Origin of the sequence: Paeniroseomonas aquatica (genome assembly GCF_030409335.1) — a bacterium.
GTDB classification, from domain to species: Bacteria; Pseudomonadota; Alphaproteobacteria; order Acetobacterales; family Acetobacteraceae; genus Belnapia; species Belnapia aquatica.
Genome location: NZ_JAUFPN010000148.1, coordinates 1 through 56,016, shown reverse-complemented (window position 1 = coordinate 56,016; position 56,016 = coordinate 1). Strand labels below are relative to the sequence as shown.

The 56,016-nt window shown below is 73.3% G+C and carries 47 protein-coding genes and 1 pseudogene (1 of these 48 only partly in view); 21 read left to right on the top strand and 27 right to left on the bottom strand.

Features of this window, described 5'->3' with window-relative positions:
• The 3 genes from QWZ14_RS14410 to QWZ14_RS14400 form a co-directional block, all read left to right on the top strand.
• Positions 1 to 674: the 3' portion of a DUF4142 domain-containing protein gene (locus QWZ14_RS14410; RefSeq protein ID WP_290317400.1), read on the top strand. It extends 10 nt beyond the left edge of the window; 674 of the gene's 684 nt are visible here — the last part of the coding sequence; its start codon lies off the left edge, out of view; it ends in the stop codon at positions 672 to 674.
• Between the two features lie 100 nt (positions 675 to 774).
• Positions 775 to 1,953, top strand: a complete 1,179-nt coding sequence (locus QWZ14_RS14405) for an MFS transporter (protein WP_290317399.1) — start codon at positions 775 to 777, stop codon at positions 1,951 to 1,953.
• Between the two features lie 68 nt (positions 1,954 to 2,021).
• Positions 2,022 to 2,666, top strand: coding sequence for a DUF1796 family putative cysteine peptidase (locus QWZ14_RS14400; RefSeq protein ID WP_290317398.1), 645 nt, complete (start codon positions 2,022 to 2,024; stop codon positions 2,664 to 2,666).
• On the opposite strand, the gene QWZ14_RS14395 is transcribed toward QWZ14_RS14400, so the two are convergent.
• Entirely contained in the window at positions 2,660 to 2,884 is a 225-nt protein-coding gene (locus QWZ14_RS14395) for a hypothetical protein (protein ID WP_290317397.1), read from the bottom strand. The genes QWZ14_RS14400 and QWZ14_RS14395 overlap by 7 nt on opposite strands.
• Positions 2,885 to 2,959: 75 nt before the next feature.
• Positions 2,960 to 3,784 (bottom strand): AraC family ligand binding domain-containing protein, encoded by an 825-nt coding sequence (locus QWZ14_RS14390; RefSeq protein ID WP_290317396.1) that lies wholly within the window; start codon positions 3,782 to 3,784, stop codon positions 2,960 to 2,962.
• Between the two features lie 54 nt (positions 3,785 to 3,838).
• Here QWZ14_RS14390 and QWZ14_RS14385 point away from each other — a divergent pair, with 54 nt between their 5' ends.
• From QWZ14_RS14385 to coaE, 4 genes are all read left to right on the top strand, one after another.
• Positions 3,839 to 5,122, top strand: coding sequence for an MFS transporter (locus tag QWZ14_RS14385; RefSeq protein ID WP_290317395.1), 1,284 nt, complete (start codon positions 3,839 to 3,841; stop codon positions 5,120 to 5,122).
• Positions 5,123 to 5,239: 117 nt separating this feature from the next.
• Complete coding sequence (locus tag QWZ14_RS14380; protein ID WP_290317394.1) at positions 5,240 to 5,980, top strand: methyltransferase domain-containing protein; 741 nt, start codon at positions 5,240 to 5,242, stop codon at positions 5,978 to 5,980.
• 44 nt (positions 5,981 to 6,024) lie between these two features.
• Positions 6,025 to 6,879: a shikimate dehydrogenase gene (locus tag QWZ14_RS14375; protein ID WP_290317392.1), complete on the top strand. Its 855-nt coding sequence runs from the start codon at positions 6,025 to 6,027 to the stop codon at positions 6,877 to 6,879.
• Positions 6,876 to 7,499, top strand: a complete 624-nt coding sequence (gene coaE, locus QWZ14_RS14370; RefSeq protein ID WP_290317391.1) for a dephospho-CoA kinase — start codon at positions 6,876 to 6,878, stop codon at positions 7,497 to 7,499. The genes QWZ14_RS14375 and coaE overlap by 4 nt, the downstream gene beginning before the upstream one ends.
• Here coaE and QWZ14_RS14365 read toward each other — a convergent pair.
• The 3 genes from QWZ14_RS14365 to QWZ14_RS14355 form a co-directional block, all read right to left on the bottom strand.
• Entirely contained in the window at positions 7,494 to 8,381 is an 888-nt protein-coding gene (locus QWZ14_RS14365) for a CobW family GTP-binding protein (RefSeq protein ID WP_290317390.1), read from the bottom strand. The genes coaE and QWZ14_RS14365 overlap by 6 nt on opposite strands.
• Positions 8,382 to 8,485: 104 nt before the next feature.
• A complete protein-coding gene (locus tag QWZ14_RS14360; RefSeq protein ID WP_290317389.1) occupies positions 8,486 to 10,120 on the bottom strand; it encodes an amidohydrolase in 1,635 nt (544 codons plus the stop codon).
• Positions 10,121 to 10,173: 53 nt separating this feature from the next.
• The gene (locus QWZ14_RS14355) at positions 10,174 to 11,271 is read right to left on the bottom strand and encodes a TRAP transporter substrate-binding protein (RefSeq protein WP_290317388.1); all 1,098 of its coding nucleotides are present in this window, start codon (positions 11,269 to 11,271) and stop codon (positions 10,174 to 10,176) included.
• A gap of 144 nt (positions 11,272 to 11,415) precedes the next feature.
• Here QWZ14_RS14355 and QWZ14_RS14350 point away from each other — a divergent pair, with 144 nt between their 5' ends.
• Positions 11,416 to 12,819 carry an aminotransferase gene (locus QWZ14_RS14350; RefSeq protein ID WP_290317387.1) on the top strand — a complete coding sequence of 468 codons (1,404 nt, stop codon included), beginning with the start codon at positions 11,416 to 11,418 and terminating at the stop codon, positions 12,817 to 12,819.
• A 32-nt stretch (positions 12,820 to 12,851) separates the two neighbouring features.
• On the opposite strand, the gene argJ is transcribed toward QWZ14_RS14350, so the two are convergent.
• The gene (gene argJ / locus QWZ14_RS14345; protein ID WP_290317386.1) at positions 12,852 to 14,084 is read right to left on the bottom strand and encodes a bifunctional glutamate N-acetyltransferase/amino-acid acetyltransferase ArgJ; all 1,233 of its coding nucleotides are present in this window, start codon (positions 14,082 to 14,084) and stop codon (positions 12,852 to 12,854) included.
• Between the two features lie 12 nt (positions 14,085 to 14,096).
• The gene (locus QWZ14_RS14340; protein WP_290317385.1) at positions 14,097 to 15,041 is read right to left on the bottom strand and encodes a peptidylprolyl isomerase; all 945 of its coding nucleotides are present in this window, start codon (positions 15,039 to 15,041) and stop codon (positions 14,097 to 14,099) included.
• A 297-nt stretch (positions 15,042 to 15,338) separates the two neighbouring features.
• Here QWZ14_RS14340 and secA point away from each other — a divergent pair, with 297 nt between their 5' ends.
• From secA to QWZ14_RS14320, 4 genes are read left to right on the top strand one after another with little or no spacing between them, the layout of a single operon-like run.
• Entirely contained in the window at positions 15,339 to 18,065 is a 2,727-nt protein-coding gene (gene secA / locus QWZ14_RS14335; protein ID WP_290317384.1) for a preprotein translocase subunit SecA, read from the top strand.
• Between the two features lie 17 nt (positions 18,066 to 18,082).
• Entirely contained in the window at positions 18,083 to 18,721 is a 639-nt protein-coding gene (locus QWZ14_RS14330; protein ID WP_456307245.1) for an RluA family pseudouridine synthase, read from the top strand.
• Positions 18,718 to 19,089, top strand: coding sequence for a hypothetical protein (locus QWZ14_RS14325; protein WP_290317383.1), 372 nt, complete (start codon positions 18,718 to 18,720; stop codon positions 19,087 to 19,089). The genes QWZ14_RS14330 and QWZ14_RS14325 overlap by 4 nt, the downstream gene beginning before the upstream one ends.
• A 56-nt stretch (positions 19,090 to 19,145) precedes the next feature.
• A complete protein-coding gene (locus QWZ14_RS14320) occupies positions 19,146 to 19,451 on the top strand; it encodes a hypothetical protein (protein WP_290317382.1) in 306 nt (101 codons plus the stop codon).
• A 7-nt stretch (positions 19,452 to 19,458) separates the two neighbouring features.
• Here the strand turns inward: QWZ14_RS14320 and QWZ14_RS14315 are convergent, their stop codons facing one another.
• The 3 genes from QWZ14_RS14315 to QWZ14_RS14305 all read right to left on the bottom strand — a co-directional run bounded on the left by QWZ14_RS14315 (position 19,459) and on the right by QWZ14_RS14305 (position 27,094).
• Entirely contained in the window at positions 19,459 to 19,953 is a 495-nt protein-coding gene (locus QWZ14_RS14315; RefSeq protein WP_290317381.1) for a YaiI/YqxD family protein, read from the bottom strand.
• Entirely contained in the window at positions 19,950 to 21,878 is a 1,929-nt protein-coding gene (pbpC, locus tag QWZ14_RS14310; protein ID WP_290317380.1) for a penicillin-binding protein 1C, read from the bottom strand. The genes QWZ14_RS14315 and pbpC overlap by 4 nt, the downstream gene beginning before the upstream one ends.
• 101 nt (positions 21,879 to 21,979) lie before the next feature.
• Positions 21,980 to 27,094 (bottom strand): alpha-2-macroglobulin family protein, encoded by a 5,115-nt coding sequence (locus QWZ14_RS14305; RefSeq protein ID WP_290317379.1) that lies wholly within the window; start codon positions 27,092 to 27,094, stop codon positions 21,980 to 21,982.
• Positions 27,095 to 27,453: 359 nt separating this feature from the next.
• Here QWZ14_RS14305 and QWZ14_RS14300 point away from each other — a divergent pair, with 359 nt between their 5' ends.
• Genes QWZ14_RS14300 through QWZ14_RS14290 form a run of 3 tightly spaced genes read left to right on the top strand, consistent with a single transcriptional unit; the run spans position 27,454 to position 32,006 of the window.
• Positions 27,454 to 28,563, top strand: coding sequence for an efflux RND transporter periplasmic adaptor subunit (locus QWZ14_RS14300; protein WP_290317378.1), 1,110 nt, complete (start codon positions 27,454 to 27,456; stop codon positions 28,561 to 28,563).
• A gap of 21 nt (positions 28,564 to 28,584) precedes the next feature.
• Positions 28,585 to 31,677 (top strand): efflux RND transporter permease subunit, encoded by a 3,093-nt coding sequence (locus QWZ14_RS14295; RefSeq protein ID WP_290317377.1) that lies wholly within the window; start codon positions 28,585 to 28,587, stop codon positions 31,675 to 31,677.
• Positions 31,674 to 32,006 (top strand): DHCW motif cupin fold protein, encoded by a 333-nt coding sequence (locus tag QWZ14_RS14290; protein WP_290317376.1) that lies wholly within the window; start codon positions 31,674 to 31,676, stop codon positions 32,004 to 32,006. Before QWZ14_RS14295 ends, QWZ14_RS14290 begins: the two co-directional genes overlap by 4 nt.
• A gap of 1 nt (position 32,007) precedes the next feature.
• Here QWZ14_RS14290 and QWZ14_RS14285 read toward each other — a convergent pair whose 3' ends face one another.
• Genes QWZ14_RS14285 through QWZ14_RS14275 form a run of 3 tightly spaced genes read right to left on the bottom strand, consistent with a single transcriptional unit; the run spans position 32,008 to position 35,457 of the window.
• Positions 32,008 to 33,462 carry an MDR family MFS transporter gene (locus QWZ14_RS14285; protein ID WP_290317375.1) on the bottom strand — a complete coding sequence of 485 codons (1,455 nt, stop codon included), beginning with the start codon at positions 33,460 to 33,462 and terminating at the stop codon, positions 32,008 to 32,010.
• 25 nt (positions 33,463 to 33,487) lie between these two features.
• Positions 33,488 to 34,492 (bottom strand): NADPH:quinone oxidoreductase family protein, encoded by a 1,005-nt coding sequence (locus QWZ14_RS14280; RefSeq protein WP_290317374.1) that lies wholly within the window; start codon positions 34,490 to 34,492, stop codon positions 33,488 to 33,490.
• On the bottom strand, positions 34,492 to 35,457 hold the full coding sequence (locus tag QWZ14_RS14275; RefSeq protein WP_290317373.1) for a Bug family tripartite tricarboxylate transporter substrate binding protein: 966 nt from the start codon (positions 35,455 to 35,457) through the stop codon (positions 34,492 to 34,494). The genes QWZ14_RS14280 and QWZ14_RS14275 overlap by 1 nt, the downstream gene beginning before the upstream one ends.
• A 70-nt stretch (positions 35,458 to 35,527) precedes the next feature.
• Between QWZ14_RS14275 and QWZ14_RS14270 the strand changes: the two genes are divergently transcribed.
• The 3 genes from QWZ14_RS14270 to QWZ14_RS14260 are packed head-to-tail and all read left to right on the top strand — an operon-like array spanning position 35,528 to position 39,262.
• A complete protein-coding gene (locus QWZ14_RS14270) occupies positions 35,528 to 36,646 on the top strand; it encodes a CaiB/BaiF CoA transferase family protein (protein WP_290317372.1) in 1,119 nt (372 codons plus the stop codon).
• Complete coding sequence (locus QWZ14_RS14265; RefSeq protein WP_290317371.1) at positions 36,643 to 37,896, top strand: Zn-dependent hydrolase; 1,254 nt, start codon at positions 36,643 to 36,645, stop codon at positions 37,894 to 37,896. The genes QWZ14_RS14270 and QWZ14_RS14265 overlap by 4 nt, the downstream gene beginning before the upstream one ends.
• Positions 37,897 to 37,909: 13 nt before the next feature.
• Entirely contained in the window at positions 37,910 to 39,262 is a 1,353-nt protein-coding gene (locus QWZ14_RS14260) for a tetratricopeptide repeat protein (protein WP_290317370.1), read from the top strand.
• On the opposite strand, the gene QWZ14_RS14255 is transcribed toward QWZ14_RS14260, so the two are convergent.
• The 3 genes from QWZ14_RS14255 to QWZ14_RS14245 all read right to left on the bottom strand — a co-directional run bounded on the left by QWZ14_RS14255 (position 39,254) and on the right by QWZ14_RS14245 (position 42,596).
• Complete coding sequence (locus QWZ14_RS14255; protein WP_290317368.1) at positions 39,254 to 40,030, bottom strand: fumarylacetoacetate hydrolase family protein; 777 nt, start codon at positions 40,028 to 40,030, stop codon at positions 39,254 to 39,256. The two genes, QWZ14_RS14260 and QWZ14_RS14255, sit on opposite strands and share 9 nt — an antisense overlap.
• An 11-nt stretch (positions 40,031 to 40,041) precedes the next feature.
• A complete protein-coding gene (locus tag QWZ14_RS14250) occupies positions 40,042 to 40,983 on the bottom strand; it encodes an SMP-30/gluconolactonase/LRE family protein (RefSeq protein WP_290317365.1) in 942 nt (313 codons plus the stop codon).
• Positions 40,984 to 41,051: 68 nt separating this feature from the next.
• Positions 41,052 to 42,596: a hypothetical protein gene (locus tag QWZ14_RS14245; RefSeq protein ID WP_290317364.1), complete on the bottom strand. Its 1,545-nt coding sequence runs from the start codon at positions 42,594 to 42,596 to the stop codon at positions 41,052 to 41,054.
• Positions 42,597 to 42,730: 134 nt separating this feature from the next.
• Between QWZ14_RS14245 and QWZ14_RS14240 the strand changes: the two genes are divergently transcribed.
• Both QWZ14_RS14240 and QWZ14_RS14235 read left to right on the top strand, forming a co-directional pair.
• Positions 42,731 to 44,377 (top strand): hydantoinase B/oxoprolinase family protein, encoded by a 1,647-nt coding sequence (locus QWZ14_RS14240; protein ID WP_290317363.1) that lies wholly within the window; start codon positions 42,731 to 42,733, stop codon positions 44,375 to 44,377.
• Positions 44,377 to 46,425: a hydantoinase/oxoprolinase family protein gene (locus QWZ14_RS14235; RefSeq protein ID WP_290317362.1), complete on the top strand. Its 2,049-nt coding sequence runs from the start codon at positions 44,377 to 44,379 to the stop codon at positions 46,423 to 46,425. The genes QWZ14_RS14240 and QWZ14_RS14235 overlap by 1 nt, the downstream gene beginning before the upstream one ends.
• A 1-nt stretch (position 46,426) precedes the next feature.
• Here QWZ14_RS14235 and QWZ14_RS14230 read toward each other — a convergent pair whose 3' ends face one another.
• The 11 genes from QWZ14_RS14230 to QWZ14_RS14180 form a co-directional block, all read right to left on the bottom strand.
• A complete protein-coding gene (locus QWZ14_RS14230) occupies positions 46,427 to 46,876 on the bottom strand; it encodes a helix-turn-helix domain-containing protein (protein ID WP_290317361.1) in 450 nt (149 codons plus the stop codon).
• A 165-nt stretch (positions 46,877 to 47,041) separates the two neighbouring features.
• Positions 47,042 to 48,607, bottom strand: coding sequence for an apolipoprotein N-acyltransferase (gene lnt / locus QWZ14_RS14225; protein WP_290317360.1), 1,566 nt, complete (start codon positions 48,605 to 48,607; stop codon positions 47,042 to 47,044).
• A 60-nt stretch (positions 48,608 to 48,667) separates the two neighbouring features.
• Entirely contained in the window at positions 48,668 to 49,255 is a 588-nt protein-coding gene (locus tag QWZ14_RS14220; protein WP_290317358.1) for a hypothetical protein, read from the bottom strand.
• 194 nt (positions 49,256 to 49,449) lie between these two features.
• On the bottom strand, positions 49,450 to 49,788 hold the full coding sequence (locus QWZ14_RS14215; protein WP_290317356.1) for a hypothetical protein: 339 nt from the start codon (positions 49,786 to 49,788) through the stop codon (positions 49,450 to 49,452).
• 82 nt (positions 49,789 to 49,870) lie between these two features.
• Positions 49,871 to 50,254 carry a RidA family protein gene (locus tag QWZ14_RS14210; protein WP_290317355.1) on the bottom strand — a complete coding sequence of 128 codons (384 nt, stop codon included), beginning with the start codon at positions 50,252 to 50,254 and terminating at the stop codon, positions 49,871 to 49,873.
• Between the two features lie 11 nt (positions 50,255 to 50,265).
• Positions 50,266 to 50,919, bottom strand: a complete 654-nt coding sequence (locus QWZ14_RS14205; protein WP_290317354.1) for a hypothetical protein — start codon at positions 50,917 to 50,919, stop codon at positions 50,266 to 50,268.
• On the bottom strand, positions 50,916 to 51,896 hold the full coding sequence (gene hslO / locus QWZ14_RS14200) for an Hsp33 family molecular chaperone HslO (protein ID WP_290317353.1): 981 nt from the start codon (positions 51,894 to 51,896) through the stop codon (positions 50,916 to 50,918). Before hslO ends, QWZ14_RS14205 begins: the two co-directional genes overlap by 4 nt.
• 81 nt (positions 51,897 to 51,977) lie before the next feature.
• Positions 51,978 to 52,934, bottom strand: coding sequence for an ornithine carbamoyltransferase (gene argF, locus QWZ14_RS14195; RefSeq protein WP_290317352.1), 957 nt, complete (start codon positions 52,932 to 52,934; stop codon positions 51,978 to 51,980).
• Positions 52,931 to 54,133: an aspartate aminotransferase family protein gene (locus tag QWZ14_RS14190; protein WP_290317351.1), complete on the bottom strand. Its 1,203-nt coding sequence runs from the start codon at positions 54,131 to 54,133 to the stop codon at positions 52,931 to 52,933. The genes argF and QWZ14_RS14190 overlap by 4 nt, the downstream gene beginning before the upstream one ends.
• 151 nt (positions 54,134 to 54,284) lie before the next feature.
• Positions 54,285 to 55,013 (bottom strand): PRC-barrel domain-containing protein, encoded by a 729-nt coding sequence (locus tag QWZ14_RS14185; protein ID WP_290317350.1) that lies wholly within the window; start codon positions 55,011 to 55,013, stop codon positions 54,285 to 54,287.
• Positions 55,014 to 55,134: 121 nt separating this feature from the next.
• On the bottom strand, positions 55,135 to 55,590 hold the full coding sequence (locus QWZ14_RS14180) for a GlcG/HbpS family heme-binding protein (RefSeq protein ID WP_290317349.1): 456 nt from the start codon (positions 55,588 to 55,590) through the stop codon (positions 55,135 to 55,137).
• Between the two features lie 107 nt (positions 55,591 to 55,697).
• Between QWZ14_RS14180 and QWZ14_RS14175 the strand changes: the two are divergent.
• Positions 55,698 to 56,016 (top strand): annotated as a pseudogene (locus tag QWZ14_RS14175) (regulatory protein RecX); the annotation flags it as partial.

Sequence of the window (56,016 nt, the reverse complement as noted above, 5' to 3'; positions counted from 1 at the left end):
AATTCGCCCTGCTGGCGACGGCGGCCCTGCTCTCGGCCACGCCGGCCCTGGCCCAGACCGCGCAGCAGCGTGCCCAGGCGGCCCAGGGCCAGACCGGGCAGAACCAGGCCACGCCGGGCGCCCCGGCCTCGACCGGCGCCCGGGCCGAGGTGACCTCCACCCCCGAATTCCTCCGCCAGGTGGCGATGAGCGACCGCTACGAGACCGCCAGCAGCCGGCTGGCGCTCGAGAAGTCGCAGAATGCCAAGGTGAAGGACTTCGCCCAGGCCATGGTGGCCGACCACGGCCGGACGACGCAGGAGCTGCAGGTGCTGATGCAGCAGGTCCCGGGCATGGGCGCCGGCGCCGCCACGCCGCTGCCGCAGGGGCGGGAGGCGACCGGCACCGCCGCCAGCGGCCGCATCACCAATGCCCAGGGCGGCCCGCAGCACGAGGGGCTGGACCAGCAGCATGCCGCCCTGCTGCAGCAGCTCCAGGGCGTCAGCGGCGCCGAATTCGACCGCATCTACATCACCCAGCAGGTCGCGGCGCATCAGCAGGCGGTGGACCTGTTCCGCAACTACAGCCAGTCGGGCGATAATGCGCAGCTGAAGGCCTGGGCGGCGCAGACCCTGCCGGCGCTGCAGCAGCACCTGCAGCTGGCCCAGCAGCTCCAGCGGGCGACCCAGGGCTAGCACCCCGCGCCCGGCCGGTGGACGACCCGGCCGGGCATCCCCTTGGCGGCGGGCCGGGGCTGGGCGAGACTCCCGGGATGCCGCAGCCGCCGCCCGCCCGATGACCCCGCCCGACCCGCGCCGGGTGGCCCTGTTGCTCGGCGTGGCGCAGACGCTGGCCTGGGCCGGGACCTACTACCTGCCGGCGCTGGTGGCCCCGGCGGTGGTGGCCGACCTCGGGGCCGATCCGGCGCTGGTCTATGGCGCCTTCTCCCTGGCCCTGCTGATCTCCGGCCTGGCCGCGCCGCGGACCGGGCGACTGATCGAGACGCTCGGCGGCCGGCCGGTGCTGCTGGCCTCCTCCGGCATCCTGGCGGCGGGCCTGGCCCTGCTGGCGGTGCTGCCGGGGCTCTGGGGCTGGTTCGCCGGCTGGGTGGTGATCGGCTTCGGCATGGCGCTGGGCCTCTACGAGGCGGCCTTCGCCACCCTCGGGGTGCTCTACGGCCGGGGGGCGCGGCGGGCGATCACCCTGGTGACGCTGGTGGCCGGCTTCGCCAGCACGCTGGGCTGGCCGCTCACCGCGGCGCTGCTGCCGCTGGTCGGCTGGCGCGGCACCTGCCTGGCCTATGCCGCCATCAACCTGCTGGTGGTGCTGCCGCTCTATCTCCTGGTGCCACGTGCCGCGGCCGCGGGCAGTGAGGATGCCGCCCCGCCGGAGGCGGCGGAGCCGCCGCTGCCGGTGGCCTGGGTGCGGCGCAGCTTCCTGCTGCTGGCGGTCTTCTTCACCCTGCGGGCGGTCATCAGCGCGACGCTCGCGGTGCACCTGATCGCGGTGCTCGGCGGGCTCGGCCTGTCGGTGGCCGGGGCGGTGGCGGCCTCGGCGCTGCTCGGGCCCTCGCAGGTGGGGGGGCGGCTGCTCGAGTTCACCCTGGGCCGCGCGGCGCATCCGCTGACCGCGGCGCGGCTGGGCGGGGCGCTGCTGCCGCTGGGGGCGCTGGCGCTGGTGCTGGCGGGGCCGGTGGCGGCGGTGCCCTTCGTGCTGCTCTACGGCGCCAGCAACGGCATCCTGACCATCAGCCGCGGCGCGGTGCCGCTGGCCCTGTTCGGGCCGCGCGGCTACCCGGTGCTGATGGGCCGGCTGGCGCTGCCGATCCTGCTGGCCCAGGCCGCCGCCCCGGCGGTGACGGCGCCGCTGGTCGCCGGGCTGCCGGCGGTGGCGGTGCTGGGCCTGGCCGGGCTGCTGGCGGCGGCGGCGCTGGCCTGCCTGCTGCCGCTGCGGGCGGCGCCGCCGCCTGCCTGATCCGAGGCCTGGCCCGAGGCTTGGCGCCGCAGGCGCCTGTGGTATGAATTGCGGCGGAGGACCGCTGCATGCAGTACGACGAATACATCTCGCTGGGCAGCGATTGCGAAGGCGGCTTCCAGATCCGCCGGATACTTGGGCATGACAGCTCGAATTACTTCAACTGGAACGTCACCGACCTCCAGGCGCTCAAGCGGCTGCTGGAGAACCGCTTCGCCGGGGTGCTGCAGCCCGGGAACGTTTCGGTCCATGGCGACGGCGGCCTGCTGAACGACCACCTGTACGAGTACAAGTTCCACTCCCCCTTCGACCGCCCGGACTTCCGCAACGACCCGGCGTTCGAGGCCAAATTCCAGGATCACCGGGAGAAGGCGCAGTACCTCATCGACAAATTCCTGCGGGAGCGGCCGGCCGGGCATGCCACCGCCTATTTCTACAAGGTCGCGGTGACCGAGGAGCCGGGGGCGCCGCAGCGCATCCTGCCGGAGGTGCGGGACATCCTGGCGGGCATCCACGGCGCCGCGCCCTTCGTCATCGTCGCGGTCATGGCCGAGGACCGGCGCGAGGAGCCCTGGGGGCTGCCGCAGATCCACAACCGCTACCTGCGGCGGATCGCGCCGTGGAACGATGCCCCGGACGGGCATGTGGGATCCTGGGACCGGCTCTTCTACGAATTCCCGCACAAGGAGCCGATGCGCTTCTCCGGCTACTGAAGCTGGCGGGCCTTCAGCGGCTCGGCCTCGCGGCGGCGGGACCGGCCGAGCGCCACCCAGGCGCCGGCGCAGATGACGACCAGGGTCGAGAGCAGGCACCAGGCCGCCAGCAACTCGGCGGCACGCAGCACGAATTCCGTTGGCAGCGCCCCGAGCCAGAGCAGGCTCAACAGCATGGTAAACCCGATGAGGGCATGCCCGAGCAGCTGTGATTGCATCGACACCCTCTCCTTGCGTCACATCCCGTGACATTCGTATACTGCACGGGAAGTTGATTCAAGTGTCCGCGTGTTTCATTCCGCGTACGGCTTGAGCGGGGTCTGGCCATCCCCCGGGGTGGTGCCGAAGGCGGCGCGGAAGGCGGCGCCGAAGGCCGGGGCGCTGGCATAGCCGACCGCCGCCGCCGCTCGCGCCGGCGGCATCCCCCGGGCGAGCAGCGCCGCCGCCTCGGCCAGCCGCAGCATTTGCCGCCAGCGGCCGAAGCTCATGCCGGTCTCGGCGCGGAACAGCCGCGTCAGGGTGCGCGGGCTGGCGCCGCAATGCCGCGCCCAGTCCTCGAGCCCGAGGTCGCGGGCGGGCTCGGCCCGCAGCGCCTCGGCCAGCCGCTGCAGCCGCGGGTCGCGCACGGCGGGGACGCCGAGCGGCAGGGCGGGGGCGCGGGCGATCTCGTCCAGGATCAGCGCCGCGAGATGGCCGCCGCGCCCGGCCTCGTCCCATTCCAGCGGCTCGGCGCAGGCGGCGAGGACCAGCTCCCGCAGCAGGGCCGAGACCGCGAGCACGGTGACCGCGGCCGGCCCGGCGGCGGCGGCGTCGGCGCGGAGGAACAGCGCCCGCATCGCGACCGGACCCTGCATGGCCGTGACATGCGGGACCGCGGCGGGCATCCACAGCGCCCGGCCCGGCGGCACGATGAAGCCGGCGGCATCGGTCGAGATCCGCATCACCCCATGCGTCGCGTACAGCAGCTGGGCGCGGGAATGGGCGTGGCGCGGCACGCTCTCGCCATCGACGTAGTCGCGCTGGAAGCCGGCCAGCGGGCGGTCCACCGCATCGGCCGGGATGTTGCGGAACGGCGCGCCCAGGATTTGGCCGGGCGGCGACAGGGTTTGGCCAGCCATCGTCATCCGGCCAGGATAGGCTCGGGACCGAGGCCCAGGAAACGGAATACCGCCATGCCCGACCCCGCCGCGCGGCAGATCGCCTTCGTCAACGCCGCCCATATCTACACCCACTACAGCCTGCTGGTGCTGGCCACCGCGGTCCTCGGCATGGTGGCCCAGGCGCCGGAGGCCTTCGGCCGCGAGTACGGGCCGATCCTGGCGCTCGGGACCGGGATGTTCGTGCTGTATGGCCTGGGCTCGCTGCCGATGGGCTGGCTGGCGGAGCGCTTCGGCCGGCGCGCCATGATGGCGGCCTTCTTCCTCGGCACCGGCGGCGCCTCGGTGCTGGCCGGGCTGGCGGAGACGCCGCTGACCCTCGGCCTGGCGCTGGCGGTGATGGGGTGCTTCGCCGCCATCTACCACCCGGTCGGCACCGCCATGCTGGTGGAGGCGGCCGCCGCCTCGCCCAGCGGCAAGATCGGCCGCGCCGTCGGCATCAACGGCGCCTTCGGCAATATGGGCGTGGCGCTGGCCCCGGTGGTGACGGCGCTGGTGGCGGCGCGCATGGGCTGGCACTGGGCCTTCGTGCTGCCGGGGGCGGTCTTCATCGCCACCGGCCTGCTCTGGCTGCGGGAGCCCGCCTTCGACGCGGCCAAGCAGGCGGCCAATGCCAAGCCCTTCCCCGCCATCCCGCCCGCCATCGTCCGCCGCGCCGTGGTGGTGCTGCTGGCGCTGGCCGCCGTCTCCGGCCTGGTGTTCAACGCCTTCGCCCTGCTGCTGCCGAAGCTGATGGAGGAGCGGCTGGCGGGCTCCCCGGACCTGCTGCCGGTGGTCGGGCTGCTGGCCTTCCTCGCCACCATCTGCGGCGGGCTGACGCAGTTCACCGTCGGCCACCTGATCGACCGGCAGACCCTGAAGAACGTCTTCCTGCCGCTGGCCCTGGTGCAGGTGCCCTGCCTGCTGGCGCTGTCCGTCGTGCAGGGCTGGCTGGTGCTGCCGCTGGCGGCGCTGATGGCCGCCTCCATTTTCGGCCAGGTGACGGTGAACGAGACCATGACCGCGCGCTACGTGGCGCCGGCGCTGCGGGTGAAGCTCTATTCCATCCGCTTCACCATCGGCTTCCTCGGCGCCGCCAGCGCCTCCCCGCTGGTCGGCTTCCTGCACCAGGCGACCGGCAGCCTGGCGGCGCCGATGCTGGTGCTGGCCGGCTTCGGCGCGGTGACCTTCGCCTGCGCCCTGCTCTTCCCCAACCGGCGGGAGGAGCTGCAGCCGGAGCTCTGGGCGCGGGCGGGGGGGGATGCCGCGGCGGAGGGGGCAGGGCGGCTGGTCGGGGCGCCGGCCCGGCCGGGCGGCTGAGCGGCCTCCGGGGCCTCGCTTGCCGGTTGCCCTGATCGGGTATAATTCCCTTTCCGTACAGGGCCGGCGGGCGCGATGCCCCGGGACCTGCCGGCCCCCGTCCTCACGGAGTACCCGATGTCCGAGTCCCCGCCGGAAGCCTGGATCCGCTCGGTCGCGCCCGGCGGCAGCTTCGTCGACATCGGCGGCATCGGCGAATGGTCCTGCAACGAACGCGTCAGCATCGCCCTCGAGGCCGGCGCCAGCCATGTGGCGATGGCCGATATCCAGCCCTACAGCTCCGACTACTGGAGCTTCTTCCACAACATGATGCGGGAGAAGGGCATCGGCCGCGACCGCTATGCCTGCCACGAGAAGGTCGACATCACCCGCGCCGACCTGCCGGAGCAGCTGCCGCGCTTCGACACGCTGTACTCGACCGGCATCCTCTACCACGTCGCCGATCCGGTGACCTCGCTCTACAACCTCACGCGCATCACCGGCCGCTGGCTCATCGTCAACACCGTCATCATGCCGGCGCGGGTCGAGAACGAGCTCGGGGTGGTGGAATGCCCCGACGGCATGGCCTTCCTGCTGCCGGCCATGTCCGAGGCGCAGCGCGACATCATGCGGCTGCACTACCGGACCAAGTTCGGCTGGAGCATCGACGACACCGCGCCGCGGCCGCAGCAGTCCGGCGCCATCATGCCGCACCGGACCGCGCAGGGGCTGAGCTGCTGGCCCTACTGGTGGCTGATGTCGATCCCGGCCTTCCGCACCCTGGTCAACGTCATGGGCTTCGCGGTGCGGGAGGAATGGACCTGGGAAGAGCATGCCCACTTCATGCTGTGCGAGCGGGTCGACCCCCTGCCGGACTGAAGCCGCCCATTGACCAAAGCGGGTGCGGCGGCTTCCCTGGCGGGATGACCGCAGCCCCGCTGATCACCCTGTCCGGCCAGGCCCGGCTCGCCGGCATCCTCGGCTGGCCGGTCGGGCATTCCCGCTCCCCCCGGCTGCACGGGCTCTGGCTGCGCCGGCACGGCATCGACGGCGCCTACCTGCCGCTGCCGGTGGCGCCCGAGCGCTTCGCCGCCGCGGTGCGCTCGCTGGCCGACCTCGGCTTCCGCGGCGCCAATGTCACCATCCCCCACAAGGAGGCGGCCTTCGCGGTCTGCGACCGGGTGGACACGACCGCGCATCGGGCCGGGGCGGTGAACACGCTGGTCTTCCGCGACGGGGCGATCGAGGGGTCGAACACCGACGGCTGGGGCTTCCTGGCGAATTGCGCCGAGGCGGCGCCGGGCTGGCGCGCGGCGGCGGGACCCGCGGTGATCCTCGGCGCCGGCGGCTCGGCCCGGGCCATCGCCGCGGCGCTGCTGGACGCGGGCTGCCCGAAGCTCACCCTGGTGAACCGGACGCCGGCCCGGGCCGAGGCGCTGGCGCGGCAGCTCGGCGGGCCGGTCGAGGTCGCCGACCGGCCGCCGCTGGCCGGGGCGGCGCTGCTGGTGAACACCACCTCGCTTGGCATGCAGGGGCAGCCGCCGCTGGTGCTGGACCTCGCCGCCCTGCCGGCCGCGGCGGTGGTCGCCGATATCGTCTATGTTCCCCGTGAAACATCCCTGCTGGCGACGGCGCGGGCGCGCGGGCTCACCGCGGTGGAGGGGCTCGGGATGCTGCTGCACCAGGCGCGGCCGGGCTTCGAGGCCTGGTTCGGGGTGCGGCCGGCGGTCGATGCCGAGCTGCGGGACTTCGTCGGCGGGGACATTCCCGCCCGATGAAGATCCTCGGGCTGACCGGCGGCATCGGGATGGGGAAGTCGACCGCCGCGAAAAGCTTCCGCCGGCTGCGGGTGCCGATTTTCGACGCGGATGCCACGGTGCATGCGCTGCAGGGGCGCGGCGGCCGCGCGGTCGGGCCGATCGGCGCCGCCTTCCCCGGCACGCTGCGCGACGGCCGGGTGGACCGCGAGGCGCTGCGCCAGGCGGTGCTCGGCAAGCCGGAGGCGCTCACCCGGCTGGAGCGGATCGTCCATCCGCTGGTGCGCGACGCCGAGCGGCGCTTCCTCGCCGCCGCGCGGCGGCGGGCGGCGCGGCTGGTGGTGCTCGACATCCCGCTGCTGTTCGAGACCCGCGGCCAGGGCCGCTGCGACCTGGTGGTGGTGGTGACCGCCCCGGCCGCGGTGCAGCGCTGGCGGGTGCTGCAGCGCAAGGGCATGACGCCGGACCGGCTGAAGGCGATCCTGGCGCGGCAGACGCCGGACCGGGAGAAGCGGCGGCGGGCGGATGTGGTGGTCCACAGCGGGCTGTCGCGGCACCATGCGCAGCGGGCGATCCGCCGGATCGTGCGCGAGGTGAGGTCGGGCGGGGAGGAAGCGTCCCTCCCCCCCTCCTGCCTATGAGCTGAGGCCCAGGGCGGCCAGGGCCGCCGCGCCATCCCAGACGGCCTCGTCGCCGATCAGCACCAGGGCCGGCTCCAGCGCGGCGTCGCAGGGGGTGATCGCCAGGCGGCGGCCGACCCGCTGCACCAGCACCGCGGCGCCATCCACCACCAGCAGCCCCTTGGCCCGCAGCACGCCCTCCGGCAGCGCCTCGAGGGCGGGGCGCAGCGCGGCGGCGGCCAGCGGGCGCGAGGGGCGCAGGGTGACGGCGGCGAAGGTCGCGCCATGGCCCGACGCCTGCGGCGCGCCGGCGGCGTGATGGCCGAGGGCGACGGCCAGCGGCAGCGCCGCCCCCTCCACCACCGCGGCGCGCGGGGCCAGGGGGCGCAGCGCGGCGGCCACCGGCGCGGCAGGGGCGAGGTCGGTCTTGCTCAGCACCAGCAGGTCGGCGGCCCGCAGCTGGCGGCGCAGGGTATCGCCGAGGCGCGGATCGGCGAGGCGGGCCAGGACGCCCTCGGCATCGGCCAGCACCAGCACGCCGGCGAGGCTGAGATCCGGGTCCAGCAGGGCGATCTGGGCGATGGCGCCGGGGTCGGCGACGCCGCTGGCCTCGACCAGGATATGGTCGGGGACCGGGCGGCGCCGCAGCACGGCCTCGATGCCGGCGGCGAAGTCGTCGCCGATGGCGCAGCAGATGCAGCCGTTGGTCAGCGCGATGGTATCGCCGCTGGCGCTCTCGATCAGCGCGGCGTCGATCGCGATGCTGCCGAAGTCGTTCACCAGCACCGCCAGCCGCAGCCCCGCTGCCTGGCGCAGCAGGGCATTCACCAGCGTGGTCTTGCCGGCGCCGAGGAAGCCGCCGACGACGGTGAAGGGGATCGGGTCCCCCGTGTTCACCCTCATTGTTCGGCCGGCCGATTCAGACCTGCGCGCATGGCTGCGTTCCGGTCATCGGTCGGCGGTATCTGGCCGGCCGATTCAGACCTGCGCGCATGGCTGCGCTCCGGTCATCGGTCGGCGGTATGCGGGATGCCGCCGACGACGGTGCCCTTCACCGGCACGTCCTTCAGCGCCTCCGGCGCCACCGCCTCCGGGTCCTGGCCGAGGATGCAGAAATCTGCGCGCTTGCCGACCTCGATGCTGCCGATCTCGCCGTCCAGCTTCAGCGTATAGGCGGCGCCGAGGGTGATGGCGCGCAGCGCGGCGGCGACCGGGATGCGCTCCTCCGGCCCCAGCACCCGGCCGCCGGCGGTGATGCGGTTGACGGCGCACCAGGCGGTGAACAGCGGCGCCATCGGCGTCACCGGCGCGTCGGAATGCATCGCCAGGGCGACGCCTTCGCGCAGCGCGGTGGCGCAGGCATCGAGCCGGCGGGCCTTGTCCGGGCCCATGGTCCGCGCGGCGTGCTCTTCGCCCCAGTAGTAGATGTGGTTGGCGAAGAGGTTGGCGCAGATGCCGAGGCGTGCCATGCGGCGGAACTGCGCGGCATCGGCCATCTGGCAGTGCTGCAGGGTGTGGCGGTGGTCCCAGCGCGGGCTGCGGGCGAGCGCGGCCTCCACCGCCTCGATGGCGACCTCGCTGGCCTCGTCGCCATTGGTGTGGATGTGGCACTGCAGGCCCGCCGCATGATAGGCGTGCAGGGTTTCGAACAACTCGTCCGGGCCGATGTTCCAGATGCCGTTGGGCTGGCCGCCGATGTAGCCCGGCCATTTCAGCCGGCCGGAGAAGCCCTGGATCGAGCCGTCGGTCATCAGCTTCACCAGGCCGAAGCGCAGGCGGTCGTTGTTCTGGGCGCGGAGCCGGGCGATCCTGGCGATGCCCTCCGCCGCGGTCAGCCCCTGGGCGTTCAGCGCCGGCAGCAGGCGGAGCGGGAAGTGCGCCTCGCGCGTCGCGGCGACATAGGCGGCGACCACCGGGTCCGGCAGGTCGGCGAAGAGGTCGGTCGCGGTGGTGACGCCGACGCGGCAGGCGAGGCGGGCGAAGCGGTGCAGGCTGTCGCCCTGCGCCATGATGCCGTGCTGTGGATTGCCGACCGCCTTGAAGGCCATGTACTTGGCCGCCATCTCGCGCAGCTCGCCGGTCGCCCGGCCGGCCGCGTCGCGCAGCACGCCGTCGATGTTGGCGTCGATCAGCCCGCTGCGCTCCAGCACCGGCGTGTTGACGTTCATGACATGGCCGTTCGAGTGCAGCAGCACCACCGGTCGGGTGGCGGAAACGCGGTCGAGCTCGGCGGTGGTGACGCGGGCATCGCCGAAGTAGATCGGATCGAAGCCCCAGGCGAAGAGCGTCTCGCCCGGCGGCAGGGCGCGCTCGGCCTCGGCGAGGCGGGCGACGGTCGCCTCGATGCTGTCGCAGCCGGGCCAGCGGCGGCCCTCGGGGTCGTGGCGGTCGAAGTAGCCGGCATAGGCGAAGGTCCAGACGCCGCCTTCCCAGGCGTGGCTGTGGCCCTCGACCAGCCCGGGCATCAGCACATGGTCGGCGTAGCGGTCATCCGTCGTGGCGGGGCCCCAGGCGCCGGTTTCCGCCGTGCCGCCGACCGCGAGGATGCGGCCGTCCCGCACCGCGACATGCGTGGCGCTCGGGCAGGACGGATCCATGGTGATGATGCGCCGGGCGCGATAGACCGTGATGGGTGATGCCATGGATGCCGCCTCCGTCCGGGCGGCATCCTCGGCCAGCACGGTCCCCGGCGCAATCAGCGGCGGAGGCGGCGGATCTGGTAGCTGTCGAAGGCGTATTCCGACAGCTGCAGCCATTGGTAGGCATCCTGGCGGAAGGCCGCCATCTCGCGGAAGATCTCGCCGTAGACGGGGTCGGCGCGGGAGTATTCCTCGTGCATCTTCTGCGTCTCGTCGTAGCAGACGTCGAGCACGGATTGCGGGAAGGGCCGGAGCTGCGCCCCGCCGGCGACCAGCCGCCGCAGCGCCGGCGGGTTCAGCGCATCGTAGCGGGCGAGGCCGAGCGAGGTGGTCGCCGCCGCCGCGGTCTGCAGGATGCTGCGGTAGGCCGGCGGCAGCTCCGCGAATTTCTGCTTGTTGACGAAGAGCGAGAGGATGCCGGTCCCCTCCCACCAGCCGGGGTAGTAGTAGTAGGGCGCGACCTTGTAGAGGCCGAGCTTCTCGTCGTCGTGCGGCCCGATCCATTCGGCGGCGTCGATGGTGCCGCGCTCGAGCGAGGGGTAGATGTCGCCGGCGGCGATCTGCTGCGGGATGGCGCCGAGCCGCTGGAAGACCTGCCCCGCCAGCCCGCCGATGCGGAACTTCAGCCCTTTGAGGTCCTCGGGCGACTTGATCTCCTTGCGGAACCAGCCGCCCATCTGCGCGCCCGTGCTGATGAGGGGGAAGCAGAGCACGTCGTGCTTGTCGTAGAGCAGGCGGTTCAGCTTCTCGATGCCGCCCATCTCGTAGAGCCAGGCCATCTGCTGCCGGCTGTTCAGCCCGAAGAGCAGCACGGTCGCGAACATGAAGGCGGGGTCGATGCCGACCGAGTAGGAGGAGGCGGTGAAGCAGCTCTCGACCGAGCCCTTCGAGGTGGCATCGCGGGCATCGAGCGCCGGGACGATCTCGCCGGGGGAGAAGACGCGGATGCTGAAGTCGCCGTCCGTCGCCTCGCTGACCATCTTGGCGAAGCCGGTCGCGGCGCCCCAGAGCGTGTCCAGCGCGCGCGGGAAGCTGGAGGTGAGCCGCCAGCTCACCTTGCGGCTGGCCTGGGCCAGCGCAGGGGTCGCCAGGGGGGTGGCAAGCCCGAGCGCCGCCGCCGGCGCGGCGCCCTTCAGCAGAAGCCGTCGATCCATGATCCGTTCCTCGATCCGTCGGGCGACTGATGCGCCCGTGCAAGGGAGAGGCTAGGGCAGCGACGCCGGGATCGTATACCCCCCTTGCCGGTGGGGCCGGTTCCTCCGCAGGATGCCGCGCCGCACCATCCGGGGAGACCTGCCATGCGTCCGAACAGCCTGCACGCCGCCGACCTCGCCCACATGGTCCATCAGCAGACGGACCTCGGCGCCCATGGCGAGGATGGCGCGGTGCTCATCAAGCGCGGCGACGGCTGCCGGGTGTTCGACACCGAGGGGCGCGAATACATCGAGGCGATGGCCGGGCTGTGGTGCGCCTCGCTCGGCTTCTCGGAGAAGCGCCTCGCCGAGGCCGCCTACAGGCAGCTGCTGGAGCTGCCCTACTACCACACCTTCTTCCAGAAGGGGCACGAGCCGAGCGTGCGGCTGGCCGAGAAGCTGGCGGCGATCGCCCCCCCTGGGAAGGAAGGAGGCGGGCTGAACCACGTGCTGTTCCAGTGCTCGGGGTCGGAGGCGAACGACGCCGCGATCAAGCTCATCTGGTACTACAACAACGTCATCGGCCGCCCGGCGAAGAAGAAGCTGATCGGGCGGATGCGCGGCTACCACGGCAATACCGTCGCCACCGCCTCGCTGTCCGGCCAGCCGCACATGCAGGCGGATTTCGACCTGCCGCTGGGCGACCGCTTCCTGCAGGTCTCGAATCCCAACTACTACCGCTTCGGCCAGGACGGCGAGACCGAGGAGGCCTTCTCCGCCCGCATGGCGGCCGAGCTGGAGGCGCTGATCGAGCGCGAGGGCGGGGAGACCATCGCCGCCTTCTTCGCCGAGCCGGTGCAGGGCGGCGGCGGCGCCATCACCCCGCCGCGCGGCTATTTCGAGGCGATCCAGCCCATCCTGAAGCGGCACGACATCCTCTTCGTGGCGGATGAGGTGATCTGCGGCTTCGGCCGCACCGGCAACCTCTGGGGCTGCGAGACCTACGGCATCCAGCCGGACATGCTGACCGCCGCCAAGCAGCTCACCGCGGCCTACCAGCCGCTCTCGGCGCTGCTGATCTCGGACCCGATCCACGCGGCGCTGCTGGAGGGGAGCAGGCGCAACGGCAGCTTCGGCCATGGCTTCACCTATGGCGGCCATCCGGTGGCCTGCGCCGTGGCGCTCGAGACGCTGGCGATCTACGAGGAGCGCGACCTGCTCGGCCATGTGCGGGCTGTGGCGCCGGCCTTCCTCGACGGGCTGGGCGCGCTGCGCGGCCATCCGCTGGTCGGCGACGTGCGCGGCGTCGGGCTGATCGCGGGCGTGGAGCTGGTGGCGGACAAGGCCTCCAAGGCGCCCTTCCCGGCGGCGGCCAAGGTCGGGCTGCTGGTCCAGGACAAGTGCCAGGAGGCCGGGCTGATCGTCCGCGCCATCGGTGACCGCATCGCCTTCACCCCGCCGCTGATCATCACCGCGGCCGAGATCGGGGAGATGTGCCGCCGCTTCCAGGCCGGGCTGGACGCGGCCTGGGCGGCGCTGCAGGCGAGGCAGGCGCTGGCGGCGGAGTAGCGCGGGCCGGGGCGGGGCATCGCCCCGCCCGGTCAGCTGCGGTAGGAGCCGTTGATGTCGATGTAGCCGTGGGTCAGGTCGCAGGTCCAGACCCGGGCCTTGCCGCGGCCGAGGCCGATATCGACCGTGATCTCGACCTCGCGCCCCTTCATGTGGGCGACCACCGGGGTCTCGTCGTAGCCCGGGACCACGCTGCCGTCCCGGGCCATCCAGGTGCCGCCGACCGCGACGCCGAGCTTGTCGCGGTCCGCCGGCTCCCCGGCCTTGCCGACCGCCATGACGATGCGGCCCCAATTGGCGTCCTCGCCGGCGATGGCGGTCTTCACCAGCGGCGAATTGGCGATGCACATGGCGATCCGGTAGGCCGACTTGGCGCTGGTCGCCCCGGTGACGTTGATCTCGATGAGCTTCTGCGCGCCCTCGCCGTCGCGCGCCACCTGCAGCGCCAGGTCCAGCAGCAGCTCGTCCAGGGCGCGGGCGAAGTCGCGCAGCATGGCGCCGCCCTCGGCCGGGACGCGTGGATGCCTGGCGGCGCCGGTGGCAAACAGCAGCACGGTGTCGCTGGTCGAGGTGTCGCTGTCGACCGTGATGCAGTTGAAGGACCTGGCCGAGCCCTTGGAGAGCAGGCCCTGCAGCGCCTCGGCCGGGATCTTCGCGTCGGTCGCCAGGAAGCTCAGCATGGTCGCCATGTCCGGGGCGATCATGCCGCTGCCCTTGGCGATGCCGGCGATGGTGACGGTCGCGTCGCCGATGACGGCGGTCCGGACGCAGGCCTTGGGGAAGGTATCGGTGGTCATGATGCCACGCGCCGCCTCGTCCCAGCGGGCCGGGGTCAGCGCCTGGTGCAGCGCCGGCAGGGCGGCGGTCAGGCGGTCGTGCGGCATGGTTTCGCCGATGACGCCGGTGCTGGCGAGGAAGACCTCATTGGCCTTGCAGCCGACCAGCTTCGCCGCCGCCTCGGCGGTGGCCTTGGTCGCCTCCCGTCCGGCCTTGCCGGTGAAGACATTGGCATTGCCGGCATTGACCACCAGCGCCCGGGCCTTGCCCTTCTTCAGCGCCGCCCGGCACCAGTCGACCGGGGCGCCCGGGCACTTGTTCCGGGTGAAGACGCCGGCGACGGTGGTGCCCGGGGCGAATTCCATCATCGTCAGGTCGGCGCGACCCTTGTAGCGGATGCCCGCCTCGATCACGCCGAGGGTGACGCCGGCGATCGGCGGCACCTCCGGCATCGGCTGGGCGAGCGGCGAGACGGGCAATCCGGCCATGGGTCAGGCTTTCTAGCGGCGTTGCGGGGCGGCGGGGCGGCCGGCGGGCGCCGCGGCCGGCGGGGCGGCATTGTCGAGCAGCGAGGGGGCGGGCTGGTCCAGCCGTTCCACCTTCGCGGCGGTGCGGACGCGGGCGACCACGACCTCCACCTGCTCCTCCAGCATCTTCTGGCGCAGCTGCTGGCGGCTGTCCTCGAAGCTGGCGACCGGGGCGGAGCGGCGCTCCTCCACCTTGATGACATGCCAGCCGAAGGGGCTGCGGACCGGGGCGGGGCTCACCTGGCCGGGGCGGAGGGCGAAGGCGGCCTCGGCGAATTCCGGCACCATGTCGGCCCGCTTGAAGAAGCCGAGGTCGCCGCCGTCGCGGCCGCCCGGGTCCTTGGAGAGGCGCTTGGCCGCCTCGGCGAAGTCGGCGCCGCCGGTGACCTCGGCCAGGGCGGCCTTCGCCTCGGCCTCGGTCGGGACCAGGATGTGGCGGGCGTGGACCTCCTCCTCGCCCTGGCGGCGGCCGGATTCCTGGTCGTAGCGGGCGCGCAGCGCGGCGTCGGTGACGGCGGCGTTCACCTCCCGGGTCAGGAAGGCCTGCTGCAGCTCCTGGTCCGAGGCGCGGCGGATGCGGCGCTGGATCTCGGCGTCCTTGTCGAGCCCGGCGGAGCGGGCCGCGGCGGTCAGGACCCGCTCGGTGATGGTGCGGTCGACCAGCTGCCGGGCGATCTCGGGCGGCAGCATCTGCAGCAGCATCGGCCCGGGCATGCCGCGCATCTCGGGCGGCAGCACGTCCTGGGCGGTGGCCAGGACGTCGGAGAGCCGGACCGGCTCCCCCTCGACCCGGGCCAGGATGGGGTCCTCCCCGGTCACCGGCGGCTGGGCGGTCGGGACCTGGGGCGACACGGTCTGGGCCATGGCCCCCGGCGGGAGAGCCAGGAGGGCGGCAAGCATCAGGGGGCGGAAGGACATGCGGGCGGGGGGCTCCGGGACGGGGCCGGACAATGCCGGATGCGGCGGGGGCCGACAAGCAGCGCGGCCGGATCCGGCCCGTAATCCGGCCGGGGGGAGGCCGGCGGGCGCGGCATCGCCCCGGCGGCGTTGACCTGGGCGCGGGGCTTGCCTATCTGTGCCGCTGCGGCAGGTTCGCGCGACAACGGCATTCTTTGCCTCGGGGCCCAGGCGCCGCCTCCGCCCTGGTCGCCCTTGGTGTTATGATGCCGAGGCTCGCGCGTGGCCCCCCGCGCAATCCGGAGAAGCCAGGTCCGCATGTTCGCCCGCATCGCCCGCGCCGTGTTCGGCACCGCCAATGACCGCGCGCTGAAGCGTCTCCAGGCCCGGGTGCCGGAGGTGAACGCCTTCGAGCCCGCCCTCGCCGCCCTGCCGGACGAGGCCCTGCAGGCCAAGACCGCGGAGTTCCGCGCCCGGCTCGCCGGCGGCACCGAGCTCGACGCCATCATGCCGGAGGCCTTCGCGGTGGTGCGGGAGGCCGCCCGCCGGGTGCTCGGCCTCAGGCACTTCGACGTGCAGCTGGTCGGCGGCATGGTGCTGAACGAGGGCAAGATCGCCGAGATGAAGACCGGCGAGGGCAAGACCCTGGTGGCGACGCTGCCGGTCTACCTCAACGCGCTGTCCGGCCGCGGCGTGCATGTGGTGACGGTGAACGACTACCTGGCCAAGCGCGACAGCGAATGGATGGGCCGGCTCTACCGCTTCCTCGGCCTGACCACCGGCGTCATCGTGCACGGGCTGACCGACGAGGAGCGGCGCGAGGCCTATGCCGCGGACGTGACCTACGGCACCAACAACGAATTCGGCTTCGACTACCTGCGCGACAACATGAAGTACCGCCTGGAGGAGATGGTCCAGCGCGACTTCAACTACGCCATCGTCGACGAGGTCGACAGCATCCTGATCGACGAGGCGCGCACGCCGCTGATCATCAGCGGCCCCTCCGAGGACAGCTCCGACCTCTACCGCAAGGTCGACGAGGTCGTGAAGGTGCTGGTCGAGGACAAGGGCACCTACGACAAGGACGAGAAGCAGCGCACCGCCAACCTGACCGAGGAGGGCTCCGAGCGCATCGAGCAGATGCTGCGCGAGGCGAAGCTGCTCGAGGAGGGCAACCTCTACGACTTCCACAACGTGACGCTGGTGCACCACGTGAACCAGTCGCTGCGGGCGCATGCGCTGTTCGCCCGCGACGTCGACTACATCACCCGCGACGACAAGGTGGTGATCATCGACGAGTTCACCGGCCGCATGATGGAGGGCCGCCGCTACTCCGACGGCCTGCACCAGGCGCTGGAGGCCAAGGAGCACGTCACCGTCCAGCCCGAGAACCAGACGCTGGCGAGCATCACCTTCCAGAACTACTTCCGGCTCTACCCGAAGCTCTCCGGCATGACCGGCACGGCCAGCACCGAGGCGGATGAGTTCGCCGAGATCTACAAGCTGGACGTGGTCGAGGTCCCGACCAACGTCCCGGTCTCCCGCAAGGACAGCGACGACGAGGTCTACCGCTCGGCCTCCGAGAAGTACGACGCGGTCATCGTGCTGATCGACGAGGCGCGCAAGCGCGGCCAGCCCTGCCTGGTCGGCACCACCAGCATCGAGAAGTCGGAGCTGATCGCCAGCCTGCTGAAGGCCCGCGGCGTGCCGCACAGCGTGCTGAACGCCCGCTACCACGAGCAGGAGGCGACCATCATCGCCCAGGCCGGGCGGCCGGGGTCGGTGACCATTGCCACCAACATGGCCGGGCGGGGCACCGACATCCAGCTCGGCGGCAACGCCGAGATGCTGGCGCGGCAGGAGACCGGCACCGGCGAGGGCCCCGAGTTCGAGGCGGCGCTGGCCCGGCACAAGGCCGAGGTCGAGACCGGCAAGGCGACCGCCAAGGCGGCCGGCGGGCTCTTCGTCATCGGCACCGAGCGGCACGAGAGCCGGCGCATCGACAACCAGCTCCGCGGCCGCTCCGGCCGGCAGGGCGACCCCGGCGCCAGCCACTTCTTCCTGAGCCTGGAAGACGACCTGATGCGGATCTTCGGCAGCGACCGCATGGGCGGGATGCTGCAGAAGCTCGGCCTCAAGCCCGGCGAGGCGATCGTCCATCCCTGGATCAACAAGGCGCTGGAGAAGGCGCAGAAGAAGGTCGAGGCGCGCAACTTCGACACCCGCAAGAACCTGCTGAAATACGACGACGTCATGAACGACCAGCGGAAGGAGGTCTATGCCCAGCGGCGGACCTTCATGAACGCCCCGGACGTGGCCGAGACGGTGGCCGAGATGCGGCGCGAGAGCATCGCCGACCTGGTCGACAAGGCGATCCCCGAGAATGCCTATCCCGAGCAATGGGACGTCGCCGGGCTCGAGGAGAAGGTGCGCGAGCAGCTCGGGCTCGAGCTGCCGATCGTCGCCTGGGCCAAGGAGGAGGGCATCGACGAGACCGCGGTGCGCGAACGCATCGAGGCCGCCGCCGAGCAGCATTTCGCCGCCAAGTCGGCGAACATCGGCCCCGACTTCATGCGCATGGTCGAGAAGTCGCTGCTGCTGCAGATCTTCGACCAGGTCTGGAAGGAGCACCTGCTCTCGCTGGACCACCTGCGCCAGGGCATCGGCCTGCGGGCCTATGGCCAGCGGGACCCGCTGAACGAGTACAAGTCCGAGGCCTTCGGCCTGTTCAACACCATGCTGGCCGACCTGCGGGAGCGGGTGACCAGCGTGCTCATGCGGATCGAGCTGCGCCCGGATAGCCCGCCGCCCTCGCCGGAGCCGGTGCGGGTGCTCGACATGCGCCACCCGCAGCCGGTGGGCGAGCTGGAGATGGCCAGCGCCGGGGGCTACGAGCCGGCCCCGCTGGCCGCGCCGCCGGCGATGCCGCGCCAGGTGGAAGGCGTCGACCCCGCCGATCCCGCGACCTGGTACCGCACCCCGCGCAACGCCGCCTGCCCCTGCGGCAGCGGCAAGAAGTACAAGCACTGCCACGGCAAGGCGTAGCCGACCCGGCCGACCGGCTGCTGCACCGGGACGAGGCGGTCCTCATCCTCGACAAGCCGGCGGGCCTCGCGGTCCATGCCGGGCCGCGCGGCGGCCCCTCGCTCGAGGACTGGCTGCCGCGCCTGGCGTTCGGGAAGAAGCGGCTGCCGCAGCCGGCGCATCGGCTCGACATGGACACCGCGGGCTGCCTGGTGCTGGGCCGGACCAAGCCGGCGTTGGCGCTGCTCGGCGGCTTCTTCGCCGAAGGCCGGGCGGCCAAGACCTACTGGGCGGTGGTGCGGGGCGGCCCGGCGGCCGAGGCCGGGGAGGTCTCGGCGCGGCTGATGAAGCGCAGCACGGCGAGGGACGGCTGGTGGATGGCGGTGGACCCGGCCGGGCTGCCCGCCGCCACCGCCTGGCGGGTGCTGGGCCGCGGGCCGGAGGGCTTGGCCTGGCTGGAGCTCACCCCGCGCACCGGGCGGACGCATCAGATCCGGGTGCATTGCGCCCATCTCGGCTGCCCGATCCTGGGCGATCCCCGCTACGGCGGCGGCGAGGGGCGCATGCACCTGCTGGCCCGCAGCATCGCCCTGCCGCTCGACCCCCCTGTCCGCGCCACCGCCGAGCCGCCGCCGCACATGCGGGAAGCGCTGTCGGCCTGCGGCTGGCGCCCGTGATCCCGGCGCTGCTGGCGCTGCTGCTGCTGGCCGCGCCGGCCTCGGCGCAGCGGGGCGGCTGCGGCATGGGAATGGGGTTCGAATCCCTGCGGGCGGCGGCAGGGCCGCTGCGCGAGGGCGCCGGCGCCACCTCGCTGCCCGCGGGGCGGGAGGCCGGCGGCGCGGCGGCGGAGCGGCTGGCCGAGGCGGCCGCGCGCCTGGCCGGCTGCGGCTGCCGCCAGGTGGCCGCGCATCTGCAGGAGGCCGCGGGGCTGGCCGAGGAGACCCGGGCCGAGGCCGGGCTCGAGCGGCTCCGCCGGGTGCTCGGCCGGGCGGAGTTCTCGGCACGGCTGGCGCGGGAGCGCCTGGACCGCCAGGGCTGTTCCTGAACGGCAGGCCGCCTGCCGCGTTCAACCGTCATCTGCGGCGGGAAGGAGTACCCCGGATGACACGACTAGCGATCCTGGCCGCATGCGGGCTCGGCCTCTGGGCCGGCGCTTCGGCGGCCCAGACGGCACCCCCGGCGGAACGGCCGCCGATGACCGGCCCCGGGGGCTCGCCCCCGAGCCTGGGTGGCCGGCAGTTCCCCTCCGGCGAGGTGGAGCGGCAGGTCCGGCCCCAGGGCGACGGCGCCGCGGCGGAGCGCGACCGGCAGCAGCTGCAGGATCTGAACGCGCTGTCCCGCCAGCTGACCCCGCCGGGGACGCCGGTGCCGGCCCCGCATGTGGAGCCGGAGCGGCGGCGGCCCTAGGCTGCCTCTACTCGAAGGAAACCCACTTCCGCGGCGGCGGCGCGGCGGCATCGCGCTGCGCCGCGGCGATCTCGCCATCCAGCGCCGCCAGGAAGCGGGAGCGGTCGGCCTTGGTGAGCGGGGCGGGGCCGCCGGTCATCTGGCCCATGTCCCGTAGCCCCTGCGAGACGGCGCGGCCGGCGATGGCGCCGCCGATGTTGTCGGTGGTCCAGGGCCGGCCCTTGAAGGACAGCGCCCGGGCGCCTTTCGCCAGGCAGCGGGCGGCCAGTGGGATGTCGGCGGTGAGGCAGACGTCGCCGCGCGTCGCGCGCTCGGCGATCCAGTCGTCGGCGGCATCGGCGCCCTCGGCGACCAGGATCATCTCGACATTGGGCAGGCCGGGCGGGCGCACCGGGCGGCTGCCGTTGGCCACGACCTTCACCGGCAGGTTCAGCCTTGTCGCCACGCGGAAGGCTTCCTCCCGCACCGGGCAGGCATCGCCGTCGATGAAAAGCGTCGTCATCGCACCCTGACCTCCGCCCGTACCGCGGCCCCTGCCGCATCCAGCACCGTCACGCGGTAGAAGCCGGGGCCCTCGGGCACCCAGGCGGCTTCGCGCTTGGCCGGCTCGGCCGGCAGAGGGCGGCCATCGACCAGGAAGGTCAAGGGGCGCTGGCCGCCGGTGGCGCGGAGGGTGACGTGTGGGCCGCCTTCGTCCAGCACCGCGCCGGGCGGCGGGAAGGTGAGGCGGAGGCGATCCAGCGCCTCGGCCAAGCCGGGGGCGGTGACGGTGCGGGCGGGCAGGGCATTGCGCGGGGCGGGCGGCAGGCGCTCGAAGACCCGGGCCAGCAGGGGCAGCGCGGTGCGGGCGCCGGTCGCGCCCGGCAGCGGCGTGCCGTCGGGGCGGCCGACCCAGATGCCCACGACATGGCGCTGGTCGATCCCCATGGCCCAGGCGTCCCGGCCGCCCCAGCTCGTGCCGGTCTTCCAGGCGATGCCGGGCGGGCCGCCGCCGGGGAAGGGGTTCACCAGGATGGCGGCGGCGAGCGCCGCGGCGCGCGGCTCGAAGACCCGGCGCGGCGCGGGGTCCGGGCCCGGGACGAGGCGCAGCGGCGTGGCGGCGCCTCCCTGGCCGAGGGTCGCATAGAGCCCGGCCAGCTCCCGCAGGGTGATGCCGAGGCCGCCGAGGGCCAGGGGCAGCGAGGCATCGGTGCCGGGCGGCAGCCGGGGCGTCGCGCCGGCCGCCTTCAGCGCGGAGGCGAAGCGCAGCGGGCCGAGCTCGGACAGCAGCGCCACGGCGGGCAGGTTCAGCGACTGGCGCAGCGCATCAGCCACAGTGATGCGGCCGGCGAAGCCGCGGTCGAAATTCTCCGGCGCATAGGTCCCGAAGCGGCGCGGCAGGTCCGCGAGCAGGGTCTCGGGCGCGGCGATGCCCGCCTCGAAGGCCAGGGCATAGAGCATGGGCTTGAGCGCCGAGCCGGGGGAGCGCACGGCCCGCGTCAGGTCGAGCGCGCCGGCCCGGCCGGGGGCGCCGAATTCGCCGCCCGACAGGGCGCGGACCTCGTGCTCGCGGGCATCGGCGACCAGGATGGCGAGGGAGGCGCGGTCGGGCAGGCCGCGCAGGGCGGTGGCGGCGATATCCTCCACCGCGCGCTGCAGCGGCAGGTCGAGGGTGCTGGGCAGGCGCGCCGCGGTGCTGCCGCGGGCCAGCTCGCGGGCGAGGTGCGGCGCCAGCCGCGGCATGGGTTGGCGAGCGACGGGGACCGGGGTGCCCAGGGCATAGTCGGCATCGGCGGCGGTGATGCCGGGGGCGCCGAGCGCGCGGCCGGTCAGCAGCGCATTGCGGGCGAGGCGGGCGCGCCCCGGGTGGCGATCCGGCCGCAGCGCCTCGGGCCGGCGGGGGATGGCGACCAGCAGCGCCGCCTCGGCCGGGTCCAGCCGGGACGCGGGGCGGGCGAACCAGGCGAGGGCGCCGGCGCGGAGGCCCTCGATGTTGCCGCCCATCGGCGCCAGGGTCAGCCAGATGCCGAGGATCTCGTCCTTGCTGTAGCGGGCCTCGAGCTGGAGGGCGCGGAGGATCTCGATCGCCTTGCTGCGCAGCGTCCGCGGCCGCGGCTCCAGCAGCCGCGCGGCCTGCATGGTGAGGGTGGAGCCGCCCGAGACGACGCGGCCGGCGCGCAGCCATTGCCCGGCGGCGCGGGCAAGCGCCAGCGGGTCGACGCCGGGGTGCCGGCGGAAGCGGCGGTCCTCGGCGGTGAGGAGCAGGTCCAGCAGATGCGGCGGGACATCGGCGGTGGTGGTGGCGAGGCGCCAGACGCCGCCGGGGGCGGGCAAGACCGAGAGGGTGCGGCCGTCGCGGGCCAGGATTTCGGTGCCGGTGGATTGCAGGCGGGTGAGGTCGGGGGGGAAGGCGCGGTCGAGGGCGAAAACGCAGCCAAAAAAAAGCAAAACTTGGAGGAAAGTATTCCTCCAAGACCTCCTTCTATTTCTAATAGAAAGCGAAGGGGGGGCGGGGGAAGTGCCTTCCCCCGCTCTTGCTTCCTTCCCCATCAATCCGCCGGCAGCACCGCGACCCGCCCGGTATTCTGCCGCGCGAAGACCTGCGGCCGGTACATGTCCTCCACCTGCGCACCGGGCAGCTCGAACCGCCCGGCGGTGACGGCGCGCAGCCGGACCGCAAGGCGGAAATCGGGCGCCTCCGGCGTCAGCTCGATCGCCGCCGCCAGCCGGTCGTCCAGCGCCGGCGTCGCCTCGGTCTCGGTCAGGGTGCCGAGCCAGGGCATCCCGGCCACTTCGCCGGCGGCGAGCCGGCCGATGATCTCCCAGCCTGCCGGCAGCCCCTGCTGGACGATGGCGCGATGGGCCTCGCGGGTTTCCGCCCGGCCCTCCAGCAGCAGCACGAAGACGGTGTTCTGCTTGAGGCTGTCGAGGTTCAGCGGCTGGCCCGCGAGGTCGAGGAATTTGCGGGTGATCCGCATGCCGCCGCGCCCGGCCGGGGCCGGCGTGGCCGGGATGCCGGTGACGGAGACCCCGGCCCAGACCGGCGTGTCGCTGAGGTTGCGGGCGGTACCGGGCCCCGCCAGCGAGACCGCCAGCACCGGCGCCGGCGCCTGGTCGGCACCGTTGACCGCCACCCGCACCGGCCTGCCGTCCCGGCCGAGCGCGGCCGCGGCCAGCACGCCCCAGGCCTGTTCCTGGGTATTGGCGGATTGCGGCGTCAGCTCCGGCCCGGGCAGGGCGGCCTGGGCGGTGCTCAGCCGATCAGGCAGCAGGCCGCTTTCCTTCAGCAGGGCGGCGACGGCCAGGGCATCCCGCGCCGCGCTGCCGTAGTCGTAGACCCAGGGGCGGCGGGCGGGGCTGGCGAGCGCCGCGGCGAAGGCGGCCTCGGCGCGGGGCCGGTCGCCGGCCCGGGCGAAGGCGCTGGCGAGCTGGGCCTTGGCCAGCGGCGTCGGGAGCTGGTCGAGCTCCTCCAGCAGCCGTCGGGCGGCGCCGAGCCGGGGGCGCCCGGCCAGCGACAGGACATGCAGGCGATAGGCCTGGGCGGCACGCTCCTCCGGCGTGTCGGTGGTGAGCTCGACCTGCTCGGCGAGGGACTTCAGCGCATCCTCCAGCGCCGCCTCCGGCACGGCGGCGCCGGCGGTGCGGGCACGCAGCAAGGCCTCGGTCGCATAGGCGCCGGTCCAGAGCTGGATCTCGCCCTGGGCGGACCAGAGGCCGAAGCCGCCATCGAAGCGCTGCTTGTTCAGCACCCATTCGACCGCGGTCTGCAGCCGGGCGGCACGCTCCTCCCCGGCGACGCCATCGACCACGCCGGAGGCAAAGGCGAGCAGCTGCGAGGTCGATTGCTCGAGGCAGGCGAAGGGATAGGTCTCCAGCAGCCGCAGCATGCCGGCGGCATCGTAGCGGGTCGGCCCGCCGAAGCGGGCGGTGGCGCGCCAGGTGCCGGCGACCCAGCGCTCGGCGGCGAGTGCCAGGGGCCGTTCCTGCCCGGCCGGGATTTCCTGCGCCGAGACCTCGGTCGTCACCGGGCGGGAGGAGCGGATGGTGATGCGGCTCTCGCGGCTGGCGGTGAAGCCGCCAGGGCCGGCGACGGTCAGCCGCAGCAGCCCCTGCCCGGCGGCGGTGGCGCGGATGGCACTGGCCGGCAGGGCGCGGGCATTGGGTGCCAGGGTGACGGCGATGCGGTCGGGGCCGGCGAGGGTGATGGCGCCCTCGGTCGCCAGGGTGACGGTGACCTCGCCGGCCGGCAGGTCGAGGTTGCTCAGCAGCACCGGCAGCCGCGCCTCGTCGCCGGGGGCGAGGAAGCGGGGCAGCAGCGCCTCGGCGATGACGGGGTCGCGCACCGTCAGCGGCCTGCTGGCGGCGCCGAGGCGGTTGCCGGCCCAGGCGACGGCCATCAGCCGCAGCTCCCCGGCGAAGTCGGGGATGTCGAGGGTGACGGTCGCGGTACCGTCGGGCGCGACGGCGACCGGGCCGGAGAAGAGCGCCACGGTCCGCTGCGGGATCTCGATGCTGCCGACGCTGAACTCGTCGCCGCCCTGGCGGAGCGCGGCCAGCTCGCCCTCGGGCGGCGGGATCAGCCGGCCGTAGTCGTCGCGGATATCCACCGCGAGGCGGCGGCGGCCCATGAAATGCGGGACGGGGTCGGGCGAGGCGAAGCGGGTGAGGCGGAGGATGCCCTCATCCACCGCGGCCAGCGTCAGGGTGGCGCCATCGCCCGCCCCGGTCAGGCGGATCGGCACGGTGAGCTGCTGGCGCGGGGTGATGCGGTCGGGGGTGCCGAGGGCGACCTCGATCCGGCGGGAGCCGGGCTCGATCTGCAGCCAGGCGAGGCCCAACGCCCGGCCGGGATGGCCCTGGCGGCTCTCGCCGGGGCGGAAGGCGGTGACCGCGACATAGGCGCCGGGACCCCAGGCGGCATCGACGGGGATCTCGACCTCGGTGCCGCCCTCGGCGACCTGGATCTCCTGGATGGAGACCAGGCGGTCGGTCAGCACGGCGAGGCTGGCCGGTCCGGAGAAGGGCGGGGTGACGCGGATGCGGGCGGTCTGGCCGGGGGCGTAGTCGCGGCGGTCGGCGGAGACATCGACCTTGTCCGGCACTTCCGGCGTCTCGCCGCCGGCCCAGCCGCTGCGGAAGCGGATGGAGGTGATGGCCATGCCGCCGGGATCGGCCACCTCCAGCCGGTAGCGGCCGAAGGGCAGGCGGCGGGCGAAGCGGGCGGTACCGGTCGCGGCGACGGCGATGTCGGCGCTGTCCACCGCCTCGTCGCGCCAGACGGTCTCGTAGCGGGGGGTGCCGCCGCGGGTCACGATGCGCCAGTCCGGGCGTTCGCGGACCAGCTTCGCCCGCAGCCGTGCCGCGATGCGGTTGGCATCGGCGTCGAGGGCGATGACCTCGAAGCCGGCTTCGGCGCCGGCATCGATGGCGAGGTCGGGGAAGAGCGGTTTCACCCCGATCAGCCGCTGCGCGGCGCGGACCGGCAGGGTGACGTTGGTGCGGGAGGCGCGGCCGCCCGGCTCGTCGATCTCGACCGATAATTCGGCACGCAGCGGCCGGGTGGTATCCGGCGCCCGGGGGAGGGAGACGTCGAGGCTGCCGTTGCCCTGGTCATCCAGCGCCTCGATGTCGAAGGGGATCAGGTCGGGGGCGAATTCCTCATCGACCAGGCCGAAGAGGAAATCCTTGTGCTGCTCGAAAGGGGAGCGGAGCGCCTGGAGGCGCAGCTCGGCGCTGCCGGTGAGGCCGGCGGCGGGGGCGCCATAGAGGAAGCGGGCGGTGATCGGCAGCGCCAGGACCTGGCCGGGGACGAGCGGCCCGGGGGCCGGGCCGGCCTTCACCTCCAGCCGTTCCGGGACGAAGGCATCGACGCGGAATTCCACCTTGCCGACCGGCGGCGCGGCCGGGTCGGCCAGGACCTCGAGCGTCCAGACCCCGGCCGGGGCGCTGCTGCCGATCGGGATGGCCCAGAGGATGGCGGCGCCGGGCGAGCGGGCCGGGACCGCCTCGGCATAGACGCTGCCGTTCGGGCGGCGGAGGCGGAAGCGGGCGGGGATGTCGAGCGGGGCACCGCCGCCGTCGCGCAGCAGGGCGGCGGCCTGCACCGTTTCGCCGGGGCGGTAGATGCCGCGGTCGAGCCAGGGGAAGGCGTCGATGGCGCCGGGATGCTCGGCCCCGGTGGCGCCGCGGTCGGAGAGGTCGAAGGCCGCGGCCTCGAGGTCGAGCTGGACGAAGTCGTCGCCCAGCGTCGCGTGCAGCGCCTTGGGCGCCATCGGGCCGGAGCCGCGCAGCAGCGGCGCGGCGAAGCGGACCAGCCCATCGGGCCCGGCGGTCGCCTCGGCCAGGATGTCGTTGTTGGTCGCCAGCAGCCGGACGGCGGCCCCGGCCAGCGGCAGCCCGGCGCCGAGGCCGCGGACCTGGGCGGCCAACCCTTGGGCGCTCCCCTGGCCGCTGCGCCAGGCGGTCAGCCCGAGGTCGGTGATCATGATCGGCAGCGCGGCGGCGCGGCCGCGGGAGCCGTCGGCCGGCTTCACCACCAGCGCATAGAGGCCGGGGCCGGCGCCGCGCAGCACGTCGGGCAGCGGGACGGCGTGGCGCTGCAGGCGGTTGGCCTCGAAGCGGGGCAGCTCGATCCGGCCCTCCCAGATGGTGCGGCCCCAGGTGTCCGGGATGTCGTCCGCGGTCCAGCTGTCGAGGGCCTGGCCGGGGGTCCAGTTGCTGCGGCCGAAGGGGACCAGGTTGCGCTCGGTCACCCGCACCACCTGCAGGGCGAGGGTCGAGACGTTGATGGTGGCGAGGCCGACCCGCGGCGCCTGGCCGCGCGGCAGCAGGAAGCTGCTGGCATCGAAGATGATGCTGGCCGCCTTGTTCGGCATGGCGACCCGCAGCGTGGTGTCGCGGTTGAGGCGGAGCCCGTCCTCCCCGGGCAGGCCGGCGCGCAGCAGCAGGCGGGTGGTGGTGCCGTTCGGCAGGCCGACGACGCAGATCTGGTCGCCCTCCCGCAGCACGGCCATGCCGGGGATGGCGGGCTCGGCCCGGACCCAGTCCTGCGGCTGCCAGTCGGTGCGGCGGGCCGGCGGGACGGTGAAGGCGAGGCAGGCGCGGGCCGGCTCGGCCTCGGCTTCGGTATTGATGCGGGCGATCAGCAGGCCGGCGTTGCGCCGGGCCTCGGTGAGCAATTGGCGATAGCGCGGGTTGTTCGGCGCGCGTTCGAGCACGGCGTTCAGCGCCTGGATCTGCTGCGCCGGGCGGTCCAGCCGCTGCAGCGCATCCGCCATCAGCAGGAGTGACGGAATTTCCGCCTCGCCGGCGGCGACTGCCTGGAAATTGAACCAGGCGGCCTGCAGCGCGCGGCTGGCGTCGGGCGGGGATTTCTGCAGCTCGGCGCGGGCGAGGGCGAGCCAGTGCTCCGGCTTCGCATCGCCGCCGGCGATGCGCTCCTCCCAGGCCTGGGCCGCGGCGGGCCAGTTGGCGGCCCGTTCCGCCTGGGCGGCGCGCTGTTCCGCGGCGGCCTTCTGCTGCGCCGTCGCCCCGGCGGGAAAGCGGCGGGTGAGCTCGCGCTGCCAGGCCTCGGCATCGCCCGATAGCCCGGGCAGCTCGAAGCCCTGGGCCTCTGCCCCGGGGACCGCGAGCAACAGGCCGAACAGCAGGAGAAGCAGGCGCATGCGGGACCCTTTGGCGCGAAGGATGCCGCCAGCATGGCATATCCCGGGCTACGGGGGGATGAAGAGCATCGTCCGCCGGCACCCGCTGGTCACCGGATGGCAGGAATTCGCGGGCACCCTTGTGCATCCGGCCCATGGCGGCACATGGCATGGGGGTTGCTGCCCTGCGGGGGCTGGCGCGACGACGGCGGTTGGTGGAGCATCCGTGACCGGCGCCGGACGGTCGACCGGCTCAGGTCATGCAACCGTGTGGGCGCCGCGGCCGATCGCCGTATATGTATCCATGGACGGCCGCCTCAGGGGCCGAAGCCGGCCGCAGCCGCGGCCCAGGGGACTCAAGACGAATGACGCGACGCCCGATGCCGCGCCTGCGGTGCCTCCTGATCGCTGCCCTGCTGGCCCTGGCGTCCATGCAGGCCGCCCTGGCCCAGGGCGGCGGCGGGGTGCCGGTCACCACCGATCCGGTCCGGGTCGGGCCGGTGCCGGTCGAGGTGATCGCCAACGGCATCGTCGCCTCGGAATCCGTGGTGACCATCCGGACCCGGGTGGATGGGCAGATCGAGCGGGTGCACGTCACCGAGGGCCAGCTGGTCCGCCGCGGCCAGCCGCTGTTCACCCTGGACGCCCGGCTGAACCAGGCGATCCTGGCGCAGCAGGAGGCGCAGCTCGCCAGCAACCGGGCGCAGCAGTCCCGCACCCAGGCCGATGCCCAGCGCTACCAGTCGCTGCGCGGGGAGAGCTTCGCCTCGCAGCAGCGCTTCGAGCAGGCCCAGGCGGATGCGCTGGCGGCCGCGGCCAATGCCAAGGCAACGGAGGCGCTGATCCAGCAGACCAAGCTCAGCATCGAATTCGCCACCATCACCGCGGAGATGGACGGCCGGCTCGGCGCCCTGCCGCTGCGGGTCGGCAATTTCGTCCGCCAGGCGGAGAATACCGCCATCACCACCCTGACCCAGATGGACCCCATCCTGGTGCAATTCGCCATCCCCGAGCGCTGGCTGCCGGAAGTGCGCGCCGCGATGTACCGGGCGCCGCCCACGGTCCGGGTCCGGCCGGAGGGCGACACCGAGACGCCGGTCGAGGGGACGCTGGTCTTCGTCGACAGCGCGGTCGATACCACCACCGGCACCATCCTGCTGAAGGCCCGCTTCAGCAACGGCGAGTTCCGGCTCTGGCCCGGGCAGTACGTGCAGGTGCGGATGGCGCCGCGGGTGCAGGAGGATGCCGTCACCGTCGCCGGCCCGGCGGTGCAGACCGGCCAGACCGGCCGCTTCGTCTTCGTCCTCGCCCCCGACAACACCGCCCGCAAACGCACGGTAGAGCTGGTCCGGCTGGCCGGCGACCGGGCGGTGGTGACCGGCGAACTGCAGGCCGGGGAGAAGGTGATCGTCGACGGCGCCCAGCGTGTCACCGAGGGGACCCGGGCGGTGGAGCGCAACGCGCCGCAGCGCGTCTCCAGCGTCCAGTAACCGGTACCGGGAGCGGCCAGGATGAACATCTCCGAACTCTGCATCCGCCGCCCGGTGATGACCGGGCTGCTCTCCGTAGCGGCGATCATCGCCGGCATCATCGCCTATACCCGGCTGCCGGTGGCCGCCGTGCCGCGGGTCGACTTCCCGGTCATCACCATCTTCGCCAGCTTCCCCGGCGCCAGCCCGGAGACCATGGCCACCGCCGTCGCCCTGCCGATCGAGCGCGAGCTCTCGACCATCGCCGGCGTGGATACGATGTCCTCGATCAACGGCCAGGACACCTCGCAGATCACCGTGCAATTCGTGCTGACCAAGAACATCGACGCGGCGGCGCAGGACGTGCAGGCGGCGCTGACCCGGGCGCAGCGGCGACTGCCGGTCGACATGCTGGTGCCGCCCAACTACCGCAAGGTGAATCCGGCGGATGCGCCGGTGGTGCTGCTGACCATCTCGGGCGGCGACAAGCCGCTGTACCACCTGAACGACCTGGTCAGCACGATCGTCTCCCCGGCGCTGTCGCGGGTGCCCGGCGTGGCGCAGGTGCAGGTCTATGGCGAACAGCTCTATGCCGTGCGGGTCCGGCTCGACCCGGACCGGATCGCCGCCATGGGCCTCGCCTTCGACACCATGCAGCAGGCCATCGCCCAGGCGAATTCGGCGACGCCGGTCGGGTTGATGAACGGCCAGCGGCAGCAGCTCACGCTCCGCGCCAACGACCAGCCGCAGGATGCAGCGGCCTTCGGCAACCTGGTGGTGGCGGGGCGTCCGAATTCGCCGGTGCGGTTGAACGAGATCGCCTCGGTCGCCGACGGCGTGGCGAACGAGCGCATCGCCGCCTGGCGCAACGACGACCGCGCCCTGGTGCTGGCGGTGCTGCGCCAGCCGGACGCCAATACCGTCGACGTGGTCGATGGCGTCAAGGCCAGCCTGCCGGCGCTGGAGGCGGCGCTGCCGCCGGGGGCCAAGATCAACGTCATGCTCGACCGGTCGCGCTCCATCCGCGCCGCGGTGCACGACGTGCAGGAGAGCCTCGCCATCGCCATCGGGCTGGTGGTGCTGGTCTGCTTCGTCTTCCTGCGCCGCATCAGCGCCACGCTGATCCCGACCATCGCCGTGCCGATCAGCCTCTGCGTCGCCTTCGGGTTGATGTACGTGCTGGGCTACGGCATCGACAACGTGACGCTGCTGGGCCTGACCATCGCCGTCGGGCTGGTGGTGGACGACGCCATCGTCGTGCTCGAGGCCATCATGCGCCACATGGAGGAGGGCATGGCGCCCATCCCCGCGGCCATCAAGGGCTCGCGCGAGATCGGCTTCACCGTGCTGTCCATCACCATCTCCCTGGTGGCGGTCTTCCTGCCGATCCTGCTGATGGGCGGGGTGGTCGGCCGGGTGTTCAACGCCTTCGCCGCGACGGTCTGCCTCTCGGTCATCGCGTCGTGCATCGTCTCCCTCACCCTCACGCCGCTCATGGCCTCCCGCCTGCCGCACCATGCCAAGCCGGGGCTGGTGGAGCGGGTGCTGGAGCGCTTCCTCAGCGCCATCGAGCGCGGCTATGGCGCCATGCTGGACTTCGCCCTGCGGTTCCGCTTCGTGGTCTGGATCGCCTTCTTCGCCTCGCTCGGCGCCGCCGGCTACATGGCGGTGATCATCCCGAAGGGCTTCTTCCCGATCGAGGATACCGGGCTGCTGACCATCAACACAGAGGGCCCGCGCGGCGCCTCCTATGCCGCCATGGTCGAGATGCAGGGCAGGCTCTCCGCCAAGCTGCGGGAATCGCCCGCGGTCGCCAACGTGGTCTCCAACATCGGCGCGACCGGCGGCAGCATCTCGATCAACCAGGGCCGCATGTTCGTCGAGCTGAAGCCGGCCGACGAGCGGCCGGGGATCAGCGCGGTCATCCAGCAACTGCGCCGCGACGTCAGCCAGATCGCCGGCCTCCGGGTCTTCATCCAGCCGATCCAGAACCTCAACTTCGGCTCCCGCCAGACCCGGACGCTCTATCTCTATTCCCTCCAGGGGCTGCGGCTGGATGAGCTCTACGACTGGGCGCAGCGGATGGAGGAGCGGCTGGTCAGGATCCCGGTCCTGCAGGACGTGAACACCGACCTGCAGATCGACAGCCCGGTGGTGCAGGTGAACGTCAACCGCGACCGCGCCACCTCGCTCGGCGTCTCGGTCGATGCGGTGCGGCAGGCACTGTTCTCGGCCTTCGGGGCACGGCAGATCTCGACGCTGTACGGGCAGGCGAATGCCTACCAGATCATCCTCGAGGCCCTGCCGGAGGACCAGCGGGACGAGACCGGGCTGGCCAAGCTCTATATCCGCTCGGCCAGCGGCCGGCTGGTGCCGCTCTCGGCGCTGGCCACCATCGAGCGCAAGTCGGGGCCGCTGAACGTCTCCCACCAGGGCCAGCTGCCGGCTGTCGTGATCGGCTTCAACACCCCGCCCGGCGTGGCGCTGGGCGACGCGGTGAATGCCATCCGCGAGGCGGAGCGCGAGCTCGGCATGCCGCCGACCATCGTCACCGGCTTCTCCGGCGCGGCGCAGGTCTTCCAGCAGGCGCTGGCCGGGCAGGGCGCGCTGGTGCTGGCGGCGATCGCCATCGTCTACCTCGTGCTCGGCGTGCTGTATGAAAGCCTGATCCATCCGCTGACCATCCTCTCCGGCCTGCCGGCGGCGGCGCTGGGCGCCTTCCTGACGCTCTATGCCTTCGGGCTGGACCTGTCGGTGATCGCGGTGATCGGCGTGCTGCTGCTGATCGGGCTGGTGAAGAAGAACGCCATCATGATCGTCGACGTCGCCCTGCAACGGCAGCGATCCGGCGTGCCCGCCTTCACCGCGGTGCGGGAGGCCTGCCTCGTGCGGTTCCGCCCCATCCTGATGACGACGCTGGCGGCCGGCGCCGGCGCGGTGCCGATCGCCGCCGGCTGGGGCGCTGCCGCCGAGCTGCGGCAGCCGCTCGGCCTCGCGGTGGTCGGCGGCCTGGCGGTCTCCCAGGTGCTGACGCTGTTCGTGACGCCGGTGCTCTACCTCGGCTTCGACAGCCTGGCGCGGAAGCTGACCTTCAAGCGGCGGATGGCCCCGATCGAGGCGGCACCCGCGGAATGAAGATCCCCGAGCTCCCCTTCACCGTCACCGACTGGACCGGCGTGGCGCCGACCCGCCACCCCGGCGAGACCGGGGAGGCGCTGTGGCGGACGCTCAACATCGGCGACCTGCGGGTGCGGCAGGTGGAGTATTCCGCCGGCTACCTCGCCGACCACTGGTGCGACCGCGGCCATGTGCTGCTGGTGCTGGAGGGCGAGCTGGAGACCGAGCTGAAGGACGGCCGGCGCTTCACCCTCAAGCCCGGCATGAGCTACCAGGTCTCCGACTTCGGCGATTCCCCGCACCGTTCCTCGACCCGCACCGGGGCGAAGCTCTTCATCGTCGACTGAGCTATTCGGCGGCCTGCTTCGCCGCACCGGAATGATGGCCGCTGACCTCCTCCCCCGCATCCGGCGAGAGCCGCAGGAAGAAGGGGCAGGAGGCGAGGACGACGGCGGCCGCCACCAGGAAGGCGATCGAGAAGTCATGCACCGTGGCGATAGGGTGCCCGGCCAGGGTCGTGCTGATCTCGAGGCTGGTGGTCGCCAGCACCACGCCGAGCGCCGGGGCGAGCTGCTGGGCGGTGCCGGAGAAGCTGGTGGCCGCCGAGAGCCGGCTGGTCGGCACGTCGGCAAAGGACAGCGTGTTCAGCGCGGTGAATTGCAGGCTGCGGAACAGCCCGCCGAGCGCCAGCAGCGCGAAGATCAGCCAGAGCGGCCAGGCCGGGGTGAAGCCGGCGGCCACCGCGATCCCGGCGGCGGCCAGCACCGAGGTGCCGATCAGCACGCTGCGGAAGCCGAAGCGCTGCAGGATGGGCCGGGCCAGCGGCTTCATCGCAAGCGCCCCGAGGGCGGTGGCGAAGGACACCAGGCCCGCCTCCGACGCCGTCTTGCCGAAGCCGACCTGCAGCAGCATAGGCACCAGGAAGGGCGTCGCCCCGGCGCCGATGCGGAACAGGCTGCCCGAGAGCGTGCCCTGGCTGAAGGTGCGGATCTGCAGCAGCGAGAGGTCGAGCGCCGGGCGCGGGGTCTGCCGGCAGTGGCGGATGGCGGCCCAGCCGAACATCACCCCGAGCACCAGCCCGGCCTCCGGCATCCCGGCCGGCATGACATGGCGGCCGATGGTCTCGAGGCCGAACATGAACAGCGCCAGGGCCAGGCCGATCAGCACCAGTCCGCGGCGGTCGGGCGGGCCAGGGTCGCTCGGCGGCACATGCGGGATCTTCCAGGCGACCAGCGCCAAGCCGAGGATGCCGATCGGCACGTTGATGAGGAAGACCGAGCGCCAGCCGAACATGTCGGTCAGGAAGCCGCCCAGCGGCGGGCCGCTGATCGGGCCGATCATCGCCGGCATGGTCAGCCAGGCCATGGCCGACAGCATCTCCTCCTTGCGGATCTGCCGCAGCAGCAGGAGGCGGGCGACCGGGACCATCATGGCGCCGCCGAGGCCCTGGAAGATCCGGGCGCCGATCATCTCCGGCACGGTATTGGCCCGGCCGCAGAGCACCGAGGCGACGGTGAAGATGGCGATGGCCGCCATGAAGACGCGCTTGGCGCCGAACCGGTCCGCCACCCAGCCGGAGACCGGGATGAAGACGGTCAGCGCCACCAGGTAGGAGGTGATGGCGGCGCCCAGCCGGGCCGGGTCCACGCCGAGGTCCAGCGCCATCGCCGGCAGCGCGGTGGTGACCGCCGCGCTGTCCAGGTTCTGCATGAACAGCGCGCTGGCGACGATGGCCGCGATGACGCGGGGGTCGGCCTTGAGGGGCGGGAGAAGCGCGGGAGGCGGCGCGCCGGCATCGGTCATGCCGGCAGGTTACGCCTCCCCCAACCTAAGTACCACCCGGCCGCAGCACCACCCGGCCGCTGGCCCGGCGGCTGCTGACCTCGGCCATGGCCTCGCGGAACTGGCCCAGGGGGAAGCCGGCATGCACCTCCGGCCGCAGCGCGCCGGCGGCCCACCATTCGACCAGCTGCGCCCAGAGCGCGCGGGCGCGGGGGGCGTGCAGCGCCCGGTTGTCGCCGGGCGACCAGCCGATGTAGGTGCCCCAGTTCAGCCCGGCCACGGCGATGTTCTTCAGCAGCAGCAGGTTCAGCGGCAGCTGCGGGATGCCGCCGGCGGCGAAGCCGATGGTCACCATGGTGCCGCCGTCGCCGAGGCAGCGGAGGTTCTCGTCGAAGACCGGGCCGCCGAGGGTGTCCAGGATGGCGGCGACGCCGGCGCCGCCGGTCGCCTCCCGCACCGCGTCGCGGAAGGGCAGGGCGCTGTCCAGCACCAGGTCGGCGCCGCGGGCCAGCGGCACGCCGCGCTTGGCCGCGCCGCAGCGGGCGATGACCCGGCAGCCGAGCGCCCGGGCGATCTCGACCCCGGCGAGACCGACGCCGGCCGCGGCGCCATGCACCAGCACCCATTGCCCGGGCGAGAGATGCGCCCGCCACATCAGCGCCGAGCCGGCGGTCGGGTAGCTGATCGGCATGGCGACGGCCGCCTCCAGCGGCAGCCCGTCGGGGATGGCGGTGACATGGATGGCATCGGCCACGGCCTCCTCGGCCATGCCGCCCCAGTCGAGCACGGCGAAGACCCGGGTGCCCGGGGGCAAGGGGTCGGCCACGTCGGGCGCCGATTCCAGCACCGTGCCGGCGACCTCGGTGCCGGGGGTGAAGGGCAGCGGCGGCTTGCGCTGGTACTTGCCGGCGACGACCAGTTGGGTGGCGAAGGAGACGCCGGCCGCCTCCACCCTGATCCGGACGCTGCCGGGGCGGAGCGGCGGGGGGGGGATGTCCCGGAGCTCGAGCGCGTCGAATTCGCGCCAGGACTCGCAGACGACGGCGCGCATCAGTCGAGCCTCACTTGCGCGTCCCGCACCAGCTTGCCCCAGCGGGCATATTCGCGGACGCAGAATTCGGCGAATTCCGCCGGGGTATCGACCACCGGGTCGGCCCCCAGCACGGCCAGGCGCTCCCGCACCTCGGGCACCGCCACCGCCGCGGCGACCGCCTGCTGCAGCCGGGCGACCATCGGCGCGGGGGTGCGGGGCGGCGCCCAGATGGCGTACCAGGTGGCGATCTCGAAGCCCGGCACTCCGGCCTCGGCCACCGTCGGCAGCTCGGGGTAGGCGGCGACGCGGCTGGCGGTGGTGACCGCCAGCGGCCGCAGCAGCCCGCCGCGGACGGCGGCGGCGCTGGAGGGGATGCTGTCGAACATCAGCTGGATGTTGCCGGCGAGCAGGTCCTGGATCGCCGGGCCGGCGCCGCGATAGGGGACATGCACCATGTCGGTCCCGGTCATCAACTTGAACATCTCGCCGGCCAGGTGCAGCGCCGAGGCATTGCCGGAGGAGGCGTAGGAGACCTTGCCGGGATTGGCCTTGAGGTAGGCGATCAGCTCGGCGATGGAGCGCACCGGCAGCGCGGGGTTCACCACCGCGACCAGCGGCACCATGGCCATGTTGGTCACCGGGGTGAAATCCGCCACCGCATCGAAGGGCATCGCCTTGTTCAGATGCGGGATGATGAGGTGGATGGAAGCGTTCATGAGGAAGGTGGCGCCATCCGGCGCGGCGCGGGCGACCACTTCCGAGCCGATGACGCCGGAGGCGCCGGCGCGGTTCTCGACCACCATGGGCTGGCCCAATTCTACGGCAAGCCGCTGGGCGACGACGCGGCCGAGGATGTCGGTGGGACCGCCCGGCGGATAGGGCACGACGAAACGAACGGGACGCGTGGGCCAATCCTGGGCGCGCGCCCGGGTGAGCGGCGCCCCCACCAGTCCGGCCATGGCGAGCCGGCGTGTGATCCTCATATGGCGAAGGTCCCTTCCCTCAATCGGCATTCCCGGCAGGATAGGCCCCCAGACCGTCGGGGGAAACGTCATGCAACCATACAAGGGCCTGTTCGTGCTGGATGCCAGCCAGGGCATCGCCGGGCCGTATTGCGCCACCCTGCTGGCCTCCTGCGGCGCCGACGTGGTGAAGGTGGAGCCGCCGGCCGGCGACTGGTCTCGCGGCCTCTCGACCCGGGAGGGCACGCAGAGCGTGATGCATGTCACCTTCAACCGCGGCAAGCGCAGCATCATGCTGGACCTGCAGGAGGAGAAGGGCCGCGCCGCCTTCGCCGCGCTGGCCGCCCGGGCCGACGTGATGCTGGAGGCCTTCCGCCCCGGCGTGGCGAAGCGGATCGGCGTGGTGCCGGAAGCGGGCAAGCCCGACGTGGTCTTCCTCAGCATCTCCGGCTTCGGCCAGGAGGGCCCCAATTCCGAGCGCCCCTGCACCGACAGCGTGGCCCAGGCCTTCAGCGGCATGGTGGCGCTGAACCAGGGCATGGACGGCGTGCCGCACCGCACCGGGCAGGTCATGATGGTCGACATGGTCACCGGCATCTCGGCCTTCGCCGCGGTGCAGGCGGCGCTGGCCGAGCAGGCGCTGGACCGGCACGCGGGCGCCAGCCCGAAGCGGCGGGTGCTGGACGTCTCGCTGATGCAGGCGGCGGCGGCACTGATGGGCTTCAACATCGCCGAGCAGGGGCTGCTCGGCCGGGTGCCGCCGCTGGCCAATGTGCCGGCCGGCACCTACCAGGGCAGCGACGGCCGCTGGGTGATGGTGGCGCTGCTGCGCGACCCGGAGTTCATCACCATGTGCGAGATCCTGGAGCGGCCGGAGCTGGCGCGCGACCCGCGCTTCACCAGCTTCCCGGCCCGGGCCGAGCATCGGGAGGCGCTGCTGCCCACCCTGCGGGAGACCTTCGCCACCCGCACCGCCGCCGACTGGGCGGCACGCTTCAAGGCCGCCCGCATGCTCTGCGACCTCGTGAACACCCCGCTCGACTGGCTGGCCGACCCGCATGTGCAGGCGGTCGGCGCGGCGGTGCCGCTGGCCCAGCCGGGGCTCGGGACCATGCCCTTCCCGAAGCTGCCGGGGCTTGGGCCCTGGAGCGTGCCGGCGCCGGCGCTCGGCGAGCATACGGATGCGGTGCTGGCGGAGCTGGGGCTTTGATCGCCGCGCAGCGGCCGATGGTGCAGAGCCTGCTCGACGGCGTGGCGCGGATCGGCGCCGATCCGCCGGGCATCACCCGGGAGGCCTATGGCCGCGGCGAGAACGAGGCGATGGCGCTGCTGGCCGGGGCGGCGCAGGCGCTCGACCTCGACTGTTCCTTCGATGCCGGCGCCAACCTGACCATGCGCTGGCCCGGCACTGACCCGGAGGCGCCGCCGATCCTGGTCGGCTCGCACCTGGACAGCGTGGTGCAGGGCGGCAATTTCGACGGCGCGGCGGGGGTGATCGCCGGGCTGGCAGCCGTGGCGGCGCTGCAGGCCAGCGGCGTCCGGCCGCGCGCCGGCATCGAGGTGCTGGCGCTGCGCTGCGAGGAGGCGGTGTGGTTCGGCCTCGGGCTGATCGGCAGCCGCAGCCTGCTGGCGCGGCTGCCGGCCGGGGCGCTCGCGCTGCCGCATGCCCGCAGCGGGCTGACGCTGGGCCAATCCATCGCGGCCTGCGGCGGCGATCCGGCGCGGCTGGCGAACGGGGTGCCGCTGCGCGACCCGAAGACGCTCGGCGCCTATCTGGAAGTGCATATCGAGCAGGCGCCGCAGCTGATCGAGGCGGAGCAGGCGGTGGCGATCTGCCTCGCCAACCCGGGCAACGTCCGGCACCCCCGCATCCGCATCTCCGGCGAGGACGCCCATACCGGCCTGCCGCACCGCTTCCGCCGCGACGCCGCCCTGGCCGGGGCGGAATTCGCCCTGGCGCTGGAACGGCTCTGGCTGGAGGAGGACCGCGCCGGGCGGCCGATGGCCGTCACCATCGGCCGCTTCCACACCCTGGCCGACCGCCATGCGATGACCGTGGTGCCGGGGCAGTTCGAGCTGAGCCTCGACCTTCGCGCCTATGACCCGACGCATCTGGCGCGGCTGGAAGCCCGGCTGCAGGCGATCGCCGCCGAGGTCGGCGCGGCGCGGGACGTGACCATCGCGCTCGGCGAGCGGAGCGCTGCGGCGCCGGGGGCGATGGAGGCCGGGATCGTCGCCGGCCTCGCCCGGGCCGCGGGCAAGCTGGGGCTGGCGGCGCCGCGGCTGAATAGCCCGGGCAGCCACGACGCCAATAATTTCGCCGCGGCCGGGGTGCCGACCGGTATGCTGTTGGTGCGCAACGCTAATGGCAGCCACAATCCGCATGAGGCGATGGCAACGGACGACCTGCTCGCCGCGACCGGCGTGCTGGCGCTGTTCCTCGCGGAGCATGCGGCCTGAGGGGAGGAAGACCATGCTGAAGGATGCCCAGGGCCTGACCCTGACGGCCAGCTCGGCCGAGGCGGTCGCCGGTTTCGACCACACCATGGCCGGCTACCTGAAGTACCGCGCCGATGCCTCGCTGCGGCTGAAGGCGGCGCTGGAGGCCGATCCCGAATGCGGCATGCTGCACGTGCTGAAGGGCAGCTTCGCCATGCTGGCCTACAAGTCGAGCTTCGTGCCGGCGGCGCGCGAAAGCGCGGCCTTGGCCGCGACGCTGACCGAGAAGGCGACGCCGCGGGAGCGGGCGCATGCCGCGGCGCTCGCGGCCTGGGCGGAGGGCGAGATGGACCGGGCGCTTGCCATCTGGTCCGGCATCTTCACCGAGCATCCGCACGATCTGCTGGCCTTCCGGCTGCACCATTTCTGCGCCTTCTGGATGGGCCGGGCGGATGCGATGCTGACCGCGGTGGAGGGGCTGGTGCCGCACTGGGGCACCGGCGACCCCGGCCTCGGCAGCGTGCTGGCCTGCCGCGGCTTCGCCAACGAGGAGGCGGGCAACTACACCGTGGCCGAGGCGGCGGGGCGGGCGGCGATCGAGCTCGACCCCGGTGACCTCTGGGCCGCGCATGCCGTGGCGCATGTGCTGGAGATGCAGGGCCGCCGCGGCGAGGGCATCGCCTGGGTCGCCGGCCTCGAACGGCACTGGGAGGGCGGCAACAACCTGATGCATCACCTCTGGTGGCACCGCGCCATGTACCACCTGGAGCGCGGCGAGCACGACCAGGTGCTGCACCTGTACGACACCCGCTTCCGCGACCTGGCGAGCCCGGTGACGCAGATGCAGCCCGACCTCTACATCGACGTGCAGAACGCGGCCTCGATGCTGTTCCGCCTCGGCCTGCAGGGCGTCGATCCCGGCGACCGCTGGGTCGAGCTGGCGGACAAGGCGGAGGCGCGGATCGGCGACTGCCTCTCGGCCTTCACCCTGCCGCACTGGATGATGGCGCTGACGGCGACCGGGCGCTGGGAGGCGGCGCGGCGGATGCTGGCCGGCATGCGCGACTTCGCCGGCGCCAACCACGGCACCAACGCGCCGCTGGTGGCGCGCTACGCGCTGCCGGTCTGCGAGGCGGTGCTGCGGCATGCCCGGGGCGACCATGCCGGGGCGGTGGCGGCGATGCGCCCGGCGCTCGGCGGGATGTACGCGCTCGGCGGCAGCCACGCGCAGCAGGACGTGCTGGAGCAGCTCTTCCTGAGCGCGGCGATGCGGGCGGGCCTCACCGGGGATGCGCGCACGCTGCTGGAACGCGTCGCGGGGCGGCATGCGGTGCCGCCCGCGCGGCGGGTCGGCTACGCGGCAGCGGCGCGCACCGTCTCACACTGACGGCGCGTAGGGATTCTCCAAGGTGCCGATGCCGTCGATGCTGACCGCGACGACCATCCCCGGCCGCATCGGCAGCGCCCCGACCGAGGTGCCGCAGGCGATGACATCGCCGGGGTGCAAGGTCATCTCGCGCGAGATCAGCGAGACGATGCGGGCGGGCGGCAGGATCATGTCGGCGGCCGGGTAGTCCTGCCGCACCCGCCCGTTCAGCGCCACCTTCACCCGGGCGGCGGACCAGTTGAGGCCGGTGGCGATGGCCGGGCCGATGGGGCCGAAGGTATCGCAGCCCTTGGCCCGCGCCCATTGCGGGAAGGAGGCGTCGGCGGTGAGCAGGTCGAGCGCCGTCACGTCGTTGACGGCGGTATAGCCGAAGATGGCGGCCTCGGCCGCGGCCTCATCGACCGCGGTGCAGGTCCGGCCGATGACGATGCCGAGCTCGCCCTCGTACAGCACCTTGCCGGCATAGCCGGCGGGCGGGCGGATCGCCGCGCCGGGGCCGATGATGCTGCGGCTGTTCTTCAGGAAGTACAGCGGCACCTCGGGGATGGCGTTGCCCTGCTTCGCCGCCGCCTCGTGGAAATTGTTCCAGAGCCCGATGAAGGCGCCGGGGGTGACCGGCGCCAGCAGCGTCACCGCGGCCAGCGGCACGGTCTCGCCGGTGGGGCTGGGCGCGGCCAGCATGTCGCCAGAATGGACGGCGATGCTCTCGCCCTCCAGCGTGCCGAACCCTGTCGTGCTATCCCGCGAAAAGCGTACCCACAAAGCCATTGTCTTCTCCATCAGCCGAAGGGCAGCGCCAGCCCCGGCTCGTCCCACTCCATCGCCGCCAGCTTGCCGGTGGTCGAGAGCGTGATGTAGGCGGTGCGCATGTCCGGGCCGCCGAAGCAGATGTTGGTCGGCATGCGTTCCGGCATCTTCACCACCCGCAGGATCTCGCCGGCCGGGGAGACGGTGGTGATCTCGCCGCTGACCAGGGTGGCGACGCAGATATTGCCCGCCGCGGTCGGCGCCACGCTGTCCAGGCGGCGGTAGCCGGGGAACTGGCAGATCACCCGGCCGCCGTTCGAGGAGGGCCAGGGGTCCTTCCGCACCACGCCCGGTCCCTCGATGTCCCAGGCCCAGAGCCGGCCGGTCTCGGTCTCCGCGGCATAGAGGGTGCGGCCGTCGGGCGAGAGGGCGATGCCGTTGGCGCCGCCGAAGATCGGGAAGGCGGCCTCGACGATGCGGGAGCCATCGGTCGCCGCCCAATAGACGCCGCCGTGGTCGCGGTCCCGCGCCCGGACCTTGCCGAGGTCGCTGAACCAGAAGCCGCCCTCGCCCGGGCTGCCCTTGGGGGCGAAGATGATGTCATTCGGGCCCTTCAGCGTATGCTCGCCGCAGCGGTCATAGAGCCGGGTGACGCTGCCGGTCGCCGGGTCGATGACCTCGATCCGGCCGCCGCTGTAGTCGGCCGGCACGCCGGCGGGGCGGATCAGCCCCGGCTCCTCGTGCCAGAGGAAGCCGCCGTTGTTGCAGCAGAAGATCTTGCCCTCCGGGCCGAGGGCGATGCCGTTGGGGCCGCCGCCGGGCGTCGCCACGGTGGATTTGGTGCCATCGGGCGCGACCCGGGTCAGGGTGCCGGCGGCGATCTCGACCAGCAGGATGCTGCCGTCGGGCATTGCCACCGGGCCTTCGGGAAAGCGCAGGCCTTCCGCCAGGATGCGCAATTCGGTGCCGCTCATGCCTCGTTTCCCCCGCTCGATTTGGCCGGGATCATGCGCCAGACGAGCCGCTTGGCAACCCCGGGGCGCTATTTCGGCGCCCAGAGCTCGATCGGGCCGCGGTCCTCGTCGACCTCGGCGACCAGGGTGTAGTCGCTTTGCAATACCTCGGTGATGATGGCGGCGGCGCTTTCGCGCATGCGCGGCCACCAGCCGCGGTCCACCACCACGAAGCGCGGCCGGGTCGCCATGATGCGGGCGACCTCGGCGTCGGTGTCGATGTCGGCGACCTGGGTGAACTCGCCGGTGAGTTGGGCCGGGAAGATGAAGCGCGTCGGCAGCCTCGCATCGGTCAGGGCGTAGATCACCGGGTGGTAATTGGCGATGAAGATGGTCTCGCCCGGCCTGAGGCTGGCGCGGATGATGCGGGTCACCTCCCGCACCGGGTCGGGGGCGAAGATGCCGATGCCGCGCTCGATCCGCGCCGTGGCGTCGGCGCGCCAGGAGCCGATCATGACCACGGCGACCAGCAGGCTGAAGCCGAAGGCCCGGCCCGCCGGCGGCAGCAGCCGCGCCAGCCGCCAGCAGCCCAGCGTCGCCAGGATCGACAGCGGCGGCAGCCAGATGAGGAAGTAGTGCGGGTAGAAGAAGCCCGGCGAGGCGACGCCGATGCTGCCGGCCAGGAACCACAGCAGGCCGATCCGCGTCAGCATGCCGCGCGGGCCGGAGCGCGTCAGCCCGGTCGCCAGCGCCAGGCCGGCGAGCAGGAAGGGCCACAGCAGGGTGAGGAATTCCACCAGGATCTGGTGGAAGGAATCGACCAGCCCCATGCGGCCGTGCGAGTAGCGCAGCGGGGCCAGGAAGGTGCCGTCGAGGAAGGCGCCGAGGTCGCCGCGCACGAAATAGAGCAGGGCGAAGTAGGCGGTCGGCAGGGCACAGAACCCGGCATAGGCGGCGGCCATCGCCAGCGCCCGCCGCCAGGACAGCAGCCCGCGCCAGAGGGCCGGGAAGACCAGCAGGGCGAAGGCGAGGCAGCCCTCCGCCACCATCACCGGCTTGACCGCCAGGGCGCAGCCCATGGCCATGCCCATGGCGATCAGCACGTACCAGCGCGGCGCCCAGGACCGCCGCAGCGCCTCCACCGCGCCCAGCGCGCCGAGCGCCATGGCGCTGACCACCATCGGGGCGAAGAGGATCTCGGTATTGGTGGCGAGGCCGCCCATCCGCAGGCTGTGGGCGACATAGACCAGGCCGGTGGCCAGGCCGATGCCGCGCGGCGCGCCGGTGGCGCGGACCGCCCCATAGAGCGCCCAGGCGGCCGCGGCCACGCAGAGCGAGCCGAGCAGCCGGATGGTGGCGATGCTCTCGCCGAAGATCCACATCGCCAGCGCATACATCGCCGGGGCGCCGATCGGGTGCATGTCCCAGACCGCGACCAGCGGCCAGTCGCCGCGCAGCCAGGCCTGGGCCTGCACCAGGTACAGACCCTCGTCGGTGTCGATGACGGCGATGATGAAGCCGAGCGCCCGCAGCAGCAGCGAGGCCAGCAGCATCGCCAGCGGGATCGCCAGCACGCCCATGACGGTATCGGCACGGGTCAGCAACGCCCGGGGGCGCGAGGAGGGAACCGTCATGCGCGCGAGGGTGCCAAGACTGGAGGAGGGGGGCCTGGGGCGTGGTGGGGCCTGCGCATATCATGGAAGCCGGCGCCGGCCACCCCGCCTTCGCCGGCTTGACGCGGATGCCCTGGTCGGCGGAGCCTTCGCATATGCACCATCAGACGCCTGATCCCGTGACCCTCGCCGTGCTCGACAACCGCCTCCGGGCCATCGTCGAGGAGATGGGGGAGGCCATGTTGCGCACCTCCTATTCCCAGATCCTGAATTCCTCGCGCGATTTCTCGATCGCGCTGTGCGATGCGCAGTGCCGGCTGGTGGCGCAGGCGGATCATATCCCGGTGCATGTGGGCGCCATGCCCTGGGCGGCGAAGGCCATCGCGGAGGCCTTCCCGGCGCCGGTCGAGGGCGACACCTACCTGCTGAACGACCCCTACCACGGCGGCAGCCACCTGCCCGACCTGACCATCATCATCCCGGTCTTCGCCGAAGGGTCCCTGCGCTTCTGGTCGGTGGTGCGGGCGCACCAGAGCGACATCGGCGGCGCGACCCATGGCGGCTACAACCCGGGCGCGACGGAAATCTGGCAGGAAGGCCTCCGCATCCCGCCGATCCGGCTCGGCGAGGGCGGCGGGCTGCGGGCCGACCTCATCCGCATGCTGGCGACCAATACCCGCATCCCCCGCGACTTCACCGGCGACCTCATGGCGATGATCGGCGCGGCCCGCCTCGGCGAGCAGCGGCTGCTGCCGCTGCTGGCGAAATACGGCGCCGACCACCTCGATGCGGCGGTCTCGGCCATCCTCGACCTCTCGGCGGCGCATGCCCGGCGCATCCTGGCGACCTGGCCGGACGGGGTCTTCAAGGGCGAGGCCTTCCTCGACGACGACGGCTTCGACCGGACCGACATCGCCATCCGCGCCACGGTGACCAAGCGGGGCGAGAGCCTCACGGTCGACCTGTCCGAGAGCGACCCGCAGACCACCGGCTTCGTCAATTCCAGCTACCCGAACATGCGCAGCGCCGTCGCCATGGCCTTCGCCTTCCTGCTCGACCCGGAGGTGGCCAAGAACGACGGCGCCTTCCGGCCGCTCGAGGTGATCGCCAGGGAAGGGACCGTGGTCTGGGCGCGGGAGGGGGCGCCGGTGACCATGTGCACCTCGCATTGCTCGAACGAGATCGTCGAGGCCATCGTCCGCGCGCTGCAGCATTGCTGCCCGGACCGCGCCATGGGCGGCTGGGGTAGGCGGTTCCGGGTGGCGATCACCGGCCAGGACGCCCGCCGCCCCGGCCGGCGCTTCGTCTGGCACATGTTCCATGCGCGGCCGGGCGGCGGGGCCAGCGCGCAGGGCGACGGCTGGTCGACCAGCGGCGAGTGGCACAGCGCCGGCGGGCTGAAATTCGGCAGCGTCGAGATGGCCGAGGCGCGCTTCCCCTTGCTGTTCGAGACGCATGAATTCCTCGCCGGCTCGGCCGGGGATGGGAAGCATCGCGGCGGCCTCGGCGGGCAATTGACGCTGCTGGTCGAGAGCGACGGGCCAGCCCTGGCGAATACCGCCGGCGACGGCGTGCGGCATGGCGCGGCGGGGATGCTCGGCGGCCATGACGGCGCGCCGCATCATTACGTGCTGCGGCGCGGCTCGGGCGAGGAGCGGGTGCTGAAGACCAAGGAGGTCGGCATCGCGGTGAATCCCGGGGACCGGGTGGTGGTGCAGGCCGGCGGCGGCGGCGGCTGGGGGCCGCCGGAGAAGCGTGACCCGGCGGCGCGGGCACGTGACGCCCGCGAGGGATTCGTTTGATGAGCAGCTATCGCATCGGCATCGATGTCGGCGGCACCTTCACCGATGTGGTCGGCATCGCCTCGGACGGCACCCAGACCCTGGCCAAGGCGGCCAGCACCCCGGCCGACCAGAGCATCGGCGTCGTCGAGGGGCTGCGGAGCCTCGCCGCCGCCCTGGGCCTGCCGCTGGAGGCGCTGCTGCGGCAGACCGAACGCATCGTCCACGGCACCACCGTCGCCACCAACGCCCTGCTGGAACGCAAGGGCGCCGAGGTCTGGCTGCTGACGACCGAGGGCCACCGCGACGTCATCGAGATGCGGGAAGGGCTGAAGCCGGAGCGCTACGATCTGCGGCTGCCGCCGGCGGAGCCGCTGGTGCCGCGGCACCGGCGGCTCGGGGTGAAGGAGAGGCTGCGGCCGGATGGCAGCGTGGCGGTGCCGTTGGATCAGGCCTCGCTGGATGCGGCGATCGCCACGCTGCAGGCGGCCGGGGCGGAGGCGGTGGCCATCGGCTTCCTGCACGCCTGGCGCGACCCGAAGCACGAGCATGCGGCGGCGGCGGCGGTGCTGGCGGCGCTGCCGGGGGCGACCGTGACCTGCTCGGCCGACGTGCTGCCGCAGATCAAGGAATTCGAGCGCTTCAGCACGACGGCGGTGAATGCCTATGTCGGGCCGGTGGTCTCCCGCTACCTCGCCCGGCTGGCCGGGCGGCTGGAGGCGGCGGGCTATCCCGGGCCGCTCTTCGTCATCCTCTCGCATGGCGGGGTGGCGCCGGTCGCGGAAGCCGCGCGGCTGGCGGTGGGCACGGCGCTGTCCGGCCCGGCCGGCGGCGTGGCGGCGGCGGTGGCGCTGGCCCGGCAGGGCATGGGCGGGGATCTCGTCACCTTCGACATGGGCGGGACCTCGACCGACATCGCCCTGGTGGTAGGCGGCGAGGCGGCGCTCGGCCGCGGCCGGACCGTGGGCGGCGAGCGGATCGCGCTCGAGAGCCTCGATATCGTGACGCTCGGCGCCGGCGGCGGCTCGATCGCCCATCTCGGCGCCGGCGGCACCCTGCAGGTCGGGCCGCAATCGGCCGGCGCGGTGCCGGGGCCGGCCTGCTACGGCCATGGCGGGACCGAGCCGACCGTCACCGATGCCAACCTGGTGCTGGGCTACCTCGATCCCGGTTCCTTCCTCGGCGGGGCGAAGCGGCTGGACCTGGCGGCGGCGCAGGCGGCGGTGGGGCGGCTGGCGGCGAGGCTCGGCATCACCCCGGAGGCCTGCGCCAGCGGCATCCATGCGCTGGTCAACGCGCGCATGGCCGATGGGGTACGGCTGGCGACGGTGCGGCGCGGCGTCGACCCGCGGGATTCGGCGCTGCTCGCCTTCGGCGGCGCCGCCGGGCTGCATGCGACCGCGGTGGCACGCGAGCTGGGGCTGGCGCGGGCGACGGTGCCGCTGTTCGCCGCCGGGCTCTCGGCCTGGGGCATGCTGCACACGGATCTGCGCTACGAGCTGGCGCAGAGCGCCATCGGCGCCGGCGGCATCCCGGCGGATGCCGAGGTGCGGGCGCTGTTCGACACGCTGGAGCGCGACGGCCGCGCCCGCATGGCCGGCTGGTACCAGGGCGAAGTGGCGGCCCGGCGCAGCGCCGACATGCGCTACGGCGAGCAGGTCTTCGAAGTTGCGGTGCCGCTGGATGGCATCGACTGGGCAGGGCCGGACCTCGCCGGCCGGCTGCGCGCCGCCTTTCATGCGCGGCACCGGGCGCTGTTCACCTACGACCTGCCGGAGGAGGAGGTGGTGCTGGTGAATGCCCGCATCGCCGTGGTGGGCCGGCTGCCGACCAGCCCGGCGGCCGGGCTTGCCTCCACGGGCGGCGCGGCGGGCGCCATGGCGCAGCGGCGCCTCCTGCTGGATGGGGTGCCGGTGACGGCGCCGGTCTGGTCCTTCGAGGCGCTGGCCGCGGACGAGGCGGTGGCGGGGCCGGCGATCATCGAGAGCGCCACCACCACGGTGCTGCTGCGGGCCGGCGATACCGCGCGGATGGATGCGCGCGGCTGGCTGGACGTGGCGGTGGGGTGACCTATTCGGTCGGCGTCAGGCTCTTGATGAGGTCGAAGACCCGCTTGCGGACCGAGGCATCGGTGATCCGGTAGTAGGCGCGGACCAGCTCGAGGGTTTCCCGGCGGTGCAGGGTGTCGTCCTCGAAGGCGTCCTGGCTGTCGGCGAAGCCCATGGCGCGGCGCACGCCGTTCATGGCGCCGCCGACCGCATCGGGCATGTCGTCGAAGAAGAAGCCGATCGGCACGTCGAGCACGCGGGCGAGGTCGAACAGCCGGCTGGCGCCGATGCGGTTCACGCCGCGTTCGTACTTCTGCACCTGCTGGAAGGTCAGGCCGAGGGCCTCGCCGAGCTTCTCCTGGCTCATCCCGAGCAGGGTGCGGCGGAGGCGGACCCGGGTGCCGACATGCACGTCGATCGGGCTGGGACGGGGTTCGCGGGCCGTGCGTTCGAGGGTGTCGTCGCTCGTCATGTCCCGTCCATTCCCATGTCAGGCCACCGTTCCGGTGCATGAGAGGCGACCCGAACCGCGGCAGGAGGCCGATCAGGCCCCTGCGTGGCCTCGATTCTCTCTCCGTTACCGCTTTTACGGGCAGGGAAACGGAGCGTCAATACTTTTAAGATTTCTCAATAAAGATCATCCTCGCGCATCCCGGTGTAAAAGCTCACCGGTTACAACCAACCGCCGCCGCAGCCAGATCGCCAGCCCCAGGCAGGCGAGGCCGAGCAGGGCGGGGACAGCCAGGCCGGCGCGGGCGAAGGGGGTCGGCGCCCCGGCTCCCGGCAGGGCCAGGGTCGCGGTGCCCATCCTCCCCAGCGGAATCGCCGCCAGCCGCCGGCCACGGGCATCGAAGACCGCCGAGATCCCGGTCTGCGCCGCACGCACCAGCGGCAGGCCTTCCTCGACCGCGCGCAACCGCGCCGCCGCCAGATGCTGCCAGGGACCGGCCGAGATGCCGAACCAGCCGTCGTTGGTGATGTTCACCAGCCAGTCCGGCCGTGGCCGCGGCGCGACGGCGCCGGAGAAGATGACCTCGTAGCAGATGAGCGCGCCGAAGGGCGGCAGGCCGGGCAGCGCCAGGGCCATCGGGCCCGGGCCGGCGGAGAAGTCCATGCCCCCGGTGACCAGCCGGATGGGCAGCAGGCCGGAGAGCGGCATGTATTCCCCGAAGGGCACCAGATGCGCCTTGTCGTAGATGCCGGCCACCCGGGCGGAGGCGTCGAGCGCCACCAGGCTGTTGAAGACCTGCCGCAGCGTGCCGTCCGCCGCCCAGTCCGCCCGCACGCTGCCGGCCAGGAGCATCGCCCCGGGCGGCAGGGCGGCGGCGGCCATGCGGCCGGCCTCCGGGTCCTGCGCCAGCAGGAAGGGGCTGGCGGTCTCCGGCCAGACGACGACGACCCGGGACGCCGGCGCGGCCGCCGCGGCGTCGCGGGCGGCGGCGGCGGTCAGCTCCAGGTAGCGCTGGAAGATCGGCATCCTTTCCTCGGGGCGCCATTTCACCTCCTGCGGCACGTTGCCCTGGACCAGCACCAGCTGCACCGGCGGGCCGGCCGGCTCTGCCGCGTCGAGGCGCCAGAGGCCGAAGCCGCCCAGCCCGGCCAGCAGCAGCGCCGCCCCGGCGAGGGGCCGCCGGCCGGGCAGCAGCGGCAACCCGGCCAGCAGCAGGGTCAGCAGCGACAGGCCATGCACGCCGACGATGGCGGCCGGCTGCAGCGGCAGGGCGGCGAAGGCCCAGACCGTGCCCAGCAGGTTCCAGGGGAAGCCGGTGAAGAGGAAGCCCTGGGCCAGCTCGGCCAGCACCCAGGTGCCGGCGAAGCCGAGCAGCCGCGGCCATCCCGCCGGCAGGGCATGCGCCACCAGCGCCGGGGGCACCACGAAGAGCGCCAGGGGGATGGCCAGCGCCGGCGCCGCCAGGGGCACCAGCCACCAGAAGGTGGCGACATCCGTGAGGATGGCATGGGTCACCCAGTAGACGCCGGCCAGGGCATGGCCCCAGCCCCAGGCGAAGCCCAGCCAGGCCGCCCGCCGCCGGCTCGGCGCGGCCCCGGCCAGGACCAGCAGGCCCGGGATGGATACCAGCAGGACCGGCACGGCATGCACCGGCGGCAGGGCCAGGGCGGCCAGCAGGCCCAGGGCGAAGGCGGCCAGCAACTGGCGGCGCCAGGGCGCCCGGGCGAGGGTCTGAAGGGTGGGAATCGGCACCCCCGCAGCTAGCCTTGCCCGGCGGCGCGGGGCAAGCGCCGGGCGGGGCCGGCCCGGGCCTCAGTCCAGCGGCTCGACCGCGACGACCCGCCAGCGGGGCGGCAGGTCCGGCCGCAGCGCGAGGGAGAGGGCGATGCCACGGCCGGCCTCGGCGGTCGAGAGCAGGGTGAGGCGGGCGGTGCGGATGCCGGTCGGCTCGAGGCGGGGCGCCGGCCAGCCGGGGCCGGCCCGGCCCTGGACCAGGGCCAGCAGCCCCTCCGGCGTCGCCATCTGCTGCTGCACGATGCGGTGGAGGCCGGCGAGGAAATGTCCCGCCGGGGTGGTTGCGGGCGGGGGCGGCATGGCCGTGCGCAGGGCGGGCCAGTCCACCGCCGCCGCCACCGCGGCCCGGTCCGCCTGGCGGAAGGCCTCGGCGATGCCCTGGGCGGATTGCAGCGCGGCCATGGCGAAGCCCGCGGCGGCGAGCGGCAGCAGCAGGGCGACGGCAGCCAGCGCCGCCCGCATCCGCCCGTGCCGCCGGCAGGCCGTCGGCTGCGGCACGACCGGCCGGGCCGGCGCCGTGGCGGCCATGCGGGCATCGTAGAGCGACCAGACCTCGTTCCAGGCCTGCTCCGGGAAGTCCGCCCGGGCGGCCACGCCGCGGCTCATCGGCCCCGGCCGGCCGGACCGGCGGGGCTCGGCGGGGCCTTCCTGTTTCCGGGACGATATCTCACGGCATGCTCCAAAATCCCTATAATGAGATTTTGTCCCGATAAGATGAGCGATGCGTTAAACGGATCGATTCGTGAGACGAGGCTTGCGCCGATGCGACGCGGCGCGGTCGTGGCGCCGGGCGGCGGCGGTCAGCAGTCCCGCCGGGCAAAGCCGGCGGTGCGGGCGGCGCGGCCGGCATCGCGCGGGCTGCCGGTCAGCGCGGCGCGGGCGGCGGCGTCCTGCGCCACCTCCGCCGCCTGGGCGCAATAGCCGTCGGCCCGCGGGGCGGCGGCCGCCGGCTCCGCCGCCAGCCCATAGCCGGGCGCCCCATAGGCCGGGGCGGCATAGGCCTGCGGCGCATAGGGCGAGGCCTGCGAATAGACCGGCACCGGCGGCGGCGTCTCGGCCACCGGCGCCACCACCGCGCAGGCAACCAGCGCCGGGCCGGCCAGGACCAGGGACAGGGCGGACAGGCGGCGAGGGGACATCGGGCGGCTCCGGGCAGGGTCGGGCGCCTCAGCGCATGGCCCCGGCCGGCGGTTCCGCCACGATCGCTTCAGCCGCGCCGGCTCAGGCGGCGGCTTCCGCCTCCACTTCCACCAGGAAGCGCGGATCGGCCAGGCCGGCGACGATCAGCAGCGTGCTCGCCGGCGCATGGCCGCCCAGCCATTCGGTCCGGGCGCCGCGCCAGGGGCCGACCAGGGCCGCATCGGTCAGGAAGGCCGTCAACTTCACCAGGTTCGACCGGTCCATGCCGTGGGCGGCGAGGATGGCCGCCAGATTGGCCAGCACCTGGTCGATCTGCCCGGACCCGTCCTCGGCGAGCTCGCCCTCCGGCGTCAGCCCGACCTGGCCGGAGATCACCAGCCGGGTCCGGGCCTCGGTCACCAGCGCCGCGTGGGAATAGGCGCCGGGCGCGTGCACCCCGGCAGGGTTGGACAGCTGGATGGGCATGGCGGTCTCCTCTACTGCAGGGTCTCGCGCGGGGCGCTCCCGCCGGGGAGGTCCTCGCGGGCGACCCCGGCCGGGCCGGGCGCGGCCATGCCGCCCTCGGGCCCCGGCACCGCGGCCGAGATCCAGTCCCGCAGGTTGCGCCGGATCTGGAACTCGAATTCCACGTTCAGGTCGTCCATCGCCTGCCGCAGCAGGGCATCCGGGGCGCGCGGCCGGGCCGCATCCGGGCCGTTGACCGCCCGGCGCGATTCCGCCTCGACGAAGCCGAGCCGGCTGCCGAGCGAGGAGATGACCTCCAGCCGGCAGCCGAGGTCGCAGACCAGCGACTCGCGCCCGGCCACGAGCTGGGCCCGGGTGACGGTGAAATTGGCCTGGCCCTCGGAGCCGACCAGCACCAGCCGGTCGCGCGCCATGATCCGCACCGCCTCGGCGGCGCTGGGCGAGAGCCGGCTGCCGATATCCCCGGCCGGGCTGGGCGGCGCCGCCTCGGCGATCTCGACATTGGCGAGGTTCAGCGCCAGCGGCGTGAGGTGGCGGAAGCCGAGCGGCCCCGGCGGGATCGGCACCGGCTCCTGCCGCGCGCTGCCGCAGCCGGCCAGCAGCGGCAGCAGCAGCAGGGCGCGCCGCCCGGGCAGGAGGGCGGCGCCGGGGTAGGGGCGGCTCAAGGCGCGCTGCCGCCGGCCTGAACCTCGGCCCGGTCGAAGCGGAAGTCGACGTTGCAGAACTCGCAGGTCATGGTGATGGCGCCGTCCTCCTGCGCCATGTGGTCGAGGTCGTCGGCGCCGAAGTTGGATAGCACGTCGGACAGCCGGGACCGCGAGCAGCGGCAGCCGTAGGACAGCGGCCGCGGCCGGTCGACCGAGAGGCCCTCGGCATGGAAGAGCCGGTGCAGCAGCTTGTGCGAGGGCAGGGCATCGTCCAGCAGCTCGGCATCGGTCAGGGTCGCCGCCAGGGCGACGGCGGTGACCCAGGCCTCCTCCTGCGCCTCGGCGTCCAGCTCCGGGTCGATGCCGCCCTCGCCGGCGACCTTCTCCATGATGAAGGCGGCGGCGCGCCAGCCATGCTCGCCCTCGGCGCAGGCCAGGCGGATATGGGTGCGGATCTGCTCCGAGGTGCGGAAGTAGTGGTCCGCCATGGCGGCCAGGCTCATGCCCTCGATGGCCACGATCCCCTGGTAGCGCTCCATGTCGGGGCCCTGGTCGCAGGTGAAGGCCAGGTAGCCGCGGCCGAGCAGGGCCGGCGCGTCCGCGGTCGGGTCATGCGCCAGCATGGCGTCCAGCTCCTCGGGATTGGCCCGGGCATAGCCACGCAGCGCCCCGGCCTCGGTGCAATCGGCCAGCAGCATGGAGACCGGGCCGTCGCCCTTGGCCTGGAGCGAGAAGCTGCCCTTGAACTTGAGCGCCCCGGCGAGCCCGGCGGCCAGGGCCATCGCCTCCCCGGCCAGCCGGGTGACGCCGGGATGGTTCTGGTGCCGGGTCAGCAGCGCATCGGCCAGCGGGCCGAGCCGGACCAGCCGGCCCCGCACCGGCCGATCCGCCAAGTGGAAGGGCTGGATGCCGCGCGGCAGGACGATATCCGGCACCGGGGGCCGGTCATGCTGGAGGAAATCGGGGGTGGCGGACGGCTGGGTCGGATCGGACAACGGGACGGACCTTGGTGCTTCGGTCCCCCTAGATAGGGCGGCGGGCCGCCTTCGCCCACCCGTCCCGGTTCTGCGCCGGGCCTAGCCGGCGCCCATGGCCCAGAGCAGCACGCCCTTCTGCGCGTGCAGCCGGTTCTCGGCCTCGTCGAAGACCACGCTCTGCGGGCCGTCGATCACCGCGGCCGCGACCTCCTCGCCGCGATGCGCCGGCAGGCAGTGCTGGAAGATCGCATCCGGCGCGGCATGGCGCATCAGCGCCTCGGTCACCTGATAGGGCGCCAGCAGGTTGTGCCGGCTGGGGGTACCGCCCTCCTCGGTCTCGTCGTTCATCGAGACCCAGGCATCGGTGACGACGCAGCGGGCGCCGCGCACGGCGGCCACCGGGTCGTCGGTCAGCTCGATCGTTGCGCCCTGGTCGCGAGCCCAGTCCACCACCCATTGCGGCGGCCGCAGCGCCGCCGGCGTCGCCAGCCGCAGGGTGAAGCCGAAGCGGGCGGCGGCCTGGATGAAGCTCTGCGCCACGTTGTTGCCGTCGCCGATCCAGGCGACCACCTGCCCGGCGATCGGGCCGCGGTGCTCCTCGAAGGTGAGCACGTCGGCCATGAGCTGGCAGGGGTGGGAGATGTCGGTCAGCCCGTTGATGACCGGCACCGTGGCGAAGGCCGCCATCTCGCGGATGCGGCGCACGTCATGCGTCCGCATCATGATGCAGTCGACGTAGCGCGAGAGCACCTTGGCGGTGTCGCTGAGCTCCTCGCCGCGGGAGGACTGCATGTCCCGCCCGTTGAGGTAGACCACGTCGCCGCCGAGCTGGCGGATGCCGACCTCGAAGCTGACGCGGGTGCGGGTGCTGGGCTTCTCGAAGATCAGCGCCACGGTCTTGCCGGCCAGCGGCTTGTTCGGCAGCCCGCGCTTGGTCTGGGAGGCGAGATCCAGCATCCGCCGCAGGGTGGCGGGCGCGAGGTCCATCAGTTCCAGGAAGTGCCGGGGGGGAGTCTCCCCCCCGGCCTCCGTCTTCACCGCGGCCAGCGCAGTCATTGCGCCGCCGCCTTTTCCGCTCCGGGGGTGCAGCGGAGGCAGGCGCGGTCGAGCAGGCGGACGGCCTCATCGGCCTCCGCCTCGGTGATGACGAGCGGCGGGGCGACCCGCAGCACGTTCATCCCGGCGGCGACCGTCAGCAGCCCCTCGTTCACCGCCGCGGCCTGCATGTCGCCGTTGGCGACCTCGGGCCGGAGCTTCAGGCCGAGCAGCAGGCCGGCGCCCTGCACGCCCTCCACCACCGCCGGATGGCGATGGGCAAGGTCGAGCAGGCCATGCCAGAGATGGCGGGCCACCCGGTCCACGCCGTCGAGGAAGCCGGGGGCGAGGATGACGTCCAGCACCGCGTTGCCGGCGGCGCAGGCCAGCGGGTTGCCGCCGTAGGTGCTGCCGTGGGTGCCGGGCTTGAGGTATTGCGCCACCTTCTCCTTGGCCAGGATGGCACCCAGCGGGAAGCCGCCGCCGATGCCCTTGGCCGAGGACATGACGTCCGGCTCGATCCCGGCCCACTGGTGGGCCCAGAGCTTGCCGGAGCGGCCCATGCCGGTCTGGACCTCGTCGAGTGCCAGCAGGATGCCGAACTCGTCGCAGGCGGCGCGCAGGTCGCGGAGGTAGTCGAGCGAGGCGGGGCGGACGCCGCCCTCGCCCTGGATCGGCTCGATCATGACCGCGGCGGTGGTGCCGTCGATCGCGTCGCGCAGCGCATTCATGTTGCCGAAGGGCACATGCTTGAAGCCCGGCATCGGCGGGCCGAAGCCGGAGAGGTACTTCTCGTTGCCGGTGGCGGCCAGCGTCGCCAGGGTGCGGCCGTGGAAGGCGCCCTCGAAGCAGATGGTGACGTTGCGCTCGGGGTGGCCCTGCTCCGCGTGGTATTTGCGGACCGCCTTGATCATCCCCTCGTTCGCCTCGGCGCCGGAATTGCCGAAGAAGACGCTGTCGGCGAAGGAGGTGGCACACAGCCGCTCGGCCAGCCGCTCCGCCTGCGGGATGCGGTACAGGTTCGAGGTATGCATCACCTTGGCCGCCTGCTCGGCGATGGCCTGCACCAGGTGCTTGTTGCCATGGCCGATGCTGCTGGTGGCGATGCCGGCGCCGAAGTCGAGGAATCGTCGCCCGTCGCCGGTCCACAGCCAGGCGCCCTCGCCCCGCTCGAAAGCGAGGTCGGCACGGTTGTAGGTGGGCATCAGGGCGGGAATCACGAAATGCGCTCCAGACTTCCCCCTCGCCGGCGACGATCGCGGGCCTTGCCGGGGGAACGGCGGATTTGGCCGCAAAGCATCGGCCGCGTCAAACCATCCCGGGCGAAAAGAGTGAGGGAACCGCGTCCCTCACCCGATCGAGCCCCAAGGGTCAGCCGCGACGCTCGGCATTCGCCTCGTAGGTGAAGGTCGGCAGGCTGCCGAGGCTGTCCTTGGTCGCGCCGGCCAGGGTCCAGCGGCCGTTGCTGTTGGCGGCCATCGACAGGCGGCTGTAGGGCACGGCGACCAGCTTGGCGCCGATGCCGAGGAAGCCGCCGACCGAGATCACCGCCACCGGGCCGGTGCCGCCGGCGGGGATCAGGATGTCGTCCACCTCGCCGATGCTCTCGTTGTTCTCGTTGTAGACGGCGGAGCCGATCAGCTTGCTCGCGCGGCGGCCGTTGTGCAGCGCGCCGCTGTCGACCGCGAGGGTGCCGGTGGCGGCGCCCGTGGCCGTGGGGGCGGCCGGGGCCGCGGGGTTCGCGCCGGTCGTGTTGGTGCCGAGGGCACGGTCGACGGCACGGCCGGCAGCGGTGCCGGGCGGGTTGCCGGGGGTGCCGTCGGCCGGCGTGCGGTTACCGGTGATGCTGTCGGTGGCGCGCTGGGTGGCGGTGCTCGGCGGGTTGCCGGCGGTGCCGTCGCGCGCCGTGCCGGGGGCGGCCGGGGTCATGCCGGGGGCCGACTGCGCGGTCGTGCCCGGGACCATCGGGGTCGGGGCGACGCTGCCGGCGGCGGTGCCGGGGTTGGCGCCCGGGGTGGTGCCTTGGGCGAGGGCAAGGGCCGGCAGTGCCAGCAAGGCGGTGGCGGCAGTCATGGCGAGCATCTGTTGGCGTGTTGTCATCGCGGCGTCACCTTCTTGCAAACCCGGGAATGCTCGGGTGAGGCCGCCTCAACGCGGCACCGGGAGGCGCAGTTGCCCGCGCCTCACCAGCCTGTCAGGCGCGCCGCGCCAGCCCGGAGGGTCAGGCCGGGTCGCCGGTCTCGGCCGCCAGCCCGGCGGCGGCGATGCCGGCGACCGCGCAGACCTCGTCCTGGGCGGAGACGTCGCCGCTGATGCCGACGGCGCCGAGGATGAGCCCCGCCGCATCGCAGACCAGCACGCCGCCCGGCACCGGCACCGCCTTGCCGCCCGCCAAGTCGGACAGCGCATTCATGAAGCCCTGCATCGCCTGCGCCCGCCGCGCCAGCTCACGCCCGCCGAGCCCCATCGCCAGCGCGCCGTAGCCCTTGCCGAGCGCGATCTCCGGCCGCAGCAGGGAGGAGCCGTCCTCGCGCTGAACCGCCTTGAGCTGGCCGCCGGCGTCGAGCACCACGACGGTCAGCGGCATCAGGCCGAGCTCCCGGCCCTTGGCCAGGGCCGCGGTGGCGATGGCATTGGCCTGGGCGAGGGTCAGGCCGTTGGTCGGGTAGCGGGCCATGGGGGTCTCCTTCGGGTTGGCGCCCGTATGCCTGCCGGCAGGGCGCTTGGCCAGCCGGGCGGGCCCGGATGCTGGGCCGCCCCCGCCGGACGTGGCACACTCGGGCCATGGATGAGGACCGACCCGCGCGGCCGCCCCGCCCCCCGCGGCCGCCCCGCAAGGTAATTCCCGCCGGCCCCGCCCCCACCGAGGCGAGGCTGCGGGAGGCGGCGCTGGCGCATCTGGCCCGCTTCGCCGCGACCGAGGCCGGGCTGCGCCGGGTGCTGCAGCGCCGGGTGGACCGCTGGGCGCGGCGGGCCGAGGCCGAAGGGCTCGATGCCGCCGCCGCCGCCGCGGCCCGGGCGCTGGCGGCCGCGGTGGCGCGGCAGCTGGTGGCGACCGGCGTGGTGGATGACGCCGCCTTCGCCGAGGCGCGGGCCCGGCGGC

Excerpts from the sequence above, each read along its gene's own strand:
- QWZ14_RS14405 (WP_290317399.1), top strand. The coding sequence starts at position 775 with ATGACCCCGCCCGACCCGCGCCGGGTGGCCCTGTTGCTCGGCGTGGCG.
- QWZ14_RS14400 (WP_290317398.1), top strand. The coding sequence starts at position 2,022 with ATGCAGTACGACGAATACATCTCGCTGGGCAGCGATTGCGAAGGCGGC.
- QWZ14_RS14395 (WP_290317397.1), bottom strand. The coding sequence starts at position 2,884 with ATGCAATCACAGCTGCTCGGGCATGCCCTCATCGGGTTTACCATGCTG.
- QWZ14_RS14390 (WP_290317396.1), bottom strand. The coding sequence starts at position 3,784 with ATGGCTGGCCAAACCCTGTCGCCGCCCGGCCAAATCCTGGGCGCGCCG.
- QWZ14_RS14385 (WP_290317395.1), top strand. The coding sequence starts at position 3,839 with ATGCCCGACCCCGCCGCGCGGCAGATCGCCTTCGTCAACGCCGCCCAT.
- QWZ14_RS14380 (WP_290317394.1), top strand. The coding sequence starts at position 5,240 with ATGTCCGAGTCCCCGCCGGAAGCCTGGATCCGCTCGGTCGCGCCCGGC.
- QWZ14_RS14375 (WP_290317392.1), top strand. The coding sequence starts at position 6,025 with ATGACCGCAGCCCCGCTGATCACCCTGTCCGGCCAGGCCCGGCTCGCC.
- coaE (WP_290317391.1), top strand. The coding sequence starts at position 6,876 with ATGAAGATCCTCGGGCTGACCGGCGGCATCGGGATGGGGAAGTCGACC.
- QWZ14_RS14365 (WP_290317390.1), bottom strand. The coding sequence starts at position 8,381 with ATGAGGGTGAACACGGGGGACCCGATCCCCTTCACCGTCGTCGGCGGC.
- QWZ14_RS14360 (WP_290317389.1), bottom strand. The coding sequence starts at position 10,120 with ATGGCATCACCCATCACGGTCTATCGCGCCCGGCGCATCATCACCATG.
- QWZ14_RS14355 (WP_290317388.1), bottom strand. The coding sequence starts at position 11,271 with ATGGATCGACGGCTTCTGCTGAAGGGCGCCGCGCCGGCGGCGGCGCTC.
- QWZ14_RS14350 (WP_290317387.1), top strand. The coding sequence starts at position 11,416 with ATGCGTCCGAACAGCCTGCACGCCGCCGACCTCGCCCACATGGTCCAT.
- argJ (WP_290317386.1), bottom strand. The coding sequence starts at position 14,084 with ATGGCCGGATTGCCCGTCTCGCCGCTCGCCCAGCCGATGCCGGAGGTG.
- QWZ14_RS14340 (WP_290317385.1), bottom strand. The coding sequence starts at position 15,041 with ATGTCCTTCCGCCCCCTGATGCTTGCCGCCCTCCTGGCTCTCCCGCCG.
- secA (WP_290317384.1), top strand. The coding sequence starts at position 15,339 with ATGTTCGCCCGCATCGCCCGCGCCGTGTTCGGCACCGCCAATGACCGC.
- QWZ14_RS14320 (WP_290317382.1), top strand. The coding sequence starts at position 19,146 with ATGACACGACTAGCGATCCTGGCCGCATGCGGGCTCGGCCTCTGGGCC.
- QWZ14_RS14315 (WP_290317381.1), bottom strand. The coding sequence starts at position 19,953 with ATGACGACGCTTTTCATCGACGGCGATGCCTGCCCGGTGCGGGAGGAA.
- QWZ14_RS14305 (WP_290317379.1), bottom strand. The coding sequence starts at position 27,094 with ATGCGCCTGCTTCTCCTGCTGTTCGGCCTGTTGCTCGCGGTCCCCGGG.
- QWZ14_RS14300 (WP_290317378.1), top strand. The coding sequence starts at position 27,454 with ATGCCGCGCCTGCGGTGCCTCCTGATCGCTGCCCTGCTGGCCCTGGCG.
- QWZ14_RS14295 (WP_290317377.1), top strand. The coding sequence starts at position 28,585 with ATGAACATCTCCGAACTCTGCATCCGCCGCCCGGTGATGACCGGGCTG.
- QWZ14_RS14290 (WP_290317376.1), top strand. The coding sequence starts at position 31,674 with ATGAAGATCCCCGAGCTCCCCTTCACCGTCACCGACTGGACCGGCGTG.
- QWZ14_RS14285 (WP_290317375.1), bottom strand. The coding sequence starts at position 33,462 with ATGACCGATGCCGGCGCGCCGCCTCCCGCGCTTCTCCCGCCCCTCAAG.
- QWZ14_RS14280 (WP_290317374.1), bottom strand. The coding sequence starts at position 34,492 with ATGCGCGCCGTCGTCTGCGAGTCCTGGCGCGAATTCGACGCGCTCGAG.
- QWZ14_RS14275 (WP_290317373.1), bottom strand. The coding sequence starts at position 35,457 with ATGAGGATCACACGCCGGCTCGCCATGGCCGGACTGGTGGGGGCGCCG.
- QWZ14_RS14270 (WP_290317372.1), top strand. The coding sequence starts at position 35,528 with ATGCAACCATACAAGGGCCTGTTCGTGCTGGATGCCAGCCAGGGCATC.
- QWZ14_RS14260 (WP_290317370.1), top strand. The coding sequence starts at position 37,910 with ATGCTGAAGGATGCCCAGGGCCTGACCCTGACGGCCAGCTCGGCCGAG.
- QWZ14_RS14255 (WP_290317368.1), bottom strand. The coding sequence starts at position 40,030 with ATGGCTTTGTGGGTACGCTTTTCGCGGGATAGCACGACAGGGTTCGGC.
- QWZ14_RS14250 (WP_290317365.1), bottom strand. The coding sequence starts at position 40,983 with ATGAGCGGCACCGAATTGCGCATCCTGGCGGAAGGCCTGCGCTTTCCC.
- QWZ14_RS14245 (WP_290317364.1), bottom strand. The coding sequence starts at position 42,596 with ATGACGGTTCCCTCCTCGCGCCCCCGGGCGTTGCTGACCCGTGCCGAT.
- QWZ14_RS14240 (WP_290317363.1), top strand. The coding sequence starts at position 42,731 with ATGCACCATCAGACGCCTGATCCCGTGACCCTCGCCGTGCTCGACAAC.
- QWZ14_RS14235 (WP_290317362.1), top strand. The coding sequence starts at position 44,377 with ATGAGCAGCTATCGCATCGGCATCGATGTCGGCGGCACCTTCACCGAT.
- QWZ14_RS14230 (WP_290317361.1), bottom strand. The coding sequence starts at position 46,876 with ATGACGAGCGACGACACCCTCGAACGCACGGCCCGCGAACCCCGTCCC.
- QWZ14_RS14220 (WP_290317358.1), bottom strand. The coding sequence starts at position 49,255 with ATGAGCCGCGGCGTGGCCGCCCGGGCGGACTTCCCGGAGCAGGCCTGG.
- QWZ14_RS14215 (WP_290317356.1), bottom strand. The coding sequence starts at position 49,788 with ATGTCCCCTCGCCGCCTGTCCGCCCTGTCCCTGGTCCTGGCCGGCCCG.
- QWZ14_RS14210 (WP_290317355.1), bottom strand. The coding sequence starts at position 50,254 with ATGCCCATCCAGCTGTCCAACCCTGCCGGGGTGCACGCGCCCGGCGCC.
- argF (WP_290317352.1), bottom strand. The coding sequence starts at position 52,934 with ATGACTGCGCTGGCCGCGGTGAAGACGGAGGCCGGGGGGGAGACTCCC.
- QWZ14_RS14185 (WP_290317350.1), bottom strand. The coding sequence starts at position 55,013 with ATGACAACACGCCAACAGATGCTCGCCATGACTGCCGCCACCGCCTTG.
- QWZ14_RS14180 (WP_290317349.1), bottom strand. The coding sequence starts at position 55,590 with ATGGCCCGCTACCCGACCAACGGCCTGACCCTCGCCCAGGCCAATGCC.